The 57671-nt window shown below is 37.4% G+C and carries 60 protein-coding genes, 4 pseudogenes and 1 riboswitch (2 of these 65 cut by a window edge); of the genes and pseudogenes, 13 read left to right on the plus strand and 51 right to left on the minus strand.

Annotation, left to right across the window (positions count from 1 at the left end):
• From rsmD to ACFPQ3_RS10490, 21 genes are all read right to left on the minus strand, one after another.
• A protein-coding gene (rsmD, locus tag ACFPQ3_RS10390; protein ID WP_338014775.1) for a 16S rRNA (guanine(966)-N(2))-methyltransferase RsmD crosses the window boundary here: on the minus strand, positions 1-378 show its 5' portion. Its footprint begins 222 nt before the window's first position; the window shows 378 of its 600 coding nt (coding positions 1-378); it begins with the start codon at positions 376-378; its stop codon lies off the left edge, out of view.
• A gap of 1 nt (position 379) precedes the next feature.
• Positions 380-1147 (minus strand): DUF3169 family protein, encoded by a 768-nt coding sequence (locus ACFPQ3_RS10395; RefSeq protein ID WP_156805578.1) that lies wholly within the window; start codon positions 1145-1147, stop codon positions 380-382.
• Positions 1134-1481: a hypothetical protein gene (locus ACFPQ3_RS10400; RefSeq protein WP_156805579.1), complete on the minus strand. Its 348-nt coding sequence runs from the start codon at positions 1479-1481 to the stop codon at positions 1134-1136. The genes ACFPQ3_RS10395 and ACFPQ3_RS10400 overlap by 14 nt, the downstream gene beginning before the upstream one ends.
• A gap of 12 nt (positions 1482-1493) precedes the next feature.
• Positions 1494-1703, minus strand: coding sequence for a helix-turn-helix transcriptional regulator (locus ACFPQ3_RS10405; RefSeq protein WP_156805580.1), 210 nt, complete (start codon positions 1701-1703; stop codon positions 1494-1496).
• Between the two features lie 5 nt (positions 1704-1708).
• The gene (locus ACFPQ3_RS10410) at positions 1709-2020 is read right to left on the minus strand and encodes a hypothetical protein (protein ID WP_156805581.1); all 312 of its coding nucleotides are present in this window, start codon (positions 2018-2020) and stop codon (positions 1709-1711) included.
• Between the two features lie 2 nt (positions 2021-2022).
• Positions 2023-2262: a hypothetical protein gene (locus tag ACFPQ3_RS10415; RefSeq protein WP_156805582.1), complete on the minus strand. Its 240-nt coding sequence runs from the start codon at positions 2260-2262 to the stop codon at positions 2023-2025.
• Between the two features lie 21 nt (positions 2263-2283).
• Entirely contained in the window at positions 2284-2484 is a 201-nt protein-coding gene (locus tag ACFPQ3_RS10420) for a hypothetical protein (protein ID WP_156805583.1), read from the minus strand.
• A gap of 23 nt (positions 2485-2507) precedes the next feature.
• Complete coding sequence (locus tag ACFPQ3_RS10425) at positions 2508-2708, minus strand: hypothetical protein (RefSeq protein ID WP_156805584.1); 201 nt, start codon at positions 2706-2708, stop codon at positions 2508-2510.
• A gap of 1 nt (position 2709) precedes the next feature.
• Positions 2710-2970: a hypothetical protein gene (locus ACFPQ3_RS10430; RefSeq protein ID WP_156805585.1), complete on the minus strand. Its 261-nt coding sequence runs from the start codon at positions 2968-2970 to the stop codon at positions 2710-2712.
• A gap of 217 nt (positions 2971-3187) precedes the next feature.
• Positions 3188-4135: a homocysteine S-methyltransferase gene (gene mmuM / locus ACFPQ3_RS10435; protein ID WP_156805586.1), complete on the minus strand. Its 948-nt coding sequence runs from the start codon at positions 4133-4135 to the stop codon at positions 3188-3190.
• Between the two features lie 18 nt (positions 4136-4153).
• Entirely contained in the window at positions 4154-5530 is a 1377-nt protein-coding gene (locus ACFPQ3_RS10440; RefSeq protein WP_156805587.1) for an amino acid permease, read from the minus strand.
• 164 nt (positions 5531-5694) lie between these two features.
• A complete protein-coding gene (locus ACFPQ3_RS10445; protein ID WP_156805588.1) occupies positions 5695-6270 on the minus strand; it encodes a DUF6287 domain-containing protein in 576 nt (191 codons plus the stop codon).
• Positions 6271-6281: 11 nt separating this feature from the next.
• The gene (locus tag ACFPQ3_RS10450) at positions 6282-6935 is read right to left on the minus strand and encodes a DUF1803 domain-containing protein (RefSeq protein ID WP_156805589.1); all 654 of its coding nucleotides are present in this window, start codon (positions 6933-6935) and stop codon (positions 6282-6284) included.
• A 97-nt stretch (positions 6936-7032) separates the two neighbouring features.
• Positions 7033-7608 (minus strand): TlpA family protein disulfide reductase, encoded by a 576-nt coding sequence (locus tag ACFPQ3_RS10455; RefSeq protein ID WP_156805590.1) that lies wholly within the window; start codon positions 7606-7608, stop codon positions 7033-7035.
• Positions 7609-7618: 10 nt separating this feature from the next.
• Positions 7619-8296, minus strand: a complete 678-nt coding sequence (locus ACFPQ3_RS10460; protein ID WP_156805591.1) for a cytochrome c biogenesis CcdA family protein — start codon at positions 8294-8296, stop codon at positions 7619-7621.
• Between the two features lie 96 nt (positions 8297-8392).
• Complete coding sequence (asnS, locus tag ACFPQ3_RS10465; RefSeq protein WP_156805592.1) at positions 8393-9739, minus strand: asparagine--tRNA ligase; 1347 nt, start codon at positions 9737-9739, stop codon at positions 8393-8395.
• A gap of 52 nt (positions 9740-9791) precedes the next feature.
• The gene (locus tag ACFPQ3_RS10470) at positions 9792-10973 is read right to left on the minus strand and encodes a pyridoxal phosphate-dependent aminotransferase (RefSeq protein WP_156805593.1); all 1182 of its coding nucleotides are present in this window, start codon (positions 10971-10973) and stop codon (positions 9792-9794) included.
• Between the two features lie 108 nt (positions 10974-11081).
• Positions 11082-13550 (minus strand): bifunctional DnaQ family exonuclease/ATP-dependent helicase, encoded by a 2469-nt coding sequence (locus ACFPQ3_RS10475; RefSeq protein ID WP_156805594.1) that lies wholly within the window; start codon positions 13548-13550, stop codon positions 11082-11084.
• A 136-nt stretch (positions 13551-13686) separates the two neighbouring features.
• Positions 13687-14382, minus strand: a complete 696-nt coding sequence (locus ACFPQ3_RS10480; RefSeq protein WP_156805595.1) for a Bax inhibitor-1/YccA family protein — start codon at positions 14380-14382, stop codon at positions 13687-13689.
• Positions 14383-14483: 101 nt separating this feature from the next.
• Positions 14484-14987 carry an HD domain-containing protein gene (locus tag ACFPQ3_RS10485; RefSeq protein WP_156805596.1) on the minus strand — a complete coding sequence of 168 codons (504 nt, stop codon included), beginning with the start codon at positions 14985-14987 and terminating at the stop codon, positions 14484-14486.
• Positions 14988-15024: 37 nt separating this feature from the next.
• Entirely contained in the window at positions 15025-15765 is a 741-nt protein-coding gene (locus ACFPQ3_RS10490) for a TrmH family RNA methyltransferase (protein WP_156805597.1), read from the minus strand.
• A 77-nt stretch (positions 15766-15842) separates the two neighbouring features.
• Here ACFPQ3_RS10490 and ACFPQ3_RS10495 point away from each other — a divergent pair, with 77 nt between their 5' ends.
• The 6 genes and pseudogenes from ACFPQ3_RS10495 (at position 15843) to ACFPQ3_RS10520 (ending at position 20346) form a co-directional block, all read left to right on the plus strand.
• On the plus strand, positions 15843-16721 hold the full coding sequence (locus ACFPQ3_RS10495; protein WP_156805598.1) for a glycoside hydrolase family 25 protein: 879 nt from the start codon (positions 15843-15845) through the stop codon (positions 16719-16721).
• A 179-nt stretch (positions 16722-16900) separates the two neighbouring features.
• Positions 16901-16998: riboswitch (TPP riboswitch) on the plus strand.
• A 40-nt stretch (positions 16999-17038) separates the two neighbouring features.
• Positions 17039-17599: an energy-coupled thiamine transporter ThiT gene (gene thiT, locus ACFPQ3_RS10500; protein WP_156805599.1), complete on the plus strand. Its 561-nt coding sequence runs from the start codon at positions 17039-17041 to the stop codon at positions 17597-17599.
• A 74-nt stretch (positions 17600-17673) separates the two neighbouring features.
• Complete coding sequence (locus tag ACFPQ3_RS10505) at positions 17674-18153, plus strand: aminoacyl-tRNA deacylase (protein ID WP_156805600.1); 480 nt, start codon at positions 17674-17676, stop codon at positions 18151-18153.
• 327 nt (positions 18154-18480) lie between these two features.
• On the plus strand, positions 18481-19128 hold the full coding sequence (locus ACFPQ3_RS10510; protein WP_156805601.1) for a histidine phosphatase family protein: 648 nt from the start codon (positions 18481-18483) through the stop codon (positions 19126-19128).
• Positions 19129-19225: 97 nt separating this feature from the next.
• Positions 19226-19507, plus strand: a pseudogene (locus tag ACFPQ3_RS10515) (pneumococcal-type histidine triad protein); the annotation flags it as partial.
• Between the two features lie 467 nt (positions 19508-19974).
• Positions 19975-20346 (plus strand): pneumococcal-type histidine triad protein, encoded by a 372-nt coding sequence (locus ACFPQ3_RS10520; RefSeq protein ID WP_162012955.1) that lies wholly within the window; start codon positions 19975-19977, stop codon positions 20344-20346.
• A gap of 541 nt (positions 20347-20887) precedes the next feature.
• On the opposite strand, the gene ACFPQ3_RS10525 is transcribed toward ACFPQ3_RS10520, so the two are convergent.
• The 9 genes from ACFPQ3_RS10525 to ACFPQ3_RS10565 form a co-directional block, all read right to left on the minus strand.
• The gene (locus ACFPQ3_RS10525) at positions 20888-21736 is read right to left on the minus strand and encodes an amino acid ABC transporter substrate-binding protein (protein WP_156805604.1); all 849 of its coding nucleotides are present in this window, start codon (positions 21734-21736) and stop codon (positions 20888-20890) included.
• A 104-nt stretch (positions 21737-21840) separates the two neighbouring features.
• Positions 21841-22470, minus strand: coding sequence for an amino acid ABC transporter ATP-binding protein (locus ACFPQ3_RS10530; RefSeq protein ID WP_156805605.1), 630 nt, complete (start codon positions 22468-22470; stop codon positions 21841-21843).
• A 10-nt stretch (positions 22471-22480) separates the two neighbouring features.
• Entirely contained in the window at positions 22481-23122 is a 642-nt protein-coding gene (locus tag ACFPQ3_RS10535) for an amino acid ABC transporter permease (protein WP_156805606.1), read from the minus strand.
• A gap of 201 nt (positions 23123-23323) precedes the next feature.
• Positions 23324-24139 carry a hypothetical protein gene (locus tag ACFPQ3_RS10540; protein WP_156805607.1) on the minus strand — a complete coding sequence of 272 codons (816 nt, stop codon included), beginning with the start codon at positions 24137-24139 and terminating at the stop codon, positions 23324-23326.
• Between the two features lie 379 nt (positions 24140-24518).
• Positions 24519-24848, minus strand: coding sequence for a zinc ribbon domain-containing protein YjdM (locus ACFPQ3_RS10545; protein WP_156805608.1), 330 nt, complete (start codon positions 24846-24848; stop codon positions 24519-24521).
• 351 nt (positions 24849-25199) lie between these two features.
• Entirely contained in the window at positions 25200-25346 is a 147-nt protein-coding gene (locus ACFPQ3_RS10550) for a hypothetical protein (protein ID WP_156805609.1), read from the minus strand.
• A gap of 442 nt (positions 25347-25788) precedes the next feature.
• A complete protein-coding gene (gene tpiA / locus ACFPQ3_RS10555) occupies positions 25789-26547 on the minus strand; it encodes a triose-phosphate isomerase (protein ID WP_156805610.1) in 759 nt (252 codons plus the stop codon).
• Between the two features lie 70 nt (positions 26548-26617).
• Entirely contained in the window at positions 26618-27346 is a 729-nt protein-coding gene (locus tag ACFPQ3_RS10560; protein WP_156805611.1) for a 16S rRNA pseudouridine(516) synthase, read from the minus strand.
• Between the two features lie 75 nt (positions 27347-27421).
• On the minus strand, positions 27422-27928 hold the full coding sequence (locus ACFPQ3_RS10565) for a VanZ family protein (RefSeq protein WP_156805612.1): 507 nt from the start codon (positions 27926-27928) through the stop codon (positions 27422-27424).
• A 152-nt stretch (positions 27929-28080) separates the two neighbouring features.
• Between ACFPQ3_RS10565 and ACFPQ3_RS10570 the strand changes: the two are divergent.
• Positions 28081-29011 (plus strand): annotated as a pseudogene (locus ACFPQ3_RS10570) (glutathione S-transferase family protein).
• A gap of 93 nt (positions 29012-29104) precedes the next feature.
• Here the strand turns inward: ACFPQ3_RS10570 and ACFPQ3_RS10575 are convergent.
• On the minus strand, positions 29105-29833 hold the full coding sequence (locus ACFPQ3_RS10575) for a pseudouridine synthase (RefSeq protein ID WP_156805613.1): 729 nt from the start codon (positions 29831-29833) through the stop codon (positions 29105-29107).
• A gap of 93 nt (positions 29834-29926) precedes the next feature.
• Positions 29927-32734, minus strand: a complete 2808-nt coding sequence (locus ACFPQ3_RS10580; RefSeq protein WP_162012799.1) for a GBS Bsp-like repeat-containing protein — start codon at positions 32732-32734, stop codon at positions 29927-29929.
• A gap of 712 nt (positions 32735-33446) precedes the next feature.
• Between ACFPQ3_RS10580 and ACFPQ3_RS10585 the strand changes: the two genes are divergently transcribed.
• Positions 33447-33893, plus strand: a complete 447-nt coding sequence (locus ACFPQ3_RS10585; protein ID WP_156805615.1) for a DUF1694 domain-containing protein — start codon at positions 33447-33449, stop codon at positions 33891-33893.
• Between the two features lie 133 nt (positions 33894-34026).
• A pseudogene (locus tag ACFPQ3_RS10590) lies at positions 34027-34182 on the plus strand (transposase); the annotation flags it as partial.
• A 210-nt stretch (positions 34183-34392) separates the two neighbouring features.
• On the opposite strand, the gene ezrA reads toward ACFPQ3_RS10590, so the two are convergent.
• The 12 genes and pseudogenes from ezrA to ACFPQ3_RS10650 all read right to left on the minus strand — a co-directional run bounded on the left by ezrA (position 34393) and on the right by ACFPQ3_RS10650 (position 46527).
• Complete coding sequence (gene ezrA / locus ACFPQ3_RS10595; protein ID WP_156805617.1) at positions 34393-36117, minus strand: septation ring formation regulator EzrA; 1725 nt, start codon at positions 36115-36117, stop codon at positions 34393-34395.
• 86 nt (positions 36118-36203) lie between these two features.
• Positions 36204-38156, minus strand: a complete 1953-nt coding sequence (gyrB, locus tag ACFPQ3_RS10600) for a DNA topoisomerase (ATP-hydrolyzing) subunit B (RefSeq protein ID WP_156805618.1) — start codon at positions 38154-38156, stop codon at positions 36204-36206.
• Entirely contained in the window at positions 38157-38717 is a 561-nt protein-coding gene (locus ACFPQ3_RS10605; protein ID WP_156805619.1) for an HAD-IA family hydrolase, read from the minus strand.
• A 334-nt stretch (positions 38718-39051) separates the two neighbouring features.
• Complete coding sequence (locus ACFPQ3_RS10610; protein WP_156805620.1) at positions 39052-40221, minus strand: FtsW/RodA/SpoVE family cell cycle protein; 1170 nt, start codon at positions 40219-40221, stop codon at positions 39052-39054.
• A 144-nt stretch (positions 40222-40365) separates the two neighbouring features.
• Entirely contained in the window at positions 40366-41559 is a 1194-nt protein-coding gene (locus tag ACFPQ3_RS10615; protein WP_156805621.1) for a cation:proton antiporter, read from the minus strand.
• 160 nt (positions 41560-41719) lie between these two features.
• Positions 41720-41986 (minus strand): chorismate mutase, encoded by a 267-nt coding sequence (locus ACFPQ3_RS10620; RefSeq protein ID WP_156805622.1) that lies wholly within the window; start codon positions 41984-41986, stop codon positions 41720-41722.
• Between the two features lie 90 nt (positions 41987-42076).
• A complete protein-coding gene (locus tag ACFPQ3_RS10625) occupies positions 42077-43612 on the minus strand; it encodes a ClC family H(+)/Cl(-) exchange transporter (protein ID WP_156805623.1) in 1536 nt (511 codons plus the stop codon).
• A gap of 54 nt (positions 43613-43666) precedes the next feature.
• On the minus strand, positions 43667-44110 hold the full coding sequence (locus ACFPQ3_RS10630; protein ID WP_156805624.1) for a flavodoxin: 444 nt from the start codon (positions 44108-44110) through the stop codon (positions 43667-43669).
• A gap of 50 nt (positions 44111-44160) precedes the next feature.
• A pseudogene (gene add, locus ACFPQ3_RS10635) lies at positions 44161-45182 on the minus strand (adenosine deaminase).
• A 173-nt stretch (positions 45183-45355) separates the two neighbouring features.
• Positions 45356-45799 (minus strand): hypothetical protein, encoded by a 444-nt coding sequence (locus ACFPQ3_RS10640; RefSeq protein WP_156805625.1) that lies wholly within the window; start codon positions 45797-45799, stop codon positions 45356-45358.
• Positions 45800-46015 (minus strand): helix-turn-helix domain-containing protein, encoded by a 216-nt coding sequence (locus ACFPQ3_RS10645; protein ID WP_156805656.1) that lies wholly within the window; start codon positions 46013-46015, stop codon positions 45800-45802. It abuts the gene before it with no gap.
• Between the two features lie 2 nt (positions 46016-46017).
• Entirely contained in the window at positions 46018-46527 is a 510-nt protein-coding gene (locus ACFPQ3_RS10650) for a hypothetical protein (protein ID WP_156805626.1), read from the minus strand.
• Positions 46528-46687: 160 nt separating this feature from the next.
• Between ACFPQ3_RS10650 and yghU the strand changes: the two genes are divergently transcribed.
• The 4 genes from yghU (at position 46688) to ACFPQ3_RS10670 (ending at position 49233) form a co-directional block, all read left to right on the plus strand.
• Entirely contained in the window at positions 46688-47476 is a 789-nt protein-coding gene (gene yghU / locus ACFPQ3_RS10655) for a glutathione-dependent disulfide-bond oxidoreductase (protein ID WP_156805627.1), read from the plus strand.
• Positions 47476-47907 carry a GNAT family N-acetyltransferase gene (locus tag ACFPQ3_RS10660; protein WP_156805628.1) on the plus strand — a complete coding sequence of 144 codons (432 nt, stop codon included), beginning with the start codon at positions 47476-47478 and terminating at the stop codon, positions 47905-47907. Before yghU ends, ACFPQ3_RS10660 begins: the two co-directional genes overlap by 1 nt.
• 47 nt (positions 47908-47954) lie before the next feature.
• On the plus strand, positions 47955-48887 hold the full coding sequence (locus ACFPQ3_RS10665) for a DHH family phosphoesterase (protein WP_156805629.1): 933 nt from the start codon (positions 47955-47957) through the stop codon (positions 48885-48887).
• A gap of 85 nt (positions 48888-48972) precedes the next feature.
• Entirely contained in the window at positions 48973-49233 is a 261-nt protein-coding gene (locus tag ACFPQ3_RS10670) for a type B 50S ribosomal protein L31 (protein WP_156805630.1), read from the plus strand.
• 281 nt (positions 49234-49514) lie between these two features.
• On the opposite strand, the gene ulaG is transcribed toward ACFPQ3_RS10670, so the two are convergent.
• The 7 genes from ulaG to ACFPQ3_RS10705 all read right to left on the minus strand — a co-directional run.
• Positions 49515-50606 (minus strand): L-ascorbate 6-phosphate lactonase, encoded by a 1092-nt coding sequence (ulaG, locus tag ACFPQ3_RS10675; protein ID WP_156805631.1) that lies wholly within the window; start codon positions 50604-50606, stop codon positions 49515-49517.
• A gap of 218 nt (positions 50607-50824) precedes the next feature.
• Positions 50825-52732, minus strand: a complete 1908-nt coding sequence (locus tag ACFPQ3_RS10680) for a transglutaminase domain-containing protein (protein WP_232323186.1) — start codon at positions 52730-52732, stop codon at positions 50825-50827.
• Positions 52733-53176: 444 nt separating this feature from the next.
• Positions 53177-54850 carry a BglG family transcription antiterminator gene (locus ACFPQ3_RS10685; RefSeq protein ID WP_156805632.1) on the minus strand — a complete coding sequence of 558 codons (1674 nt, stop codon included), beginning with the start codon at positions 54848-54850 and terminating at the stop codon, positions 53177-53179.
• Between the two features lie 294 nt (positions 54851-55144).
• The gene (locus tag ACFPQ3_RS10690) at positions 55145-55861 is read right to left on the minus strand and encodes an L-ribulose-5-phosphate 4-epimerase (RefSeq protein WP_156805633.1); all 717 of its coding nucleotides are present in this window, start codon (positions 55859-55861) and stop codon (positions 55145-55147) included.
• Positions 55861-56724, minus strand: coding sequence for an L-ribulose-5-phosphate 3-epimerase (locus ACFPQ3_RS10695; RefSeq protein ID WP_156805634.1), 864 nt, complete (start codon positions 56722-56724; stop codon positions 55861-55863). The genes ACFPQ3_RS10690 and ACFPQ3_RS10695 overlap by 1 nt, the downstream gene beginning before the upstream one ends.
• A 3-nt stretch (positions 56725-56727) precedes the next feature.
• Positions 56728-57393: a 3-keto-L-gulonate-6-phosphate decarboxylase UlaD gene (locus tag ACFPQ3_RS10700; protein WP_156805635.1), complete on the minus strand. Its 666-nt coding sequence runs from the start codon at positions 57391-57393 to the stop codon at positions 56728-56730.
• Positions 57394-57423: 30 nt separating this feature from the next.
• Positions 57424-57671, minus strand: the 3' portion of a protein-coding gene (locus ACFPQ3_RS10705; protein WP_156805636.1) for a PTS sugar transporter subunit IIA. Its footprint extends 238 nt past the window's final position; only the last 248 of its 486 coding nucleotides appear in the window; its start codon lies off the right edge, out of view — the gene reads right to left on this strand; the stop codon is at positions 57424-57426.

Consider the following 57671-nt stretch of genomic DNA (forward strand, 5'->3'; position numbering starts at 1 on the left):
TTGGCTAAGCGCTCGCTCTGCTTCCATCTTCAAGAGGGTAAATTTCTCTGGTACCTTAGTCATCTTGATGTTTTCTTGGACAATAGCTTGCGCTCCGCTATGCTTTTCGACCAAAACAGCCGAATCCATCCCGCGCGAGACAGCCTCAATAGCCAACCCCCCCGACCCTGCAAATAAATCAAGGACACGACCGCCATCAAAGTAGGGGCCTATCATATTAAACATGGCGCCACGCACCTTATCAGAGGTCGGACGCGTATTTTTCCCATCCAGCGTCTTCAAAGGACGCCCACCAAATTCACCAGATACAATTCTCATGGTTTTTATTATACCATAAATGAAAACAATCCAACTTTTCAAGCCAGACTGTTTACTCATTTTATTTATAATGTTCCTTCGCCATTTTGAAATTCATGATCATAATGTAGATATGAATACTAACTGCAATAAAAATTCCTGTTAATTCTACTTTTTGGAAGATAACAGACATGAAAAATAGAAAGACGTAAATGGCTGGTAATATAAGGCCACTAAGGGTCATCACAATCTCAAAAGATATTTTGTAATTGGCTTGAAGCTCTGCTTCATCCAGTTGAAGGACGTTATTTTTCAATTCTTTCAAAGTTGGTGTCAAAGTGGTTCTGCGACCACGAACACGGTTAGAAAGGGAAAGCAAGTGCATCTGTAAACCAGCTGATACCATCAATGCAACAAAAGCATAGATTGGAAACTGAAGTTCAGCCGAATCATTTGAAAATAACAATTTGTACCCTAGCAACATATTGGCAAAGGATAAAATCAATGCAATACCTACAAATACTTGAGCGTAACTAGTCTGACGACCAAGTAAACTGTAAAGTTTCTCTTGTTCTTCATCATCCTCACTCATCTCGTAATTTACAATTCCTTTCCGAATACGGAAAATATAGATAATAGTCACTAAAAATAGTAATACAATAAGAGCATAAATCACGTACTGAATTATTTCCACAATCATTGCCACTGGAAATTTTACTCCACCTTCAAGACCAAAATATCCAATCGCAAAACCAAGTGGACCCCCAATTAGGGCACCTATCAACATCCCTTGAACAAGCTGCTTCAGTAGCCTTACACCGTTACTATCTTTTTCTTTAATCTTTAACATTTTTTCTCTCCTTTACTTTCTTCTCAATGTCGTCAAGGTCCGTTGTCAATAGAATAAATGGTATAAGAAATTCCATAACACTCAGATCACTTTTTGGCAATACAGACAGGTCACTCAAAATCACGAATCCAAATAGCAGGATAATAATGCCTAATACCATCAACTGCCATTTACGAGAACTCACTAAGCGATCTCTCACCAAAAGATACATTCCTGATAATACATAAACTATCCATGTCACAGGAAGGCTGCTAGAGCCATGAACTAAATCTAAACCAAATAGAAATACTCCCGCTACAATAAAGACAATTCCTACTCCTTTATAAAATTTCATAACTGCCTCTTCTTAGTCCTCTTCGACCAAACTAAACACATTTTCGACAGGTTCTTTAAAAACCTGAGCAATCTTCATGGCAATAACGACTGAGGGGGTGTATTCCCCTCGTTCAATCAGACTGATGGTTTGACGAGAAACATCTGCTAATTTTGCCATTTCAGTCTGATTAACACCGTCACGAGCTCTTAACTCCTTGAGACGATTTTTTAAGACTTGCATACTTCTTACTCCTCTACATCAATAGATTTGATATCATCTAGACGAACAATTTTGGTGAAGACTTTACCTTTTTTATCGGTCCGTTGCAATTTTACCCAATCCTCATCGACTTCAAGAATAGTCCAAGTATGAGTTGTTTCAAAACTAGAATCAAAAGTAATTTTTGCAACCTGATTCAGCATTTTTTGAATAATCTGTGACATCTGATTTTCTCCTTTGTTTCTTTTTTCTAATCTATTGAGTTTTCGTTGTAATTTTTTGTGTTTATCTGCATAAAATAGCCAGAAAATAAAAGCGACTACACCAAAATATTCCATACCTATCTCCTCGCTCTGAGCCATTTCACTAGGTTGTAGCCACCACTTACAATTGCTGGAACTAGACAAAGTAAAATTTCAAATGGAAGGTGTTTACCTGTCCGCCACCACTGTATCATCTCAACCCAAAGCATGATAACAGATAGAAAAGCAACCACATTGAACACATGTGTTCCAGTAATGACAATTTCTTTTCCTTTTTTAGTTTCAAACGTTCCTTTAACCAATGGTTCTTTAGTCATGATAGTTTCTCCTTACGTTCTCTATCTTTTCTCGATATATTTGTTTTCAAAATGTGTAGCAATCTTGTAGCTTATAATGCCTAGTAGCATAAGATAAATAGTCTTATCCAACGATAGCTCCCCAGATACTATCCACGACCATAAGTCTTTTAACAGCAATATCGTAACACCAACAACACAAAATCCGATAAACACAGCTTTAACAAATTCAACTAATTTCATTTCAATTCTCCCTTACCTTAATCTTATGACTGCCTTTTACTTTTCTTTAACTTTTTATCAACCATAACTAAGACAACTGTTGTCACTAATGGTGGGAAGAGATAGCTTATCGCTCCCAACTCTCCCGTAAATCCAAGACTGTTAAGCACTAGCATCACTAGCATGTTGATTAAAAATAGAGATAGGAATAGTGTTATGTATTTAAATAAAACCTGTTTTGTCATCCTAGTCCTCTTTCCTCGCTTGCTCAGTCATTTGCGTCTTCTTGTCCTTTTTATCTTCTTCAAGAAGGATAATCACCATCATCACGTTCATTAACCAAGTCATTTCAATATAATCCCAAATGATACCTAAATCCCATTTACCTAAAAGGAAGTAATGAGAAACAAAACTAAATAGAGCAAAAAATAATTGTGCACCTAAGCAAATATAAAGAATATGCCTAGCCGTTAGAGTGATTGCTTTAGTTTCTTGTTGCGTTTTCATAAGAACCTCCTTTTTGTATCCGTTTTCTTTATGAATTAAGTGTAACATATCATTTTAATTTTGACAAGTATCATAGTCAAAAAGATAAAGATTTTTGTCAAAAATATCATGAACATAGTCAAAACGAACAAAATCTTATCAAAATGATACCTAATTGGTAATTTACATCATCTGATTATTAAAAAAGAGACTGACATCGGTCAATCTCAATTCATTACTATTTTAAATGTTGGCTCAAATTTTCGATATCACGTGGACGTGTTCGGCAACAACCTCCCACAACCTTAGCTCCCAACTGATGCCAATTGATTGTATTTTCTAACAAGCTATGACTGTGGTCAGCATTTGAAGTCCAAGTTTGGCTTGCTCCGTCATAAACTTCTCCAGAATTCGGATAGGTCACAAATGGCTTGTCTGTCAAGGCTCTTAATTGGCTTAGAAAGTCTTGATAAACAGCTGGCGCAGTACAGTTAAGCCCTACTGCTAAGACTTGTTTGCTTGCATTAATCAGCTCTGCTATTTCTTTAATAGAAGTTCCATCAGAAATCGACTGACCATCTTGAGAGGTAAAACTCATGTAAGCTTCAACGTTTGGAAATTCTTCTGTCAATAGTTCAATCAAAGCCCTAGCCTCTAAAGCATTTGGAATGGTCTCTAGTGCCAGTAACTCACTGCCATGCTCCAGAAGAATTTCAATACGACGACGATGAAAAAACTTCAACTCATCCAGACTAATATCGCCATAAGCACCATTATATTCAGAACCAGCTGCGAGGTAAGCTGCATATGGTCCCACGTCTCCTGAAATGAGAGGATAAGCACGATTAGCTTTTTCTTCATCTGTTAATGTTCCCCAAACATTATCCCTAGCTTCTTTGGCTAAATCAACCGTCAAACCAATCAATTGTTCTGCTTCTTCTTGAGACAATCCAGCCTCAAACAAACCAGGGAAGGTCGCTTGATAGGTTGACGTCGTTACTAAATCAGCACCTGCTTTAAGGTAATCCTCGTGGATTTCCCTAATCAAATCTGGATTTTCCAAGAGGTACTTAGCAGACCAGAGTTTCCCAGAGACATCGTGACCTCGAAATTCTAACTCCGTTCCTAAAGCACCGTGTAAAATAATGTATTCTTGCGTCTCTAAAAGTTCTTTAAAACGTCCCATAACAATCCTTTCCAGCACTTACCATTTTTTAAAGCGAATGTAGTGGTAAATGTAGCAAACCACCATAAATGGTACACCAAAGTAAAGACCTGCTCGTTGTGATGGATCCCAGCCAATTCCAATAATGGAAATCACAAGCAAAATAACTGTCATCCAAGGAAGAACTGGAGAAAACGGCGTCTTATATTCCAATTCGTCTTCACTGTGTGTTTTTAAAAATTCCTTACGAAAACCAATTTGAGCCAACGGAATTGCCAACCAAGCAATGACAACCGCAAAACCAGCGATGGATACAAGGGCAAGGAAAATCGTATCTGCTGCATAGATGGAAGCAACAAGAGCAATAATCACACCCACCATTGACAACAGCATCCCACGCATCGGTACACCATGTTTGTTAATCTTAACCAAATTTTTGCTAATCATGCCTTCATTTGCTAAAGACCAGAGCATACGGCTTGAGGCATAAAGACCTGATGTTGAGGCTGACAAAATTGCCGTCAAAATAATGAAGTTCATAATATCAGCGGCATAAGGAATACCGATTTTATCAAGCACAAGAACAAATGGTGCTTCTGTCACTCCTGCTTCTGACATTGGTAAAAGCGCTGCTAGGACAAAAATAGTCAGTACGAAGAAAGCAACCAATAAACCAATCGTAGATTTGATAGCCTCTGGCACAGCCTTTTTAGGATTATCCGTCTCACCAGCTGCTATACCAATCATCTCAACACCAGAAAAAGCATAGTTAACAGAGAGCATTACTGAAATAACACCGATAGCCCCACTAGGAAGAAGCCCATTGGCTGTAATGTTGTTAAATAGCGGAGCACCGCTTGTTCCCTCAAAAGGCAAAATGCCAAAAATAGCGAGAGTCCCGAGGACGATAAAGGCCATAATGGCATAAACCTTGATAGAAGAGAGGTAATCTTCCGCAGTAGCAAACCAGCCAACCGACAACATGTTTAACCCAAATACTATAGCAGCAAAAATCGTGGCAAAAATCCAAATAGGAACATCTGGAAACCAGCGCTGCATGAGCTGAGCTGCACCGACAAATTGAGAAGCTAGAGCAACCACCCAGCACAACCAATACATCCAAGCCACCATAAAGCCAGTTCCAGGACTGATAAACTTGGTCGCATAAGTATGAAATGAACCTGTAACTGGCATAGCGACCGACAACTCTCCTAAGGAAAACATCACCAAGTAAACCATGACAGCCCCAAAAAGATAGGCAGCAATCGCTCCAAAAGGCCCAGCTTGAGCAATCGTGTAACCCGAACTCAAGAATAATCCAGTTCCAATAACACCACCAATTGATAACATCCGAAGATGACGGCTAGTCATCTGTCGATTAAATTGTCCTTCATTTTCAAAATTATGATTTTCCATAACCCCTCCTAAAATAGATATTAGAGCTATACTAACATAATTTCAAGCAAAAATACATGTGTCTTTTTCCATAGATGGTTATAATTTGAAACTATACCTGAAACTTTCAGAAAACACCGTCTCACTCCATAGCTTGGCAAAAAAAGACTGACATAGGTCAATCTTTAGTCAATTTTATAAAAGAATAAATCAGGATCTGAAATTTGATAAGCTTGTCCAGTTAAAATACGGTCTCGTGTACTATCCGAAGCATCAGGATATACATCTGGAGGCATCACTTTTCCTGCTGGAATGAAAACCATAGCAAATCCTGTTCCCTGAGAATGTCGGACACTCCCAGTAACGATACCTTCTGTTATCCCACCCCAATAAGTACTTTCAATTATCAAGTCATCTGCAACCAAACCATCTTTATCTAAAATATAGGTTTGTCCTTTAGCGTTTTGCCAAGTACCCACAACACTCGAAAAATCACCTGCTAGGATTTGTTCTAAATTCATTGCATTTTGAATTGGTTCTACGGTTATTATATTTTGAGAAGCTTCTAGAGTTGTTTCAGTAGTTACCGTGGTTTCAGTTTGACTAGTCATAGTTGTTGTCGTAGAGCTGGTTTGGCTTGTCGTTGTACGTGTTACCTTTGTTTCAGTCTGTTTCTTAGTTTCTGACTCTTTTTTACCAGCACATGCGACAAGTAACACTGGTAGACTACACAAGACGATTCCTTTATAAAACTTGTTCATATCAAACACCTCTATTTTTTAATAAATGTCAGGGTTTCACTATCAACCTCCATGCCCAATTGATAGGTTTGCTCTGCTATTTTTTCCACGTAACCCAAAAGCTCCAAAGCCTCCACAAAAATGTCCCTACGCTTCTGCTTTACCTCATTTTTTCGGCCAAACTTAAGCAAAAAAGTCGTTAGATACTTAAGGGCATACTCGGGATTAACATCACCTAAAATCTCATATAGTTCCTTTTGTTTTTCTGAAAAAGACTGCGCAGTTCTCAGTTTATGAAAGTAATTGGCAAGTGTCAGCTCCTCACGCGTGAGGCTGGATGACTCGACAAGCAGAACATCGTTGGTGTGATTTACAAGAACTGTCTCAAATGACAATGCCAATAGCTCCCCGTAAACGGGTGACTCTGTATCAACCATGATATGACTGTCTAAAGTCACTTCCTCAACCGTCTCAAGGAAGGGCAAATTCAGCCTGTAATGCTTATTTTCACGCAAAATATAACCCGCTTGAATATAATCCTCAAGTTGCTTATCTAAGTTTTTAACCTCAGGAAAATCTCGTTTGATGTGACGTAAAATGACCTCATCATGACTATTAAGATAATTGATCAAGTCTTTAAAAAAAGGCTGTCCCGTGAGTTTTGTTGGATTAAAAATGATTATCATAAAATCATTATAACAAAATAGGCCAAGACAAAAAAGTCTTAGCCTAATGACTCTATTGAGATTTCATGTTCCAGTCATTGTCATGATGACATCAAAATTATTTTACTTGTTCCATTGTATTGGAGACAACTGTTTTATTGAGAGCTCCAATACCATAATTAGCGATGGTACCATCGGAATTAATGAAGATATGCGTCGGGAATGACCTAACTTGGTAGCTTGTTAAAAAGCTATGATTCTCTTCAAAGTAAACTGGGTAAGTCACACCCAAATTAGTTGCTTCTTCTAAAATTTCTTTTTTACTAACATCACGTGTCCTATTATTTCCCATTCCTTCATCATTCGGTGAAGCTACTGATAAAAATACCCAATCTTCTTTTTCTTTAACCTCTTGATAGACTTCTTCCAACTCAGGCATTTCCATACGGCAAGGTGGACACCAAGTTCCCCAAACATTGATATAAACTTTTTTACCTTTAAGATCCGCCAAGGTCAACTTAATTCCATCATCAGCAACTAACTCAAAATCAGGCGCCTGACTACCTTTTGTCAAAATGACAGTGTCTGTTGATTGTTGCGTTTTTTTCTCTTCTTTTCTTAAACCATCACAGCCTACTAAAACCAAGGCAAAAAGCATTACAAAAACAACTGATAATAATGTTCTATTTTTCATGAGAAATCTCCTAAAATAAATTCCAAATAAGTGAGCAGGCAATCCCGATTAACAGAATACCTGAGAGAAGCTTAGTATAATGCATCCATTTCTGACCTGACTTAAAGAGCGCCAGCATTTTTTGCGAAAAGAAAGCCAATAAAACAAAGGGAAAAATAAAGCCTAAACAATAAACAGCCACTAAAACTGAGCTTAACCAACCTGTTTGACTAGAAGCGTAAAGGAAGACACTAGCAAGAATCGGACCAATACAAGGAGTCCAAGAAAAACTAAAGGCAAATCCCATAACCAAAGCAAGCAATGGTGTCATCTTTTGACCGCTTCTATAAACCTTATGCTTGGCTGAAATCTCTTTGAAAAAAGCTGGAATTTTCAGAAACCCTAACTGAAAGAGGCCAAACATTAAAATCATAACCGCACTCAATCCTTGGAGGAAAAAACTGTGCTGAAGAAAATAGCGGCTAAGATAACTTGAAGCAAACGTTAATAAAAAGAAGGTCAGTGATATTCCAGCAACAAAAAACAAGGTATTAACCACAACCTTATACTGTGTCTTTTGAGAGTTTCCGTCACCATTTCCAGCTAAAATACCTACATAGACAGGTAAAATTGGCAAAACACAGGGAGAAAAAAATGACAACACCCCTTCTAGAAATAAGGTTACTATTTGAACAATATTCATAATCATTTCCTAACTTTAACTTGTATGATTTAATGATAACAACACTATTGCGTCTTGTCAAATTTAAAAACTCTCAACTGTATGAGAGTTTTAATTTTAAGATTAAGGTTTAATACGGTGCAACATACGTGGGAATGGAATAGCTTCACGAATATGTTTTGTACCTGCTACGAATGTTACCATACGTTCGATACCGATACCAAAACCACCGTGGGGTACAGAACCATATTTACGGAGGTCAAGATAGAATTCATACTCAGTCTTATCCATACCAAGTTCGTCCATTTTCGCAACAAGGGCATCGTAATCATCTTCACGCATTGAACCACCGATAATTTCGCCGTATCCTTCTGGAGCAAGCAAGTCTGCACAGAGCACACGCTCTGGGTTGCTAGGTACTGGTTTCATGTAGAAAGCTTTAAAGCTTGCTGGGTAGTTCACAACAAAGGTTGGAACACCAAAGTAGTTTGAAATCCATGTTTCATGTGGTGAACCAAAGTCATCACCATGCTCAAGGTGTTCGTAATCTGTATCGTCATCATTTTCGTGTGCTTGAAGAAGGTCAATCGCTTCATCATAAGATACACGTTTGAATGGATGGTCAATGTAGCTCTTAAGGAGTTCTACGTCACGCTCAAGCGTTTCAAGTGCTTGTGGCGCACGGTCAATAACCCCTTGGATAAGGGCTTTAACATAAGCCTCTTGAAGATCAAGCGACTCCTCATGAGTTAGGAATGAATACTCAGCATCCATCATCCAAAATTCTGTCAAGTGACGACGTGTTTTTGATTTTTCAGCACGGAAAACTGGTCCAAAGTCAAAGACACGTCCAAGTGCCATAGCCCCTGCTTCAAGATACAATTGACCTGATTGGCTCAAGAAAGCTGGTTGACCGAAGTAATCTGTTTCAAATAATTCTGTTGAGTCTTCGGCTGCATTTCCTGAAAGAATTGGGCTATCAAATTTGATGAAGCCATTTTTCTCAAAGAACTCATAAGTGGCATAGATGATAGCATTACGAACTTGTTGGATAGCCATTTGTCTACGTGAACGCAACCATAAATGACGGTTGTCCATCAAGAAATCTGTTCCATGCTCTTTTGGTGTAATTGGGTAGTCAGCTGATTCACCAATCACTTCAAGATCTATCACATCCAACTCGTAGCCAAATTTTGAACGCTCATCTTCTTTAACAATTCCTGTGACATATACAGATGTTTCTTGGCTAAGGCGTTTGATAGCATCAAACTTAACTGTTCCTTCTTCTTCACCAAATGTTTCAATAAAGTTAGGCTTAAAAGCAACCGCTTGGAAGAAGGCTGTTCCATCACGTAACTGTAGGAACGCAATTTTTCCTTTACCTGACTTGTTGGCAACCCAAGCACCAATCGTTACTTCTTCGCCAACATACTGGCTCACTTGATTTATTGTAACTAATTTTCTAGACATGTTCTCTCTTTTCTTATTAAAATTTTATTCTAATACTAAATTCTCAAATGATTTAAGCTTCCATAAACGCTCTGATACGTCTGACAGCTTCTCTTAAGGTATCCAAATCGGTCGCATAGCTCATTCGAATATTTTCTGGAGCTCCAAATCCTTCACCAGTCACCAAAGCGACTCCTGCTTCTTCCAAAATAGCATTGGTAAAGTCTGTGACATTATCATAGCCTTTCATTGCCATAGCTTTTTTGACATTCGGGAAAAGATAAAAGGCACCTTGTGGCTTGTTAACCTCAAAACCTGGTACTTCGCACAGTAAAGGATAAATGGCATTCAGACGTTCTTCAAAAGCCTGACGCATTTCCTCTGTAGAAGTTTGGTTACCTGTTAAAGCTTCAATGGCAGCATATTGAGCAGCTGTGGTCAAATTTGACGTTGTCTGGCTAATGATTTTCCCCATAGCAGAGATAATTTCAGCATTCCCTACCGCAAACCCAACGCGCCAACCTGTCATCGAATAGGCTTTAGCAACACCATTGACAACAATTGTTTGCTCACGAATGACCTCAGAAATACTAGAAATTGGTGTAAATTCTGCTCCATTATAAACCAAGCGTCCATAGATATCATCAGCCAAAATTAAAATACTATTGACAACAGCCCAATTACCAATCGCTTCAAGCTCCTCACGACTATAAACAGAACCTGTTGGATTTGATGGAGAGTTAAGCAACAATACTTTTGTCTTATCTGTGCGAACTGCTTCTAGCTGCTCGACCGTTACCTTAAAATCTGTCGCTTCTGTCGTTTGAACAAAGACTGGCTTACCCTCAGCAATGATAACCTGCTCCGAATAAGAAACCCAATAAGGCGTTGGAATAATGACCTCATCGCCTGCATTTAACACCGCCATGAAAAAAGTATAAAGGATAAACTTAGCTCCCGTTCCAGCAACAACTTGATTGGGAGAAACCTTATAGCCATAATAATTTTCCATATAAGTAGTGATGGCCGTTTTTAAATTCGGAAGACCACTAGCCACCGTATAAAATGAGGCTGAGCCATTCTCGATAGAAACAATACCTGCATCACAAATGTGCTTAGGCGTTACAAAATCAGGCTCACCAACCGTCAGACTAATAACATCTCGTCCTTCTGCTTTCAAGGCCTTAGCTCTAGCTGCTGCCGCCAAAGTAACGCTTTCTTCCATTGCTAACACACGATTTGATAAAACTGTCATAGTCCCTCCTTGGTTCCTCTGTAGGAAACTTGGGGAAATAGCTAAGCAGACACTTTGAACTGACTTCCATCACTATTTCCGATAAATGATATTTATCTTCTCATTATATCAGACTTTATCAAAAAAATAACCTATTTCTGTAAGAATTTTTGGAAAGCTTTGAATTTGTAGCTCAGTTTGTTCAGAAAGTGACTCTTGAATCTCTTGACCATACGATTTTGTCACAAGTCTCTTATCTAAAATAATAACAGCAGAGGTCTGATTCTTTCGTCTGATACTCCTCCCTAAAGCCTGCTTTAAACGTAAAATAGTTAAGGGTAAGTGATAGTCATAAAAAGGCTCTTTCCCGCTTTCTCTTAGGTAATTATCCATTTTCTGACTAATTGCTGTCTGAGGATTATCAAAAGGTAGGCGGCTTATCACCGTAATTAACTGATTCTGGTTGGCAAAATCCATTCCCTCCCAAAAAGCACCTGCTCCCAATAACAGTTGACTTTCCCCTCTATCAAACCTTTTTTTGAGACTAGTTGCCTCTCCATTTCGGTGCTGACAAAGGTGAGCAATTCCCCATTCTTCTAAAATTTGAGAAAACGCCAGCATCATTTTATTAGAGATAAAAAGTACCAATACTGGCTTATCTAACAGCAGTAAATCCTTAATCCGCTCTGCTATTTCATAAAGGTAGCGTCTTGTAGAAACTTCCATAATATCTGGCATGCTACTATCCACAAAAAGCTTCTGGCTTACCTCATAAGGTTTTGAAAAACTATCTAAACTATAGTCCTCGTAACCAAGTAAATCTGCCACGGTAACATGATGCCCTATTTGTAAAGTCGCTGAAGTAAAGTAGGTTTTTTGAGTTTCTGGAAGAAACTTTGGGAGAGACATAAAATCTAGGCTCGCACTTTTCAACACTAAACGTCGATAATCAGAAAACACCTCTTCCTCAATCCATATCTGATTGAATGGTTTATCCAAAAGTTTCTTCAATTCTACAAGAATAGGTAACTCCAACTCCTTCAGATATAGTCTCAACTGTGCTAAGGTATCTTCATCTGGTTGCTTCCCGCTATCAGAAAACTGTTGCGACAGATGATTTAATTCAAATTGAATCCCTTCTAAGAGACGCCTATGTAGGGTATTTTGCACATCATTGAAGCTCTGCTCGATTTCTTCTAAGAATGTTTTAATATTACCGCTTCTATGTGAAAAAGCTTCTAAGTTAAGAAAAAATCTCTGAGCTTCATCAACAACCAATGTTTTGCCTGCTACAAAGTTCTTATCAGCCTCTACTCTAGTTAAAAAATAAGCATGATTTGTCACGATAATCTTGCTCATTTTCGCCAACTGATAATGTCGTTCCCAAAAATCATAATCTGCAAAGAAACTTCTCCGACTTAAATCACCATCATGTTGAATTCGAGAAAAATACGCTCCAAAACGCTGCTTTTGACCAATTTCATCCATATCTCCGGTTTCAGTCTCACAAAGCCAGACCAAGATCTGCATTTTGTAGCGGTTAACCACTGGATTTTGATCAACTGTCATTAAACTCTCCAAAAATTTATCTAAACTGATATAGTTTTTAGGACTCTTCAAACTCTGAGCAGAAACATTAAAAACCTCCTCTAAACGCTTGATTTCCCCTAACATCATCTGATCTTGGAGCACCTTAGTTGGTACTGTAACGATAATTTGCCCAACATCTGGATTGGCCAAAAGTGGCAACAAATAGCCATAGGTTTTTCCAATGCCAGTTCCTGCTTCAATAAAGGCAGGGTTTCTGTCGCTAAACCGCTCTGCTATTTTTTCTGAAAAAAGCTGTTGCTGAGGACGCTTATCAAGATCTAAAAGCGCTAAATTCATTTCAAAATCTTGAGATAGTTGCCGCTGAGCTCCAAAACTATGAGGTCTTTTCAAAACCAATCCGCCTATTTCAATCAACTCAGGGCTAAGCGGCTCTGCCTTTTTACCTCGATAAATATCATCAATAATAAGCCTTGTCTCAAAAAGCAAATAGTCGCTAAAATCAAGAATCCTCTCTAAGGTGATGAGTGGTAAGCTTCTGATTTTTGCCTGCAAATGTAACAGTAACTCTGCTGTCGCCCGCGCATCAGCAATCGCGGTGTGGGCATCTAGTAATTCAATTCCCAAGAACCGAGCGAGATTTTCGAGAGTATAGCGTTCCAAATTTGGAAAGAAAATTTGAGATAACTCCACTGTATCAACCAAAGGAGAACGTAACTCAAATCCCTCCATAAAAAGTTCCTCCGCCAAGAGATTGGCATCAAACTTAACATTGTGGGCAACAAAAATAGCACCATCAATCAAGTCAAAAATGGCTTTAGCAACTTGAGAAAAATCAGGTGCTTTTGCCAATCGTTCATCTGTTAAACCTGTTAAGGAAATAATATGATCACTCAAGGCCTCATGGGGATTAACGTCACTTTCAAACGTCTCTACAACCTTACCATTTTCCAGAATAACAATTCCAACTTGAATAATTTTAGCAAGACTAGAAGCCGAGGTCGCTTCTAAATCCACGATAGCATACCGTGTTCTATCCATTTGTTTCATAAAACCTATTATAGCGCTTTAAAGCAAAAATTTCTAATACTTTTAAGCCCTCAATAACATAAAAGAACCAACTTTTTACAGAAGGTTCTTTAGAATCAACTATTAATCTACTAACATTGCTTAATACTTTTACATTTTAATCGTTTCGTCCTAAAATGCGGAGCAAGCTAAGGAAGAGATTGATAAAGTCAAGATAGAGACTAAGCGCCATCGAAATTGCCCAGCCATCTCCCACACGACCACCAGTTTGTTGATAAACCTGTTTAATCATCTGGTTATCATAAGCAATCAAACCTGAGAAAATCAAAACAGATAATATACTAATAATATAACTCATGGTCCCAGAACCAATAATCATATTTACTAAACTAGCAATCAATATACCAATCAAAGCAGCAATGAGAGCCTTTCCCATGCTAGACAAATCTTTTTTTACGGTCACACCTACAATTGCCATCGCTCCAAAGACCAAGGAAGATGATACAAAAGCTTGAAAAACAGTCGTTTGGGCATACATCAGTAGGATAAAGCTAAGGGTAAAACCATTAAGAGCAGAATAAGTTAAAAAGAGTGGTAAAGCCATGGGACTATTCTTGCGTGCCGCACCAGAAGCAAAAAAGACAAGTCCTAATTCCGCAAAAATTGCCAAATAATAAATCATAGGAGCATTAGCTAAAATACCGATTAAATTGTGTGGGAATAAATACAACATAACATAAGAGACAAGAGCTGACAGACCTATCCCAATACCAACCAAACCATAAATCTTAGCAAAAAAGCGACTCAAACCTGCATCGGTTTGTGTGTAAATAACATTATTATCAAATTCCATTATATAACCTCTTCATTTTATTATTGAGTACACCCAGATATGCAATACGACTCCCTAGTCAATTTTCCAACTGAGCAAACTTCTATTACTAAATCAACTTTCTAACGATTGTGACTGCCAAGTTCTTTCCGCCTGAAAAATGACCGTCTTTGCCAAACATGTCTCAGAGGAGTTGCTGCCTCCTTGATAGCCCAGTATTTATCAACCATTGTTACAATATAACCTTCTTTATAGCGAGGCGGAGCAATCGTTGCTCCCCACATATGCTTAAGAATAATGTCCTCTTCCTTACGATTCAAATCAATTAATTTTCTGGCATTACGCACGGCAATACGAGGATGCGTCCAAGCATGACCTTTTTTAAATTTGGTATCGCGCCAATCATAATAAAACATATCATGTAATAGCCCTCCACGTGCCGTAGATTTTGCATCCCACCCTAATTTCTTTGCAATTTTAAAACTGGTGTAAGCGACATTTATCGAATGCTCATAACGTGTCGAATGCTGATGTTGCACAATAGTATCTAACTTTTTAAATCGTGGATGATCAATTAAGTCCCTCACATGCGCCATAAACTCAGGGTCTTTTATGTAGTGCTCCATAACGAATCACCTCCTAAAGCCATTATACCATCTTTGCTTAAATCAAGCTGAAAATAAGTATACCAGCTGCCACTGCAACATTCAAACTTTCCGCTTGGCCAGGCATGGTTATATGAACCAGCTGATCAGCCTCTTTAGTCATCATTTCTGAAATCCCATTGCCCTCATTTCCCATAACTAAAGCAAAGCTATCAAGTTGATTGAGTTGGCGATAATCAACGGATTCCTTAGATAAAGTTGTCGCTAAAATAGGCACAGCCGACGCTTTTAACAAAGCAATCGTATCACTTGTACAATGACGCCAAATTGGCAGGTGAAAATGTGAGCCCTGCATCGAACGCAAGGTTTTTTGATTATAAATATCAGCTGTCTTATCAGACAAAAATACCCCATCAAAACCAGCCGCATCCGCTGTCCTAATCATCGTGCCTACATTGCCAGGATCTTGAACATCTTCTAAAAAGAGGTAGCGTCCCAATAGGGCATCCGGTAAACTTTTTTCACTAAAAGCCACTTCTGCGACAATTCCTTGGGGACTAGGGGAGTCAGACAGGTCTTTCAAAATTTCTGGCGTGACCACAAGAACATTCGAAAAATCATCTAGTCGTTCGACCATATCCTCTAACACAAAAATCTGTAAGATTTCTGCACCTGACTGAAGTGCTTCATCGACCAAATGCCATCCCTCAATCAGGTAAGAAAATTGACGATATTTTTTTTGAAGTAATTTTTTTGCCGCCTTAATGGTTGGATTCATTCGTGATGTTATTTTTTGCATAAAACTATTATATCAAATTTTAAAAAAACAGTTAAGAAACTTTGATTTTTATAAGAAATTCAAGTATAATGCAAGTAATGAGAAAACGAATTAAACCCATACTGATTTTGTTATTTATTAGTATCTTTCTGTTTACCTTAGTCTCTACTAAAGCACAGCACGATTATACACAAAAGCAGATTACAATAGCTAATAAAAAAATGTTAGCCGAATCAAAAGCAGCTCAAACAGCTGCCAAAAAAGCTGAAAAAGAGAAGAAAAAACAACAGGACGATGAACCACTTATTCTTAATCCTATTATTGATGTCTCCGGCTGGCAGCTACCGAGCGATATTGATTACGATACTTTATCCGCTAATATTTCTGGTGCTATTATCCGTGTCTTTGGAGGCTCACAAATTACCGCTGACAATAATGCCGCCCATACCACAGGAATTGACAAATCTTTTAAAACCCATATTACTGAATTTCAAAAACGCAGTGTCCCTGTTGCAGTCTATAGCTACGCCCTTGGTCGCAGTGTTGCTGAAATGAAAGAAGAGGCTAGGATTTTTTATGAAAATGCTTCCCCTTATGACCCTACATTTTATTGGATTGATGTCGAAGAAGTGACCATGAAAAATATGGATGCTGGTGTCGAAGCATTTCGTAAAGAACTCAAAAAACTAGGTGCTGAAAATGTCGGCATTTACATTGGAACATTCTTCATGGCGGAACAAAGTATTTCAGTTGATAAATTTGATGCTGTCTGGATTCCTACCTATGGAGATAATTCTGGTTACTACAATGCTGCGCCACAGACAGATTTATCCTATGACCTTCATCAATATACTTCAAACGGTTGGGTTAGCGGTTCATCAGGTCTACTTGATCTTAACCAAATTTCACCCGTATCTGATAATCCCAAAGCAATCTACGAAAAACTTTTTGGACCAATCAAAGAAAAAACAGAATAATCAGGTCCGATAAAACTAAGATGAAACACGTTTGTTTCGTCTTTTTGTTTGATAAACATATTGTTAGTCTCTACATTAGTTTATTCTTAATCTCTGTGCTTTGGCAATCCTCAATATTCGAAATAACTCTCTTGCTTTTACTAACATTTTAAGTTAAAATACAGTTATTAAAATTATTTTTATACACAAGGGAGTGCCTTTGGCTGAGATCGCATCTGCGAAATCCTCATTACCTGATCTCGTTAGGACGAGCGTAGGGATTGTGACAAACTGACATCTAAAAAGATGCTCCTTTGTGTATAGACAAAGGAGTTTTTATGTCTCAAAAAATTACCCCACTCGTTGAAGCAGCTATTTTTGCTGCTCTTGCTATGGTTCTATCCCTTATTCCAGATTTTGCAGAATGGTTTACCCCCTCATTTGGTGCTATTCCACTAGTTCTTTTCTCTCTACGTAGAGGAGCAAAATATGGTGTCCTGGCTGGATTGATTTGGGGATTATTGCATTTTCCTTTAGGTAAAGTATATTACCTTAGTCTTTCTCAAGTGGGTATTGAATACATTCTTGCCTTTTCTTGCATGGGATTGGCTGGTGTCATGACAGGATCTTTGCAAAAGTCACTTAAAGCCTCTAAAAAGGCTGTTGCTCTCACTTTTGCCTTATTAGGTGCCACTTTAGCAACTCTTGCACGCTATATCTGGCATTACATTGCTGGTGTTATTTTTTGGGGTTCCTATGCCCCTAAGGGTGTATCTGCCGAGTGGTATTCTTTTACGGTAAATGGCACAGCTGGCATTTTAACACTTGGTTTTGTCATCATTGTCATTACAATTTTGCTAAATACCCAACCCAAATTTTTCCAACCGCACACCAAATAAGTTTCTGACAAATAATAGACAAAATGGTATAATAGTTTTATTATACTGTTTTTATATACAAGGAGATGGTAGAAATGGCTAAAAAAGCCAAACTCAAAAAGACGCTAGTTGATCAGATTTTGGACAAAGCAAAGATAGCACATGACAGCTTCGATTTCAATGGGTTAGATGGGGACTTGCCAGACGGAATTAATCGCTCTGCTATTTTCAAAACACTAGCCCTAATCGGAGATAAGACTGGTCCTCTTATTGGAATTCTTCCTATTACCGAGCACCTATCCGAAAAAAAATTGGCTAAAATCTCTGGTAATAAGAAAGTATCTATGATTCCTCAAAAAGACTTGCAGAAAACGACGGGATACGTCCACGGAGCAAATAATCCTGTGGGTATTCGTCAAAAACACCACTTCCCAATTTATATTGACCAAGTAGCTCTAGAAATGGGGAAAATGATTGTGTCTGCTGGTGAAATCGGACGATCCATTCAGATTGAGAGTCAAGTACTTGCTGATTTTGTAGGTGCTAGTTTTGGGGATATTAAAGAGGAGTTATGAAATTCATTGGTACTAGTTGGTCTTTGTGATTATCATAATCCTTTGCACCACATTCATCAATATCTCCGTTACGTGGTAATGCCTCACAATTATACAATGTAGTCTCTCTTCACTCAGCAATTAATAGCGATACGCTTGAATCTAAACTAAGTTTAGATTCAAGCTTTTAGACTAGATGTTTCCGATCTTCATAATAGTCCAACACTGTTTCTTTGTGTAACTATTATTGATATCCCACTAGCAATACAATCATTCAAATCCGCTATGCTCTGCCATCTCTCTTAATATTGACATAGAAAAACATTAGATTTGGAGTAAAATACGAAAATGAAACTTTATTTTGTCCGTCACGGAAAAACAGAATGGAATTTAGAAGGTCGTTTCCAAGGTGCAAATGCCGACTCACCTCTTTTACCCGAAGCATTAGAAGACATTGCGGAACTAGGAGAGTATCTGTCTGATATCAATTTTGATAAAGTCTATTCAAGTGACCAGAAGCGTGCTATTGATACTGCTCAGCTTCTAATTGATAAACACAACAATGATTTAACACTTGAAACTACCGAAAGCCTTCGTGAATGGAACTTAGGTATCTTGGAAAACAAAAAAATCAGTAATATGGAAGCTATCTATCCAAAGCAGATGTATGCTTTCCGTCATAATTTAGCACAATTCAACGCAACACAGTTCAAAGCCGAATCTGTTTTTCAAGTCACTCACCGCATCTCTGATTTTGTCAAAAGTTTAAAAGATAATGATATTGAGAATGTTCTGATTATCGGACACGGCGCTAGTCTAACCGCTGCTGTACGCCATTTACTGGGCTTCTCATCTGCTCAACTCCGTCGTGCAGGTGGTCTTGAAAACGCTAGTGTGACTATTTTAGAAACAGAAGATTTTAACCATTTTGATCTTGTAACTTGGAACGATAAAGAATACCTAAATCGAAAAAAGCAATTTAAAGTCGTCTCATAATAAATGGAAAATCAAAGCAAGCAAAGAAAGCTATTAGCTCAAAGCGAGTGGCTTTCTTTGTTTTTCTACTATTTAAAACCTAATAGCAAAAGAAAAAAAACGAAAAAACATCTACAACAAAGAAGAGATTGCTAGACAAGTTGCTCTGGGCACAAAAGAGTCCAAAGAAAAATCTCGTCATCTCACACAACAAGAAAAAATGTCCATTATCAAAGCTAAACAAGAAAGATATTATACGACTGATGATGGTTATTTTTTTGCCCCAACAGATATCATTGGAGATTTTACTGAAGCATATTTAGTACCTCATGGTAATCATTTCCACTATATACCTAAAAAAGATCTATCTCCTCGTGAACTAGCAAAAGTACAGCAATATTGAAATTAAAAGAATGGAAAAATAATGTTTCAGAAAATACTTCTGTACTGGGCACCTAACTGCTATACACTATCAGTTATAGGAAAAACAGGCCATACCACCATCTTCAATAACCAAACCTTTATTCAATCCAAATAATGACTTTGACAATAAATCATTTGATGAACTTTTATCTCAATGACATCATTTAGATAAAAAGTATCGCCATGTAGAGGAAGATGACGTGATTTTTGAACCAAATCAAGTGACATGAGTCAATTCATTCGGGCATATTATCCCCCCTGGCGACCATTTGCACATTATCCCACAAAACCCATTATCTGAACAAGTTACCCTAGCAAATAGATTCTTAACAGATCAGCGTCAGGCTACAGCCTTATTTCTGAAAAATTATTCTTAATAAATCACCCTCAACTGATAAGAGTCATCATTTTCTCGGTCATACTACTGCTGCTTGTGGAAAAGGCTTGGGTGGCAAAGCTTATGATACTAGCGATCATTATATATTCAGTAAAGATTCCATTATATCTGTTAATAAATTTGGTCTCACAACAAAACACAAAGACCACTATCACTATATTGCCTTTAGAGAATTAGAGCAATCAGAACCAAATCAAGCGGTCGATTCGCTTACTACTCATCATCAACTTAACAGTCTAAAAGCTGTCTTTGACAAAAATCCAACTGGTAAAGCTCCGCTATTTGATGCCAAAAAAATCACTAAAAATATACTAATAACGATAAAATCGGTCATATCATCACTCATGACACTAAATATTACTTCTACAGTCACAACGAACTTGAGCTTACACAAATTGCCTTTGCTGAACAAGAGTTGATGTTGCAAGATAGCGGTCATTATCAATATGACATTTCACCATCCTAGGACAAACACATGAAACAGATATTTCCTAATTATAGTACAGTTTAGAGTAGGTACTCTCAATGTTTTTCCTATAGCAAAACAGCTAAATAATAAAGCATCCGAAGATTGTAATACAAAAAGCTTTGTTTTCTTGCTAACAATCTTTCATGCGATTGTCCTGTCACCATCCGATATTGAACCAAAACTTGCATTAGCTGTCTCTAGTTTGCTAGGAGTACTACTTATAATACTAGCAGTTCTTTTGTCAGTCCTCATATCGACCATATCCACGTTGTACCACACTCTTGATTAACTTCTGAACAAATTGTTATAATCAAATATGTTATGTTTAAATTGATACTTATATCTATTTTTATAACGAACGATCTCAAGAGAAGCACAACAGCCTTGCCCTCTTTAAATGAGGAACAAGGCTGTTGTTAAACTGTTATTTTTCATTTTCTGCTTGACAAAGAGCAATTCAGTATGTTTAATTTTCGGAGTTTTTTTTACTACTATCTGCCTTTAACAGATTCCGTAGCAGTGTCCTCACCAAACCATTTTTCTGAAATGTCTTGATATTTACCTTCTTTATAAAGCTCTGTAAAGCCTGCATTGATTTTTTCAACCAATGTTTTATCTTTCTTACGAGCACCTACACCAAAATCACCAACTTTTAATCCCGATGAGAAGACTTTATAGTTTTCTAATTGATTAGCTTGCTTTAAATAATAATTAGCATAAACGTTATCAACTAACAAAGCATCAATACGACCATTCTCTAAATCCAAAAAAGCTTGAGTAAAGGTGTCATAAAGCACTGCATCATTATCTTTAACGATATCTTGGAGAACCTCTGGCTTATTGACAAATTCATCATAGCCAGATGAACCAGCTTGAACACCTAAAACCTTTCCTTCCATATCAGGCGTTTTTGTAATTCCAGAATCTTTTTTGGTTACTAATACCTGCTCGCTAAGCATGTAAGGATTGGTAAAGAGAACTTTCTTTGCGCGTTCTTCAGACATCGTATACCCATTCCAGATAAGGTCGATATTGCCACTATTAAGCTCATTTTCTTTCATTTCCCAACTAATTGGTTGCCACTTAACTTCAATATCGTATTTTTCAAAAACAGCATTGGCAAGATCAATGTCAAAACCAGTATTTTCACCTTTATCGTCTTCAAATCCCATCGGTACAAATGTATTATCAAAACCAATGGTAATAAACTTATCAGCAACATACTGCTCCCACTTGTCTCCGTCCGTTGCTGATTTAATATCCTTTGTTCCAGTACATGCAACCATTACTAAAGCTGTTGAGACTGCTACAAAACTTGTGATAACTTTATTCAATTTCATAATATGATACCCAAAATCTAAGTTTCTATACACAGAAGTCTTAAATGTTGTCCTTTCTAACTCTAATATCCTCTAACATTCCCCGTAAAGCGACTGTTATCGCACTACTTAGGATTAACTCTTAACATATAATCCGAAATCGTTTCTGCAAAAGCTAAATCATGGGTCACAACAATTTGTGTCATTCCTGCTTCACGATTCTGTAAAATTAATTTTTCGACTTCTTCACGAAGTTCTGGATCAAGAGCTGATGTCGGCTCATCATACCCTATAATTTCTGGATCAATCATCATAGCCCTAGCTAAGGCTACGCGCTGTTTCTGACCTCCAGATAAGGAATGTGGATAAGCTTTTGCATGCTCCTGTAATCCTAAACGTTCCAATAGTTGATGAGCTTTTTGCTCTGCTTTTTCCCGAGAAACTCCCATTGTTTTAACTGGAGATAGTGTCATATTTTCTAGGACACTAAGATGTGGAAAGAGTTGAAAATCTTGGAACACAAAACCTAGTAAATTTAAAGTTTCAAGATGATCAATAGCGACGGACTTACCATTATAAATAATCTCTCCCGAATCTATACTTTCAAGCCCTGCTAACATGCGAAGAAGTGTTGTTTTCCCACCGCCAGACGGTCCAACAAGTGAAAGAACCTTACCATCCTCTATCGTAAGATTAAAACGATCAAATATTTTTTTTGTCCCAAAACTTTTTGAAATATTTTTTAATTCAAGCATCTTTCACCTCCTATTTGTAATAGCCAAAATATTTTTCAGCCTGTTTAGACAAGAGGGTCGCAAATCCAACCATAATGAGGTAAATAGCTCCTGCATAAAACATAGGCATGAGACTTGCTTCACGGTTAGTCGCTGTCTGACTGACGCGAAAAAGCTCCGTAATTCCGACAACATGAACCAAAGAAGTATCTTTTACCAGGGTAATCACTTCATTAAAAACACTTGGCAATACAACCTTAGTTACTTGAGGTAAAATGATATAACGAACTGTCTGGAAAGAATTTAATTTTAAAACCTTAGCTGCCTCATACTGACCTTTTGGAATAGAAGCAATTCCTCCTCGGAAAATTTCAGCAAAATAAGCTGCATAATTAACTATAAATGCCACAATCGCAGAAGGTACCCTATCTAATTTGATTCCAATATTTGGTAGAACAAAAAAGAAAAAAATTAGCTGTAAAAGTAGTGGTGTTCCACGTATAATCCAAATGTATAGATGGAGGAACCACTCCAAAGGTTTAAACTTAATTTGCATTAAAAATGCGACAATGATTCCCAAAGGAATCGACAACACTAAGACGATAACAAAGATTTGTAAGGTAACCTGAGCACCTTCCCAAAGTCTTGGTAAGAGCGTCAAAAAATCGGACATGGTTTCCTCCTTCATTTAAAATAATCTATACAATTTTTCTCATCGTGGGATTTATTTTTATACCAACAACAAGAAAATTATATAGAGTCTATTATAGACTTTTTTACCAATTTTGAGAAGTATTTTTCGGTAAAATATGAAAAAACTTGGCGAACTAAGGATATGTTTTTACAATTTATTAACAAACTTCGAATCTTTTCTTTAATTATCTCCTCGATACTCATGAACGTAGTCAAGGAAAAACTGATTGACACTTGGATTATATACAAATACAAAGTATTTTCCTTCACTAGCTGAACTTTTATAGGTTACCGAAGCAGACGAAAGGTTATTATGATTTGAGAACTTATAGTAAGTCGGCGGGCCAAATAAATCAACAACTTCTTGCAGAGTTGATAAATCAGCAATACTTGCTATACTCTCCTTATCACGTTTATAGATTTTAAGCTTACTCACTTGCTCGTCAGAAATTAGTCGGTAATCATTCTCTTCTCTTGTGGAAAATTCATCACTGGAAGCATTATCATAATAATAATCAATACCAGATAAATCATAGTCTTCCTTACCATATGATATCCTAAATATCACTTTATAAACGGACTCCCCTTTAAAATCCTTAGCCTTATATTTTAACACGACTGAATTGTCATTTGGAACCGAGACTTCATCTGCCTTACCATAAGTTTTTAAAAAATCATATAAGCTAACCTCTTCATTATTCAGACCCGTTTCCATATTTAAAAATTCTTTAAAAGTAAAGGCTTGATGTTTTCCTTCTAAATCAATGAGATCCTCTGCCATATATTTTCTACTAAAGGTTTGTAATATTGGTTCCTCAGCTATCCCCTTACCACTACCATACCAATAACCTCCACATAAGCAGATTAAACACAGAAGAAAGAATACTCCTTTCTTCATCCAGAAATGTTTACGTAATACCTGAACTTCTGTAAGATAAGCATCTAAATCAGGAATTAATTCTTGAAAACCAGAAGATAACTTATTGTTATTTTTCAAATTCCTACTCCTTTTATAGGCGCTACGACTATACTAATGATTTTTAACATAACTTAATTAAATCAAGATTAAACCATCATTAATGCTCCTTAAACATCGAAAAAACCAAGAAAGATGATAATCATAGTCTGCTGAGAGGTCTTATAACCTCTCACTCCGATATGAAAGCGAGAGTGGAAGCAAACCTTAGGACATCCTCAACTTCTTGCTTAACACGTTCACTCCGAGTATAATAATATAAGCAAAAACTCTCTATTATAAATTATCTTAACATACTTAGAGCTAGATTAGCTACACCATTTTTTCAATTTCTCCTGTAGCCCAAATGAGATAATCGGAAAAAATAGAAAGCTAGGAAATTATCCCCAGCCTCTTTAAATTATAGCTTTTTAACAAACTCTGATTTTAGTTTCATAGCCCCAAAACCATCGACCTTGCAATCAATGTTATGGTCACCTTCTACCAAGCGAATATTTTTAACGCGTGTTCCTTGCTTGATATCTTTAGGGGCGCCTTTAACTTTAAGGTCTTTAATAACCGTCACAGTGTCTCCATCTGACAAACGTGTCCCGTTACTATCTAAAACAACAAGGCCATCTTCTTCAAGCTCGTTTGGATCCCACTCATACGCACATTCTGGACATACTAAAAGTACGCCATCTTCATAAACATATTCAGAGTTACATTTTGGGCAATTTGGTAAATTCATTGCTACCTCCTTCATCCTTACTGGATTTATTTTACCTTAAATTAATAAAACTGACAAGTCTCGCAAGAGAGTACCACACCGTATACGCATGAAAAAGCATGTAACTATTTTCTTCTGGCTACATGCTTTTTTAAATATTTTTGCATATTTACGCACATCCATTGGTCCCCCACTCATTTTCGCTCATATTATAGCCAAATTTTACAATAAAAAATATCATTTTTCATGAAAAATCGTCATTTGAACATAACATTTTCTTTATGTTTTTATCCTGAGACGGTGCTCGTATCAAATCCTTGTAGCAAGTTTGCTTGTGGTCTGTTAAATCTATCTATTGGACAAATTTCCTTTTTACATTCTGTCTTTAGCGACTACGTCAACCATAGCTACCTTAACACCTAAGTGGGAAAGAATTACAACTGATGCTAATACAAATTCAAAAATTATTTTTATTTCTTTTTTAGAAAGTGCGGATTCTCCAGAGGTACGGGAGAGCATCAAAGCATCCTTCAGGATGCTATTTCTAGATTTGAACCTAACTATCGCAGAGAATGATTGGCTACACATGTTGATTACGTGACAGCGTCCGACCTAATCATCCTTATAGGAGGAACTACTACAACATGGATTCTCAATTTCCGTAGCTCTTCCAAAAGTCCGTTCTTATACTGAGCTCTCTCATTTCTAAGCGCAGACTGCTGTCACTCTCCTACTTCTCAGTAACAGGCTTTGTTAGTCACTTTCCAGACTATCAAACTCCACAAGACAGTTTTACCATCATGGCAAAAGAAACGATTTAACCTCACTACATTCGTTGGTTCATCACTGATATTAGAGGAGTTAAAATTCTCATTTTGATTTTGAATAAGTATAAGTCACTTTATTTTGCAAATTAATAACCAAATAACTAAAAAAGAGCCCTAAGGCTCTCTTTCAATGATTATTTAACAAAGTCCAAAAGTGCAAGGAAGCTTTCTGGTTGAAGTGAAGCACCACCAACAAGAGCGCCATCAACGTCTGGGCAAGCCATGTACTCAGCAACGTTTGCTGGGTTTACAGAACCTCCGTATTGAACGCGAACTTTGTTGGCAACTTCTTGACCAAAGTCAGCTGCAATCACATCACGAACAGCTTTACACATGTTTTGTGCATCAGCTGAAGTAGCTGATTTACCAGTACCGATAGCCCAGATTGGTTCGTAAGCGATAACTGATGATGCTACTTGTTCTGCAGTCAACCCTTTAAGAGCTGCAGATACTTGCGCACCTACAAACTCAACAGCTTTACCTGCTTCGTAAGTTTCAAGAGACTCACCACAACAAATGATTGGAGTCATACCGTTAGCAAAGATAGCGTGTGCTTTTTTGTTGATGTCTTCATCAGTTTCATGGAAGTAGTCACGACGCTCTGAGTGACCGATGATAACATATTCTACCCCAAGATCAGCAATTGTAGCTGGGCTGTTTTCACCTGTAAAAGCACCTGCATTTTCAAAGTAGCAGTTTTGTGCTGCAACTTGTAATTCAGTCCCTTTAACACCTTTTTTCATTCCTTCAAGGAAGATAGCTGGTGAACCAATAACAGTATCAACAAGCTCGTTTGATGGGATAGCATCTTTGACAACGGCAACGAATTCGCGTGCTTCAGACGCTGTTTTGTTCATTTTCCAGTTACCAGCAATAATTGGTTTACGTGACATTTCACATACCTCTTCTATTTTTTATTTACATTGTCTATTTTATCACATTTTAGACATGAATTAAAGGATTTTACAACTTCTCTATAAAATAGCTTTTTAACAGTTGTTTTTCTTTTGGGGTCAATGTGCGGTAGCTACCAGCAGGTAAGTCTTCTTCCAGACGAAAGCCACCAAAAGAAATTCGTTTGAGGTAAATCACTTTAACCCCATAGGCTAAAAACATTTTTTTGACCTGATGAAATTTCCCTTCTGAAATAGTCACAGTAGCGCAGCTCTTTTCTGAACTAGAGCTAATAATCTCAAGTCTAGCTGGTTTACAGGTCGTTCCATCTAAAAATACTATGCCTTTTTCAAAAAAAACTGGCGCATCAGCACGAAGTTTATCATTCACTTCCACATAGTAAGTTTTGTCAACGTGGTGTTTGGGATGAAGCATCCTAAAACCTAGTGGACCGTTATTGGTGATAATGACTAAACCTTCGGTGTCACGATCCAAACGTCCAAGAGGATAAAGCCCTTCGCGATAATCATCCTCAGAGATTAAATCAATGACTGTCTGATGTTCTTTGTCTGTTCGAGCTGATACCACACCAGCTGGTTTATTCATCACATAATACACTTCTGATGTATGGTTAATCTCCTTACCAGAAACTGTAATATTTTGGAGATTAGTATCAACATTGAGGTTAGCAGTTGTAATCACTACTCCATCAACTTTTACCTGATGAGATTTAAGCAGTTTTTTTATATCATTTCTAGAACCAATACCTGCTGTGGTCAATAATTTATCTAAACGCATAAACTTATTATAGCAAAAATCATGTATAAGGCGAGTTGATACCGATTCTTGCATCACGAAAATCCAATTACTTTTCTACGAAGTTAAGAAAAATAACATAATGAACAAAAAAAGTACTAAACAATCAAATAAGAGGCCTGTACAATTAACGACTAGTTGCACATGATTTGGAAAACATTTACGCATGAGAATTAATATACCTATACCAACAACAACTCCTAAGGTATTCATGAGTAAATCTGTCACATCAGCCATTCCGATTGTCAAAATATACTGTAACATTTCATAAGACAAGCTCATCATGAAACCAAGTCCAATAACTTTCCAAATTCCAAACTCTTTCCAAATTAGAGGAAAACAACTGCCAAAAGGAGTAAATGCAATTACGTTAAATAGCAATTCAGTAAATACAATTTCTCCATTAACAACTAAGAGTTGAGCAAATGGAATACAATTAACGATTCGAGGTCCGTAGAAAAATGAAACATAGCTTAAATCCGTTTCAAACTTTAATAAAATCTCCCAAGTCAATAATATTAGGTATAGGATGAAAATAGATTTTGTAAATTTCCTATTAGTCATTCTTTTTCTCCTAACCGTTAAAAATATTTTTACCTTTTCATTCTATACCTAACCACTCTCCAAATCAAATTTAAGAGGAATCGTTCTCGTATAGAGCAGATGTCTTGCATTTCCTTATAATATCACTATATAATAATAAAAGAAGTGAAAACATGGGACTTTTACAAGATGGCCAATGGGTTGACCAATGGTACGATACAAAATCTACCGGTGGTAACTTTGTTCGCACAACAACACAATTTCGCAATTGGATTACAAATGATGGTTCTCCTGGGCCAACCGGTACGGGTGGTTTTAAGGCTGAATCTGGTCGCTACCACCTTTACATTTCTTTAGCATGTCCTTGGGCACATCACACTCTCATCATGCGTTCGCTCAAAAATCTCAAAGAGCATATTTCAATCTCAATCGTTAATCCATTGATGTTGGAAAATGGTTGGACTTTTGAAAAAGCTGACGCTGTTATTGAAGATACTGAGTTAAACAGCGACTATCTCTATCAGGTCTATCTAGCAGTAAAAGCTGATTACACAGGACGTGTGACCTTACCAGTCCTTTGGGATAAGAAAACAAAAACCATCGTCAACAATGAATCTGCAAAAATCATCCATATGTTAAATACCGCTTTTGACGATATCACAGGCAATATCGACGATTATGCACCAGAAGAACTTTTAACTGAAATTGATGACATAAATTCCGTTGTTTATTCCAACATTAACAACGGTGTTTATAAGGCTAGTTTTGCTACAACTCAAGAGGTTAATGCAAAGGAAGTCAAAAATCTCTTTGCTGCACTAGACCAATTAGAATAACGACTCTCAACCCAAGATTTCTTAGTTGGTAATCGTTTTACAGAAGCAGATACCCGTCTCTTTACCACACTTGCACGTTTTGACGCCGTTTATTATGGACATTTCAAAACAAATATTCGTCGATTGATTCTTTGGAACTACACTAAACGTATCTACAATATGCCAAGAATTGCTGAAACAGTCAATTTTGACCACATAAAAAAACACGTATTATGGTAGCCATAAAACCATTAACCCAACTGGTATCGTGCCAGTAGGCCAGAATTAGATTGGAATTGATAACATAAAAGTAGGACAAAAATCAGAGCCAAAAACTCTGCTTCTGTCCTACTTTTTCTTCTAACTTATCACAGTTTTAAATCTACAAAGAAACACCAAATTCTTTTAAACTATCTAATTCTTCTTCTGTCAGACGACGATAATCACCTCTGGCTAAATCTGTTGGTAAGGATAAGGGGCCCATGGACAGGCGTTCCAAAGATAATACTTCTTTACCACGACTAGCTACCATGCGTTTTACTTGATGGAATTTCCCTTCACGGATAGTAATATTAACGCGACAACAATTTGCAGTCTCATCTACTGATAAAATCTCAAGACGTGCTGGCTGACAGGTGTAATCTTTTAGGGTTATGCCCTTTTCAAAAGCTAATACGTCAGCGTAGTCCATAATCCCCAAAACGTCTGCAAGGTAATTTTTATCCACATGTTTTTTTGGTGATAACATGGCATGAGCAAGCTGACCATTATTAGTTAATAAAAGGAGCCCTGTCGTATCAATATCTAATCGCCCAACTGGAAAGACCTCCTTATGACGAGCATCATCATCTAAAAGATCTAAAACGGTTCGGTGATGGTTGTCTTCAGTTGCAGAAATGACACCACTAGGTTTATTGAGTAAATAGTAAACAAATTTTTCATAGCTTAGTTGACGATTGAGATAGATGATTTGATCTATCGTTTCATTAATCTGTAGTTTCGATGAAGTTTCAACTTTTCCATTAACAGTTACTTGCTTTTTCTTCAGAATGGTTTTAACTTCTGTCCTAGAGCCTACACCACAATCTACCAAAAATTTATCCAGACGCATGATATTTCCTTTCTTTTCAACTATTATAGCACAAAAAGAGAAGATCATTTGAGATCCTCTCCAAAACTTAGCTTTCTAAAGTTGTTTCATACCTTAAAAATTCATTTTATAATAGTCAGTGATACCTTTAACAATACCATTAGCTAACTTCTCACGATAGTCCACCGTTGCGATTTTTCGATTTTCTTCTACATTTGATAAATAACCAAGTTCTAATAACACCGCTGGCGCTGTTGTCTCACGAAGAACTGCAAAGGTATTGCGTTTAACACCATTATTTTTAGCACCACTTGTTCCAACTACTGAACTTTGGATATTAGAAGCAAGACTCGCACTTAGGCGTAACCGCTCTGCATTATTATGATATGCCTTGTTGATTTTTGCTGGGTATTCTGCATAATATTGATAATAGTAAGTTTCAACACCAGACACTGTTGGTGCAGTTGCAGCATTGTAATGGATACTGATAAACAAGTCTGCATTAGATTGATTTGCCTTTTCAGAGCGAGGTAACAAATCAACAAATTGGTCATCCGAACGTGTTAAAACAACAGAATATCCAAGTGCTTCTAATTTACTCTTCAAACGATTTTGCATATCTAAGTTCAAAACTTTTTCTTGTTGACCATAATAGGTAGCACCAGGATCCGTTCCGCCGTGACCAGCATCTAGATAAATAACCTTATTGACAATTTGATAATTCCCTTGTGACGCTGATCCAACCTGAAGATTTGACATTGTAACATTTAAGTCACTCTCTTGAGCCCCTACAAACTCCCGCCTACCATTGTTTTCAACCATATACAAGTGAACATGATACTTCCCACTACTATATTTATGGTTACTTGCATTCACGGTGATTTTATAGGTTCCATTTTCTTGCTTGTTTGCTATATACCATTGGATATCGTCTTGACCGCGAGTCTCTGACCAAGTTGGTAATTGAACTTCCTTCACACCTATTTTCGATTGAATATCGGAAACAATGACATCAAAAGTTCCTTTTTGATGATTCACATTTTGAATACTTAATATTGCCATCGGTTTAGATATTTCTTTGACTTCAATCTTAGTGTCATCTAAGAAAAGTAATCTCCCCTCAACCGTACGGCCGTAAATGTGAACATGATAAGTACCTGAATCAAAGTTATGGTCTTTACTATTAACAGTTAGACTGTAGCTACCATCTTTTTGTTTTTGACCAGTATACCATTTAATATCGTCTTGACCACCTTTAGAAGACCAGGTTGGAAGAAGAATTGTATTGATATAGCTTGGAATATTCTTCACTGTAACTTCAAAACTTGTATCCGTCAAGGCTTGAATCTGCGTTTCTGCTTTAGGAGTTACAACACGATAGGTGGTATTCGCATTTAAGAAAATATTTTCTACTCGACCAGCATTCCCATAAACATGGATATGATAGAGACCGCTCTCATACTGATGATCCCTGATATTGACTGTCAAGCTATGAGTACCATTCCCTTGATTCTTAGCAATATACCATCTGATATCATCTTGACCATTTTTATCATTCCAAGTCGGAATACGAACCTGATCAATATAACTTGGAACATTGGTTACCGTAACTGTAAATTGATCGTCCGAAACTTTAGTGACTTGAGTCTGTGTTTCTAACTTAGGCTGATTATGACTAACTCCTCCTAAAAAGGTTTTCTTATCACCACTCTCTCCATATAAATGAAGCTGGTAACCTTCTGTTTCAAATTGGTGATGTTCGAGATCAATAGTCACTCTATACGCCCCATCCTCTTGCTTGGAGGGTTGATACCATTTTATATCATCTTGACCATTTTTTGAAGTCCAAGTCGGTAAAAACACCTTATGGTATTTTTGCGGAATATCACGGATTGTCACTTCAAATGTACGATCATTATTAGACTTTATTGTTATGGATGGGGCTTTAGGAACAGGTTGATTATAAATAGCTTGACCGACGAAAACTTTCTTACCATTTGGTTTTCCTTCATAATAGTGAATATGGTAAAGTCCTGTTGAAGATTTATGATTATCCATATCCACAGAAACTTTATAAGTCCCATTGCTTTGCTTTTGTCCTTCGTACCATATCAAATCGTCTTGGCCATTAACCTCAGACCATATCGGTACATAGAGAGCATGAAAATAGCCTGGAACATTTGAAATAGTGATATCAAAGCTTCTCTGACTCGTCGTCGTTATTTTCGTCTCAAGCTGAGGCTGATCTAACATAACTTCTTCTGATCTGATAAAAGTCATTTTACCAGTAACCTTTTGACGAAAATAAGCATGAAAATGGTATAGTCCATACTCCCAATGATTTGTATAGGGAATATTAGCTTGACCATTTTGAAGGTTATACCATTGAATATCATCTTGATTATCTTTATTTGACCAAACAGCCACTAAAAGTTCACTGTCCTTTGGTATATTATCTTGGTAGCTAACGGTCATCATCTCAGTCTTTTGGGTCACTGTTAAGGGATTTGCGACAACAGAAGCAGCTAGAGGCTCTTCCTCCCTTTCAGTTGTAGTTTCGACAGATTTATCTTGAGAGGCTACTTGAGTATTTATAGACAAGTCATAGGTACGTTCTAGGTTAGTAGTTACACTTGAACCGATTTCTTGAGAAGTTAACTCTTCATTGGATAAGCTCACCATATTACTATTAATCAGTTCATTGACTTCTATTTCCTCAACGTCTAAATTCGATTCAAATGAAGTAGAAACAGAGGCTAAATTTCGATTACTTACTGAAGCAGGCGTTGCTAAAGACGTATCTGAGGAAGTAGGATTTTCTTGAGGGACTGATAAACTTTCATCTGCTTGAACTTCAGTATTTGCAAGAAAGAGCGTAAGTAGCAAAGGAATCATTAGATAAGTTTTTAAAGATTTTTCCATCATATCTCCAATATTTTCCGAATATTTTATCATTATAGCATAATTTTATGCGATAATAAAACACTTTTAAAAGAATAAAACAAAGTCAAGCTTTAGAGCTCGTCATTTTTCTTCAATACTACATTTCTAAAATTAGACCAATTACATGTCCATTGGACAATTTAAAATGGATGCTTAAAATTTGCAGAATGTCTAGTTATAGATTTATAATCAACTACTGTGTCAAATTGTCACCACTATAACGTTAAGGAGGTTGATACAAATATCTCAACCTTATCTTTTTGATAGTAATAACAGATTGATGAAATGGTTGATTGGAAGTCTGCAACTGGACACCTCTTTATTTTAGTACCACGCAATCATTAACGGTATCCTGTACGACCGTGAGGACCTTCGTTCATCTTATTTCCAACCTCAAAAGGCTCCCCAAGACTTTTGAGCTATGCGGATGTGGGAGTAAAAACTGTTCATTGGACAGTTTCAGCCCGAGCTTATAAACCAGAGAGCGAGGAAAATCGAAATCATCATTTTTTTGTCGATTTAACGATTTTTTGTCCACTCTCTTTCCTTTATTTTTCGGTTTTAAATGTATATCAATCATTTTATAAGATTTATTTGATACTATCTAATATAACAGTATTAACTAATTAAAATAGCATTCTTTTACTTATTTTGATAAAATGACACAAATAAGAAAAAGCAAGGAATAACTATGGATAGCTTGGAAAATCGAATTTTATCTCACTCTTCTAATGAGCACCGCTTTGACCCAAATCAGCAAAAAGAGTTTTTAGGAACCTTTAGAGAAAGAGTTGTTTTAGCTATTAAAACAACCGATTTAAGTCCTGAATTGTTCAAAAACCTCCCAGATTTTCTAGTCGATTTCAATCAGAATTGGCAGCCTTTAGTAGCTAAAATTTCCTCAGAAATCAACATTTCATCGCAAATGTCCTTGATGAAATTGGCGAAACAGCATAACCTCCCTAGCACGATTGTCCAGGAAAAAGAGGCGACATCTCCTTACGCCTTTATCGTACATTCCGACCATGCCATAAACTTAGAACAAATTGAACCAGTGTTGGCTACCTCCTCCTCAGACAATGCAAGTCCTAAACATAAAAAATTATCCTTTTTTGGAAAATTATGGAAAAAGCGATAATCACAAAATCAAAGCTACAGTGCTAATCCCCCAAAATCGAAGATACAAAAAGAGGTAGGAATTTGATATACTCCCCTTATAGTGGACAGTGAAAAAACAAAAATTCACTAGAAACTAAAAGGGGAGTTCTCGTATGTCAAAAAGAATTCCAAAATCAGTAGAAGAAAAACTAGAGATTGCTAACTTATATTTAGAAAAAGGGAAATCCATTTCAAGCTTAATAAGGGAATATGGCGTCAGTGATACTGCCATTAGAACTTGGGGTCGTAAATACCAACAGCTAGATGTAGCAGGACTAAGAGAAAGTAGAAATTGGATAAGATACTCAAAAGAAGTCAAAGCAACTAGTGAAGGAATCTATTTTTACAATAACGAACGATTTCAAGAGAAGCACAACGGCCTTGCCCCTCTTGAATTGAGGAACAAGGCCGTTGCTTAATCTTTTATTATTTCATTGTCCACTTGACAGGGAGCAGTTTAATTTTCCTAACATCTCTTTTTAAAATCGGATAATCTCACGGCTTTTTTCATAAGAACTCACAAAACGTTTTGTTACTCCCGGCTCAACAATTTCAAGAGCATATGAGATTTCATTGAATGCTGCTTGATAACTAAAATGCATTTGGAAGAGTTCCATTGTACGGTCATAACTTTCTTGAATATTTTGATCAAAGCTACGATAACGATTTGAATACTGAAGTAGTTGCTCTGTTAGGACAGCATCTTGAACAACTTTGTAAGTCACTTCTTCCAAGCTAGACATCGCCTTGGTAGAAACTTCTTTCATTTTATCAACAGTTACCATATCCACACGTCCTCGGCTCAATTCATCACGAAGTGCTTCTAATTGTGAACTTGTAGTAAAAAATTGACTCATAAAATCTTGTGGAATCCCTGGAAGATTACGCTTTTCTATAAAACGCTTAATCGTATGAAGACGATTAATATAAGCTTCTAGCTTATGACGAGCATCAGCTTCACCCTTTTCGGTTCCTTTCAAGCTATCATAAATCGCTAATTGTCCTTCTTCAACATCAGCAATCTTAGATTCTAATTTTTCCAAAACTTTTCGCCATTCAGTGAATGTTTTTTCTTCTTCTGACATATTTTCAAGTGCTGACTGCAATTCATCTACCATATCAGACAAATTCGAGTGATATATTCCCAATTTATTACTAATGCTGTCGCTAAAAATATAGCGTTGTGATAAGCGATTTAACTCATTAATTAGACTAGCATTATTTTCTTTAACATGTGCTAAATATTTTGGCAAACGATTAGTTGCTTTTACAACTTCTTTATGAGCTGCAATTTCACGCTCAAACAAATCATAGAAACCACTTAATCGTTCTTGGATATCTTGACAGCTTGTTTCGGCTTTGACCAATTCGAGTTCTGCCAAATCATCAGAAGTATCACTAATGGCCTCACGAATAGCTTGGAAACCAGATTCAATATTCTCATCAGAAAAATAATAATTTTCTTCTAGTAAACGGCTATAACCTGATTCGAGGTCATCCAACTGATCTGGGAATTCTTCGTCTAATTTAGTTACAATCGGTGGAATTTTCTCAGAAATTTGTCCTAAAGCAATCGTATGTTCTTCGGCTTTTTCTAAAATTTCTGCTGCTTCAATCGGATCTCCTGATGAATTAAGAGTAACAAATTGCGAAAACTCAGACTGAATATGAGATAATTGCTTACTAATCTCTGGCATAGCCTTACCATAATAGTCGGCTTGATTTGCAATTTCCGTTTGTAAGTTTTCATACATATCCAAAGCATAAGTGACGCGTGAACTATTTTTTTCCTCTTGCTCAGCAAGTACTGATAAGGCTTCACGAATAGCTTTAATATCCTCTTCAACAACAGTCAACTGACTTTGAATTCCCTTAATTTCATGTTTTGCCTTTATAAAATTAAAGGTATCATTCAAACTCTCCGCTTCAAAAATATGATTTTCAATATCTGAAAAAGAGTTAAGGGTTAAATCAACCCACTTTTGATTCCACTCTCGGAAAGAAGTTTGACTTTGTCCGATTAAGTGCAAACTTTTGACGTGTTCGATTTCGTCATTGACCGGTAAGTCAAAAAGTTCTTGTTTTTTCTCTTCTAAACTTGCAATCAAGGCATCATTTTTTTTTCTCACAATGACACCAACTAGGTAGGCAATAATAACTAAAATAATTATTGCTACTACGAGTAGAACGATTCCGTTCGACATGGGGCTCTCCTTACATATTTTCTAAAAGGTCTATAACATTACAATTATAGCATAGCTATAACCTCTTTTCAATTAGATGACCAATTTTAAATGTCCAAAGTTGAATAAACTGCGTTTTCTTCAATAAATTCACGACGCGGTTCAACCTTATCCCCCATCAACATATCAAAGATTTTATCTGCCTCAGCAGCATCATCAACTGATACACGCGCCATGAGACGACGTTCTGGATCCATTGTTGTTTCCCAAAGTTGATGATCATCCATTTCACCAAGCCCCTTATAGCGCTGAACTGTTGGTTTTGAACGCCCTACAGTATAACGCGCCAAAGCTTCTTGAAGCTGAGTTTCTTGATCTGCACCTGGTTGAATGTATTCTTTAATTTCAGACCCAACTTTAACCCCATAAATTGGTGGTTGAGCAATGTAGACATATCCTGCTTCTAAGACTGGACGCATAAAGCGGTAAATTAATGTCAATAAAAGGGTGCGAATATGGGCACCATCAACATCAGCATCTGTCATGATAACCAATTTTTGATAGCGAGCTTTTGAAACATCAAAATCAGCACCAAATCCTGTTCCCATAGCGGTAAATAGACTACGAATTTCTTCGTTTGCAAGAATTTTGTCCATCGTAGCTTTCTCAACATTCAAGATTTTACCTCGAATTGGTAAAATAGCTTGATATTCACGGTTACGACCTGATTTTGCCGAACCACCCGCTGAGTCTCCCTCAACAATGAAGAGTTCGTTCATTTCTGCGTTATTTGATGAGCAATCCGCTAATTTTCCTGGAAGGTTGGAAATTTCAAGACCTGATTTTTTACGGGTTACTTCACGCGCACGCTTGGCTGCAATTCTAGCCTTAGAAGCCAAAATTCCTTTCTCAACAATTTTACGAGCCGTTTGAGGGTTTTCAAGTAGAAAACGTTGAAAGGCATCGGAAAAGAGACGGTTAGTGATTTTTACTACTTCAGAATTTCCAAGTTTCGTTTTCGTTTGACCTTCAAATTGAGGATTAGGGTGTTTAACAGAGATTACTGCCGTTAATCCCTCACGTACATCTTCACCAGTCAAATTATCATCTTTTTCTTTAAGAATATTGTTGCTACGCGCATAATCATTGACAACACGGGTCAAAGCAGTGCGGAATCCTTGTTCATGGGTACCGCCTTCATGAGTGTGAATATTATTGGCAAAAGACATGACCGTTTCATGATAGCCTGTTGTGTACTGCATTGCAACTTCAACAGAAATCCCATCCATTTCACCATCAGTATAAATAGGATATTCAAAAATAACATCTTTATTCTCATTGATGTATTCAACGTAAGATGTGATTCCACCCTCATAGTGGAAATCTTTTCTTTGTTCATGACCTTCACGTTTATCAGAAATTGAAATCTTCAAGCCCTTATTCAAAAAAGCTAACTCTTGAATACGTTTGGCTAGTTTAGAGAAATCATATTCTGTGGTCTCTGTAAAAATTTCTGGATCCGGTGTAAAGTGGACGGTCGTCCCAGTGCGATCTGTTTTACCAATGACTTCAAGGTCATCCACAACCACCCCGCGACGATACTCCTGATAATGAATTTGACCATTTTTATGGACACGTACATCTAGTTGGGTAGATAAAGCATTTACTACAGATGAACCAACCCCATGTAAACCGCCTGATACTTTATACCCACCACCGCCAAATTTTCCTCCAGCGTGAAGCACTGTAAAAACTGTTTCAACAGCGGGACGTCCTGTTTTTTCTTGGATATCAACTGGGATACCACGACCATCATCCACAACAGTAATTGAATTATCTGGTTCGATGAAAACATCAATTTGGCTAGCAAAACCTGCCAGAGCCTCATCAATAGAGTTATCAACAATTTCCCAAACTAAGTGGTGGAGGCCTTCTTTCGAAGTTGATCCAATATACATCCCAGGACGCATGCGGACAGCTTCAAGCCCTTCCAGAACTTGAATTTGGCTGGCATCATATTCTTGCGCTAATGCTTCTAAATTTTTATTTTCTTCAGTCATTTAATTCACTAACTCCATCAAGGATTTTTTATTGTCTACTAGCAAGGCAGCGAAGCCCACTGCTTCTCCTGCTTGCCTATCTATATCACGATCACCAATTACTAAGGCGCTTGACATTTGGTATTTTTCTTTTAAGTAAAGCAAGCTCTCCGGATCAGGTTTTCTAGCGAAACCATTTTCTGATGTCACCACTTCGGTAAAATAAGAATTTAGATTCGTGGTTTCCAAAATTGTTAAAACCAATTTATTACGGTGAGAAATTAAAAAATTCCGTCCCCCATCAGCCACTATTTTTGCCAATACATCACGAGCTCCTTTACATAATACTGGTTGTTTCAGATACTCTGCCTCAAGCATTTTGTACTGGTGTAAAAAAGTCTCTTCATTCGGAATAAAGAAGTCCACCGCTTCACGAGTCGATTCTTTTAACTTAACATAAACTTCATCATGCGAAGCCTCTATCCCGTATTTTTTTAAACTAGCAATAAAAGCCTGAGTGGAAACTTCATAGTTATCTAACAAGGTTCCACCTAAATCCCAAATATAATCGTGATAATCCATACCCTTCATTATAACATATTTCTTAGGATTTTCACAGAAAAAAGCAGAGCTAGACACAACCTACGAACGAAGAAAATGCATGTAACTATTTTCTAGCTACATGCATTTTCTTCAAAATATCTTCATACCAATCACATATGCGCATCGGGTTCATACTCTATTTCGCTTATATTATAACAAAATTTCATGATAAAAATATAACTTTTATGAAAAATTGTTATCAGAAAGCGATATTTTCTTCATGCATTTGTCGTGGCAAAAGGAGAAGCTCTACTAGTTTTTTTTAGAAATCTAATGGACAGTATAATTTAAGTCACATTTACACTAATAACAATCATTTGCCAAGTTTATTATGATAAGCCATTGATAAAATCAATCCTACTCCAATTAGATTAGAAATCAACGACGATCCCCCTTGTGAAATAAAAGGAAGAGGAATCCCTGTTAATGGCAAAATTCCTAAAGCTGCACCAATATTTTCAAAAACATGAAAAAGAATCATCATAATAAAACCGACAGCAATAACCGTGTAAAAGCGATTATTAGACTCTAATGTGATACGTAGCATACGATAAAAGAGCCACAAATAACAGACTAAAACAAAGGCAGATCCCACAAAACCAAAATTTTCACCAATAACTGTGAAAATCATATCACTCTCTCGAACAGGAACAGATAATTCTACAATTTTAAACCCTTTACCTAATAGACCACCACTTCCAATAGAAACCAAGCTTTGAGTTTGTTGATAAGCGATTCCTGTCGCATAAGCAAACGGATCTAACCAAGCAGAAATTCGATTGATTTGATAAGTATCCATCCCTAAATTGAAAAGCCACTCACGACCTTGTTCGAAAGAAAAAAGAACAAGAAAACCTACAATTGATAATGCTATGGCAAAGATAATAGGTAGTAAAATCTTCCATGAAATACCAGATAACACAACAACACCAGATAAAATGGCTATAAAAACCAAAGCTGTTCCCAAATCTTTTTGTGCAGCTAATAGGACAAGAACTGGAAATGTTAGCAAAGCATATATCCCCAGCAACTTCCAATCCTCAACAAGTTCTTTCGACTTTCTCTTTTTTTGGAAGACCACTGTCGCTCTTGCCAAAACTAAAATATAGGCAATTTTCATGAATTCGGATGGCTGATAAATGGTTATATTGTTTATTGTTACCCAGTTTTTAGAGCCCGTAGCGGTATATAAACTCGGACTATAAAAAAACAAAGGAAGAAACATAGCTGCAAGTCCCAATATATAAAACCAAGGTGTCGCTTTCCACAAAAATTTTGTATTAAAAAACATCACTACAAAAGCCCCAAACACCCCAAGTGATAGCCAAAGCCCTTGTAACAAAAGAACATTTCCTAAGCGATCAGGATAGTCAACCGCCGTCGCTACATAGACTGACAAAAAGCCTATGACAATCAGAAAAAAAACAGGTAGCAAGAGCGAATAATCAACCCGTTGCTCCCAAGTTTTAAAATGCTTTACCATAACAACCTCTACCTACCCAATTTATAAAACTAAATGCTTATTTATTATAGCACGATTTTTTTATTTTTTCGTTCCACAAATAGATTTTATTCTTTTACTTTAATTAAGCTACATTTTATGAACAAACTTTTCGCCTTAATAAAACTATTTTCCCGTCAATAACGTTCTCCCAAACCTATCTAGTAAAATAGCTCCTAATGGTGCTGTTATTAAAATCCCTAAAACCGCAATAGAGAGAATCAATTTGCCACTACTTAATCCTACTGCCAAAGGAATTCCCCCTATCGCTGCTTGAACAGTTGCTTTGGGAAGATATGCAATCACACAAAAAACTTTTTCGCGAAAGGTAAAGCCTGTTCCAGAAACACAGATAAATACTGCAAAAGCTCTAATAATCAATGTCAGAAAAATCAAAATTACTGCTGCTAAACCTGCTTCACCCACATATCGAACATCGACAATGGCCCCCACACAGATAAAAAGCAGGATCTCACCAATAATCCAAGTATTGCTAAAGAATCTTGAAAAATGGTTAACAACATTTTCACTCATCCCACGGCTCATCTGTATCACCATAACCAAAACAGACAATAATCCAGAAAAAGGTAAAACATGTGAAAATTTAGCTTCAATAGCCATAGGTATAAAGGCAAAGCTCAATAATAACAAACAACGATAAGCAGCCGGCAAGGAACCAAATCTATGAATATCTTTCAGCATATTAACAAAGACAATTCCAAGCATCAAACCAATAATAACGCTGGAAATAATAGATATCGGTATATCCAAGAGGGTAAGTATTCTAAAGTTTCCACTCTGTACCACGCCTAAAAAACTAGTAAAAAGCACAATAACTACTATATCATCTAAGGAAGCTCCGGCTAAAATTAACTGGGGTATTCTCTTTTCCGTGCCGATGTTTTGCTCAATTAAGGCCACCATTCGAGGAACAACAACAGCTGGAGATACGGCAGCCATGACACTTCCCATTAAGGCAGCCTCACTGTAAGAGATATCAAACATTATCGGAGCTAGTAAGATATAAGCCAATAATTCAATACAAGCTGGAACAAAAGCCATCAATACTGCCACCCACCCAATCGTTTTAAAATCTGAAATTTTGATTGTCAGCCCTGCCTTTATCAAAATAATAACCAGAGCTATCTTCCTGATATCGACTGAGTTTTCTAAAATTGAATCGTCTATTACGTTAAAAAAATAAGGACCAATAAGAATACCAGCCAAGAGTAGGCCAATAATCTTCGGTAACTTTACCTTCTCAAATAATAAGCTACTACTGATAGCAGCAAAAAAGATAAAAGCTAAGGATAGTAACATTACATTCCTCCATAAAAATCAAAATCCAAAAGACGCCTACCAATTAATAATTAAAGGCCAAATATAGACATCTCAATTATTAACTGGTAGACGCCATCAGCTTTTCAGCGATGAGAGGATTCTCCTCTTGCGATAGCTAAAATTTTACTTGTAAAGGCCATTAAGCTAGCTTAGACGACTGATAAGCCCGTGATGATTTCATAATATCAGAAAAAGTAGCAACAATAGTTTCTTCAAATTCTTTATTAACCACACGACTAGCAACTTTTTCTAAGACTATTTGTTCACGTGAAGTATCCAAAACAGCTTTACCTGTTGCTTTCTTATAAGCTACCACTTGACTAACTAACGCCATACGTTTTTCTAATAAAGCAACGAGTTGCGCATCAATCATATCAATCTCTTGACGAATTAACTCTAAATCCATAATCATACCCAATCTGTTCCATCCAATAAACGAATTTCGTTTAATGATTCCAACAGCTAAATTTAAATTCCTTTCTATTTGTGATAAAACTTAATGAAATAAAACTTGATTGACCAAATGAATATCACTTTCATTAACAACTAAATAGATAGTAGCGCCAGCTTGCAAGATTGTTCTTCCAGTCACTACCTCACTATTCCCGTGAGAGACTTGAGTTGTAATCAAAACGTCATTAGGAAGTTTCAAATCTGAAACTCGTCGTCCAACTAATTTTTCAGTAACAGGTAGTTCAATCATCGTTGGCTCGCTATTTTCTAAATGACTGACCGGTACCATCTTAGCTAGCATGGCTTCATAAACAGGTTCTCCACCTAGTAAATCCATAGTCAGATAGGCCACTAAAACAACCAAGCCAATAGTCATCAATTGAGACAAATCTCCAACCATCTCCGTCACCAAGATCATAGCTGTCAGAGGCGCTTTAGATACGGCACCAAAATAACCTGCCATACCTAAGATTATAAAAATCGTCAACTGGCTTGTCTGCGCTAGCCCCATTGCTTCCGCTAAAAGGCCAAAAATAAACCCAGACAAGGACCCCAAAGCCAACAACGGGAGAAAAATCCCTCCGGGAAGTCCACTACCGTATGCAATCATGCTCCACACAAAACGAATCACAAGAAATAACAGGGCAATTCCAAGCGTGAACCCACTGTCTGGGAGGTGTAAAATCAAATGATGACCTCCGCCCAATAACTCTGGGAAAAAATAACCAATAGGAACTGTTAAAAGAACTGCTAGAATACCGTAAAACGGAACAGGAAGCTTTAATAAGTTTCCTAAAAATCCATAAACCTTTCCTACTCGCAAAACAGTCCATTCATAGCCATACCCTAAAAATCCTAAGAAAATCCCCATTGGGAGTAAAAGAAGATATTGGCTAAGACGCAACGCTTCAAACCCCTCTGGCATATGAAGAACAGGTGTTAAACCAAAGATATTCAAAGAGATAATATTAGCAACCAAACTAGCCACTAGAGCTGTAATCCAAACCATGCGTGAAAAATGGTGATAAACTTCTTCAATAATAAAAAGAAGTCCTGCTATTGGCGCATTAAAAGCAGCTGAAAGACCTGCCGCGGCCCCGCTAGCAATGAGAACGCGTTTCTCCTTAGGTGTCAACCCTAGATACTCAGATAATCCTTTAGCGGTTACTGCTCCCAACTGAATACTTGGTCCCTCACGTCCTAGCATCAACCCCATAGAAATAGCAAAGCTTCCACCTATAAATTTTTTCCAAAGGACAGACCACCAAGAAACCTGTAAACGCCCCATCAACTCTCCCTCAACATGAGGAATCCCTGACCCTTTAATGTCTGAATCAGACTTAACCAACAATCCAACTAACGAAATCAATACTAAACTAACAATCAAAATCCCCAATAGATAAATAGGTTGACTGGTTACCCTAGTATAAGCATTTAATGTCCATTCTGTAAAAATACCAATTAAGAGACGGAAGAGACTAACTACTATTCCAGCTGAAATGCCAACTAAAATTCCGCGCCAGACAGGCACGAAAAGGTGTTGCGTTGATAATCGAAATTCTTTTTGATGTGTTTTCATAACCCTTCTCAATAATACATAAAGAAGGTCAGAGAAATCCCTAACCTTAATCTTTTATCCTAATTTTGCAGACATTTCTTCAGCAAAAGCCTCAAGATTTTCAATGTCTTCATCCTCTGCTGCCAAATCTACTTTAACAGAGCTTGCACCTTTAGTAGCTCCAGTTAAAGCAAATTGCTCTTCAAATTCGTCCACAGATTTACAGAAGTAATCATAGAAAGTATCTCCTGAGCCAACAACACCAAAAATCTTACCTGACAAATCAACATCTGCCAAATCTTCATAGAAGTCTACAATCTCATCAGGTAAGTCACCATCACCATAAGTGTAAGTTGCCACAATGGCCATATCCGCATCTTCAAAATCTGTTGCATCTACAGTTGTGCACTCATCCACATCAACAGTGTGTCCTAACTCTTCTAGCTTTTTAGCGACGATATCTGCAATTTCCTCTGTATTACCGGTCATACTGGCGTAAACAATTTTTGCTAAAGCCATATCTTTCTATATTTCCTCCAAAGTCAAATTAGTAGTATTATACCATATTTTTAAAGAAATGGGGCGTAAGCTTTGGCAAGTTTTTGTAAAAGTTCTCTTTTTTCAGCATCACTAGCAAAGGAACCTCTAATAGCATCCTGATTATGCTGATAAAAATCGCTAACCGTTGCACTAAAATGGGTTGCATAAAGGGAGTATTCCTTTGCTAAATCGGTATCAGATACTGTACAATTATCTGTGTTAATCGAGATATTAGCCCCCGCTGCTTTTAACTCAAGATAAGGATGATCTGCAATTGTCTCAATTGCCTTCGTTTGTAAATTACTTGTAAGAGCTAGTTCTGCTGTCAAATCTGCAGCAACAAACGACTCAAGCAAGCCTGAAATTTCCATAATAGTTGTTGTATACCCTGTTCGCTTAACACCTACTTGAATAGCATAGGCAATATTCGTCGCACAACCACATTGTTCACCAGCATGCAAGGTCCTATTAATGCCCAAGTTGTGTGCATGCTGAATACCTTTTTCCAAAACCTTTGCTGGGAAATCAACTTCATTTCCTGCAAAATTTGCCCCTACAACGTCGACCTCACCACTTGCTTTAGCTTCTGAAAACATAGACATGGTTGCTTCTAAATCATTTTGTCTCAACCCACATACTATAGCTTTGGCAATAATATCAAATTCTTTTTCGACTCTTTTCAGACCGCAACAGACAGCCTTGATTACTTCTGCAATGGATAATTCCTTATCTGTTGATAATTCTGGTGCAAATCGAATTTCCGTATAAATAACATTTTCTTGTGCAGATTGTCTGACAACATCATAGGCCACTAACTCCAGCGCCTCTTTAGTTTGCAACATTGGGCGAATGAAATCAAAGGTTTTAAGGCAGTCATTTAAACTTGTAATGTCGGCTGGCACTGTGACTAATGTTTTTAACTCATTATCATCCATTGGAATAGAAATAGCTGCCTCTCAGCTAATTGACGAATAGTTGGTAATGATAGCAATCCATCTAAATGACAGTGTAATTCAGTTTTTGCAAGTTGATGTAGGTCTGTGTGTACCATGAGAAAACTCCTTGTCTAAAACGTTTTCACCATCGTAACATACTTTTTTTAAAATCAATAGAGAAACTAAAGATTTAGGTAGTCTTTAGTTTTTATGAATTTTCTAAAGATTATCTTTAAACTATCCAAAGCTTCTAAATCTATACTTGGTTTTGGAATCCAAATTCAAAAAACTAATTTCTCAAAACCACTAAAATTGTTTTTTCCCAACTCGTATCAATAGAAATTTCTTTCATCTCTGAGACTTCTATTTTCTTAACACTGAAATAGGTTTTACCACCATACCTGATATTAAAATCATCATCACTTTCTTCAACAATTTCTTGAAAAGACATGTTATCCCCCAAGGTAAAATTATACCGTTCCATCTCAGAAAGTTGTTCTCTAGCAGCTAAAAGATAAACTTCCCCTGTAAAAGGCTTCTCTAAGTTAAAAGCCTTTCTTTCATCAGTCAACGCAAACAACTCAACAATGTTTAATTCTTCTATTACTTCCGAACTAACCTCGATAATCGTTTGATTCACATCTTTTATGGTATCATTGACTATCTCACTTGTGCTACAAGCTGTTAAACTTATTGCAAACAATAGTAAAGCTATCACTTTTACAGTTTTCATCTACTCTTCTCCTCTCTGATATTCCAAAATATCACCTGGCTGACAATCTAATTCCCGACAGATACTAATCAGCGTATTAAACCTCACACCTTTGGCTTTTCCTGTTTTTAAAATAGATAAATTAGCTTCTGTAATACCAATTTTTTCAGCTAATTCTTTGGAAGTGACACCTCTTTTTTTCAAAACACTATCTAAATTGACTTTAATAATATCCATCATCAAATAATACTTTCTGAATCTTCTTGTGCCGCTCTGCCATTTTTTAAAATAAGGTGCCCTGTAAAAGCAATCAGTAAAAAGACAAGATTAAGCCTATAATCTCCAAAAGAAGATTGACTAAAGAGATCACTGACATTACGAATAGCAAAATAATAAAGCGTCACATTACTAATAAATTGTATCGTTAAAATCAAAGCAAAAATCCAAACCAAACGTAAGCTAGACACAATGCTGGTTTTCGCAAAATAAGTTTCTTGTGAGAGATTTTTGAAAATTGGCTGACAATATCTGGCAATCAATCCGTAGAGAATCAGTATCAAGATAGCCATCACGGTAAGCCATATAAGCAACCAGTAAGGTAATTTAAACTCTATCAAAACATCTGTAACCATTGGTTTAAACACCAGGAAACACATTCCTCCAAATGCAACAATTCCAGCCAATACATAAAAGAAGTATTGAGCGATATAAGCTATTATTGACAAGCCTTTAAATACAACCGATGCCACAATCAATTCCTCCTTGAGATTATTATAAAACGATAATTATTTTTCCAGAATTATCATAAAACAATAATCCTATCTTGTCAACTATTTATATGCTAAATTTTTGAAAAAAGCGTCTCTTTTTGATAGGCTAAGGTCAAGAAAAATAAAAGGAGCTATTCTTATGAGCAATTACATTTTACCTGAAGTTTGGGAAACCCCTCAACAAATGGGTGGAGCTTGGGGTGGTCTCAATCAACCAACGACCGGAGCCCGTTTTGAACAAACCCTGCCCAAAGGAGACAAGCCTTTTCAAGTTTATTCACTTGGAACGCCAAACGGCATCAAAGTGACGATTATGTTAGAAGAACTCAAAGAACTGGGTCTTAATGCAGATTATGACCTGTTCAAAATCAAGATTAGCGAGGGAGACCAATTTGGTTCAGATTTTGTAGCAATCAATCCCAATTCTAAAATCCCTGCTATGTTAGATTTATCAGGGGAAGAGCCAATTCGCGTCTTTGAATCGCCATCTATCTTGCTCTACCTCGCAGATAAATTTAAGGCTTTTATTCCAGAAGATTTTGCCAAACGAACAGAAGTGATGAATTGGTTATTCTGGCAGACTGGAGCCGCACCTTTCTTAGGAGGGGGCTTTGGCCACTTCTTCCACTACGCACCTGAAAAAATCGAATACGCCATCAACCGCTTCGCTATGGAAGCCAAACGCCAGCTAGATCTTCTTGACAAAGAATTAGCAACTAAACATTTTATCACAGGTGATGATTATACCATCGCCGATATCGCCATCTGGTCTTGGTACGGTCGTCTCGCACAAGATAATATTTGGGACCGTGCGGGCATCTTCTTAAATGTAAAAGAATACAAAAATCTCCAACGTTGGACAGCAGAAATCGCTAAACGCCCTGCCGTTGTCCGTGGACTTGCTGCAGAACATAAGGAAATTAACTGATGAACTGGCAACTCAAAACATTTAACGAGCTCACTCCACAGCAAATCCATGCCATTTATAAGGCTCGTACAAATGTATTTGTCGTTGAGCAACATTGCCCCTATCCAGAGGTTGACGATTGGGACTTAACTGCCTTTCATCTGTTTCTGGAAAATAGCGGAGCTGTTATTGCTTATTGCCGATTGATAGAGACAGCTGACGAGGTCAAACTAGGGCGAGTTTTGGTTGTACAAAGCTACCGACAAAATGGACTTGGACGTGATTTGATCACCAAAGCACTTGAGGTTTCAGCCCAGCTTTTCCCTCAAAAAAACATCTATGCCCAGGTCCAAGCCTATCTCAAAAACTTTTATGCTTCATTTGGTTTTGAAGCAACTTCTGCAGAATATACAGAAGATGGCATCCCACATTTGGACATGATACAAGGATAAACTGACAGGCTTATGCTATAATGAAGAAAATGATGTGAGAGGTAGTTATGACATTTAATAGTATTCTTGAAAAAATTAAAACTTACGACACGATTATTATTCACCGCCACCAGCGACCTGATCCTGATGCCATCGGTTCTCAAATTGGACTGCGTGAGATTATCCGCACTAATTTTCCTGAAAAAAACGTTTTAGCTACTGGCATTAACGAACCAACCCTATCTTGGATTGCGGAGATGGATCAAGTGGCTGATAGCGACTATGAAAATGCCTTGGTTATCGTTACAGATACGGCTAACACACCCCGCATCGATGATGAGCGTTATACAAAAGGCAACTTCCTCATTAAAATCGACCACCATCCTAACGAAGATGCTTACGGTGATATTGTCCATGTCGATACAACAGCCTCATCTGCTAGCGAGATTATTACAGATTTTGCCCTAACCGTTGGATTGCAACTGTCTGATTTTGCGGCTTCGGTACTCTACAATGGTATTGTAGGTGATACTGGGCGATTTTTATACCCTGCTACAACAAGCAAAACCATGCAAATTGCTGCTAAGTTGCGCGAATATGACTTTGATTTTTCAGCCATGGCTCGTCGCATGGACTCCTTCCCTATGAAAATTGCTAAGCTTCAAGGTTATGTCTTTGATCATCTTGTTGTTGATGAAAATGGGGCTGCGCGTGTTGTCTTAACTCAGAAAGTTATGTCAGACTTTGAGGTTACTGAAGCTGAAACCTCTGCCATTGTTGGCACACCTGGCAAAATTGATAGCGTTGAAAGTTGGGCAATCTTTGTCGAACAATCAGACGGTACTTATCGTGTTCGTCTCCGCAGTAAGACAGCCATCATCAATGGCATCGCCAAACGCCATGATGGTGGTGGACATCCCCTTGCCAGCGGAGCCAATTCTTATAGTTTAGAAGAAAACGAGCAAATTTATCAAGAAATCAAAGAATTATTAGCTAAATAACTTGTCAAGCTCTGCCATTTTTGATAAAATTAAAAAGTTAATAACTATGGTACGCAAAGTACTATGGCAGAAAGGAACCATTAACATGAAAAAAGATATCCATCCAGAATACCGTCCAGTTGTCTTTCTTGACACTACTACTGGTTACCAATTCCTTAGTGGCTCAACAAAAGCCTCTAAAGAAACTGTAGAGTTTGAAGGTGAAACTTACCCACTTATCCGTGTGGAAATTTCATCAGATTCACACCCATTCTACACAGGCCGTCAAAAATTCACTCAAGCAGATGGACGCGTGGACAAATTCAACAAAAAATACGGTCTCAAAGACGCAAACGCTGCGAACTAAGACTAGTAGCCTTTCCAAATTGGAAAGGTTTTTTTCTTGGCTTTTAAACATAAAAAATGGGCATTTCCGCAGTTGGAGATGCCCATTTATTTTTATGGTTGAAAGCTAGCTTTTGCTAGCCTCTTTTATCTGCAATTGTCTTCGTTCTTGCTTTAATGGATTTGCTGTTATCAGCTAACTTATTAGATGTGTTTCGTAACGGTGTAAGGGATTTAAGATGATACAACACACATTGTTTTCTCTGTGACTTTTCTAGCTGTTCTATATCCACGTAGCTCTTTTTAAAGAAGTGCTTTGAACTGGATATCTGAATCTTCTAAGAAGTAATCATCAAATCCACGTGGGTGATGGTACTCAATACGATCCTTATCAAGTGGGTAAGTGTATTTTCCACCAACTTCCCAAATGAATGGATGGAACTGATATTGTAAACGTTCTTTACGCATCTTCCAAAGTTGAAGGATTTCATCTGTTGATGCCATAAAGTTTGACCAGATATCATAGTGAACTGGGATAATAACTTTGGCTCCAAGATTTTCAGCCATGCGCAATAGATCAATTGAGGTCATCTTATCTTGGATACCGATTGGATTGTCACCATAGTTATTAATAGCAACGTCAATCTTGAAATCACGTCCGTGTTTCGCAAAATAATTTGAGAAGTGAGAATCAGCACCATGATAGATGGTTCCACCAGGCGTTTCAAAGATATAGTTGACCGCTTTTGATGCCATCAAATCGTCCGTCACTGGTAAACCGCGCAAGCTATTGCCATTTTCTTCATAACCTTCTATTGGAAGCGTCACAAGGCAGGTACGATCAAATGACTCTACCGCTGTCACTTTGATGTCTTTAAAAGCAAAGCTGTCACCTGGTTTGACCACTTGGATACGTTCTTCTGGGACACCCCATTTTTTCCAAATATCCGCACAACCACTTGGTCCAACAAATTTAACATGGGACAATTTAGGGTTGTTAAGAATAGCAGCTGAGGTTGAGATATCCATGTGGTCAGAGTGAACATGTGATACTAAGTAATAATCTAATTCATTGATGGCAAATGGGTCAATGACCATTGGTTGGACACGGAGGTTCGGCTGTAATTTGCGTACCCCTGACATGTTTGCCATTTGGTGTCCCCAAATCATGTCTTTTACTTTTTTCGTTGATTTTCCACGATTTGCCCAAAGATCCATGACAACGTTAGCACCACCTGGTGTTTTAATCCATACGCCACAGTTACCTAGCCACCACATGGCAAAGTTACCTTCCGGTACCACTTCTTCTTCAATTTCTTCGTTGAGCCAAGTTCCCCACTCAGGGAAAGTTGATAAAATCCACGATTCGCGTGTGATATCTTGTACTTTAACCATAATTTAGAACGCCTCCTAATTCATTTTAGTATTTTCTTATATTCTTAGTATAACTCTGTAAACGTTATCAACAAAGACCAAGAAACACACAGTTATGTGTTCAGAGTTGGACTGATTGTTCATCTTCATTCCTCTTATAAAACGCTAAAATCCCCATTTCCTCCGATACCAAATTTCTGGTAACATCAGAGAAAAACGAGATTTTCTTTTTAAGAGTACTAGAATTGGTAATAAGTACGTGGTCCGTAACTATAATCTTGACTACGGTAATGTTCAAGGATACGGTCGTTATCATGGCGAAGTGATGCTTCTGGCATTTTTAAGCTACGATCATACCCATGGTAGTCTTCATTTGAAATATTGTAAACAGCATTCCAACGATGCGTACGCTTCATAAAGTCATTTCCGCGGAGCGTATACGTGTGATTTTTATTAGTTCCATCAATGGTGTCATTCCATGTAAGGTCTACATGATAGAAAGCACCATCTACTTTGACAATATTCCAAGCATGCAGACTATTCATTCCCATGCGAGGATCTCCAAATCCCTGAATATAATAAACATCTAAACCAGCTAACTGTCCCATATCCTTAAAAAGTTGCGCATATGCTTGACATACCGCTTCATTATCCTTCAAAAATGCATAAGGTGTCTGCACTGAGATACCTGTTGGCGTTAGACTACCCACGCCACTATTGGCATAACGATAATTTGTCATGATATAATCTTGAATTTTATCAATTTTGGTAACGTCGGTATCTGTCTCGTTAATATTTTGTCGTGTCCATTGACGAATATGATCCATGTATTCCTGATGTTGAACATCTGTCATGTAATATTCAGGTTTCAAGGTTACGGTGATTTCATCGACACCTTGAAATCCATCAGCCCACCAGCTGAAACTTTTTGAAATACCTCGTGCATTTGGTGTATTTGAAAGGTTCTCCTTGATAAAACGACTAATCCTTTGTGAAAGATCTTCGCCCATTTCCGATTGCTTCAAGGTAAACTTAATCGTTTTAGTACGCAGACGATGCGCTTCATCCGTACGCTCTTTTAAAGTATCTAAATCACTGATTCCACGGAGATCTGCTAAATCTTGATTATAGGCTATCAAATCAGTATTTCGATAATCTTTGAGGTTATACCCTTCATTCTTGAAGTTTTCCAATGTTGTTAGCATCTTAGGATCAGTATTCGGACGAGTAGATCTCGTTTGGCGATGGCGATAATCGACGCTATTAGTATAACGCCGTGTCGCAGCACGATTCATCTCTTCAATAACATTAATATTATGTTTAATCTGCTCTGCCGATTGGGCAAGAATAGCAACATTCTCATTGGAGGTATATGACCGCTGATTGATAAACGTAATCAAATCTTCTGTTAATACACGGATTTTTGCATTTGTAGTGTGTAAATTATTATTAATCAATCGGTAAGTCTCATCACTAGGATACCAATGCTGAATCATCTTATGTCGTGAATCGTCTAACTGGTCCAATTCGCGTAACTGAACATAATGTTGCTCGACGAAATTTCCCCTATCATCTATTTTATTTAGTGAGTCATGATACTGTTGTACCTGCACTTCAAAATGTTCGATATGGGGATTGTTTTCAACATGTTCAGTACGATACTGCTGAATAGCTGATGAGGCACGTTTCTGCAAACTATCAACTTCTGCTTTTAATTCGGTTAAAGTCTGTTGCGATTCTTGTGACAACTCTCTATCGCTACTAATGGCTTTCCACTGAGAATAGTTATATACTAATTGTTTCCGCTCAGCCTCTAGCTGATTATAATCATTACGATAGTCACTATACGGATCTTCCCATTCTGATGACATTAGTTCTGAACTGCTATCATATACCGTGCTCACATCGTAAAACGGATAATCCTCTGCTAGGTTTTCTACCGTTCGGTGTCTTACTGGTTCTGTGTGTGTCTCTCCTAAGCCATCCGTTTCTTCAGCAGGATAACCATCTTCAACAATGGTTGTTAAAAGATTTGCTGCATAACTGCCTGTATAGCTACTGTCAGCTTTTACATCTACTGTACTTACAGTTGTTAGTCCAGCTGTTGTCAGAATAACACTTGCCAGTGTACGAAATTTTTTGGCCATAGATACTCCCTTCTTAATGCCATAAGAAAATTAAATTTCTCTTATAAATTAAATTGAACATTTTTTGCGATAGTGTCTAAAAATTATATCATTTATTACAACTCAAGTAAATGATAAAATGGAAAATACAGAAATAAAATTAATTATTGATAAAATTATGAAAATAGTAAATTATCTATTTTATATTATATTTATACATATCCTACGGAAGATTACCTCAAAATATTCAATTTTAACTTTATAATTACTGGTTTCAATTTTTCAGAATAAATCAGTGACCTTCTGAAATGTTTTGGAATTATCTTATTCATGTAATTGTCGTGTGATAAAGGAGAATTAGTATGAACACATATATGCTATCCCTCCCTCTCCCAAAAAGCTATGCATCGACAAATAGCCCTGTAAACCGAAAACAGGTTGGATTTCTCCCAACCTTAATTGTTATTATGATATTTGTATTTCCTTTAATTCTTCAAGGACTTCTTGATAAACTAATTTTTCAATCTGTAAAGTGATGCGTTGCACATCTTGTCTCTCAGTTAATTGCTGACTAATCAGTCGGACAAGTTCTTCGTGAAATTTATGATCATCATAGGAATTAACCTTTTTGCCAAAGCGTATAAGACGAATGATATCACTATCTGACAATACTGCTTGGACTGTCAAAACCGGCAATTGGGTATCTACTTGGTCTAGGGTTGAAACGATGAAATCTACCATAACCAAATCTTTAACACTTTGAAATTGTTCATTTGTAAAAATGGCTTCAATCGTTACACGAGGCAAGTATTCCCGACATTGACTCAGTAAAAATTTTTGAACAGCGACACCTTCATCACAAATAATCAAGGCAGTTCTTTTGTGACACGATTTTTCTGGTACTTGAAGTTCTCCTCCCAGATGGATGGCTAAAAATCCAATATCATCTTCAGTAAGGTGAATATTCCACGCTTTTTCTAAAATTGGAACAGTTGCCCGTGTCGCTTCAAACAACATTGCATATCTATCTTTTAATTGTGGCAACAATATATTTTTAGTTGTAATACCATATGTTTTACGATAAATGAGTGCTTTGCTATGGGTCAAAAGCTGACGCAGTAACTCTTGGCGCCGATTGAAACATAACCCTTTTTCCTCACTTAAAGTGTCTAAAAAGATATTCAAAGTGCGCCGCATTCCGTCATAATCTTGACTTTCCAGATGGGCATCTTTATCCTTACGAAAAGACAATAATAGCAGAGCAATAATACCAACTTCAATCTCATCCAGAGTAAACTCAAATGTTGATGTCAACTGATTGGCAAGTTTTTTCGCTACACGATATTCTATCCTCTGACGAATAAGGCTAAAGTCATCAAAAACCCTATCTTTCTCCACTGCCGTAAGTTCCATATTGCGATAATTTAAGAGAAAATAGGGTAGGGTTTTTATGATGAATTGCCTGTCTTGCTGGCTAATTTTTTTACCAATATTAGTCTGAAGATTGATAAAAAATAGGTTAAAATAATCTAATATTTCTGTTGAAAAATAGCGCTCTAAGACAATAAATCTATCTTTTTTTAAATTTAAAATCCCCCATAGTTGCTGATTATTGATATCTAAAAATTGCTGGGCTAGACCATAAAAAAATCGAAATTTATCCAAAGGATGTCCAGAAAAATAATAGCCTTTATTTCTCATGACCTTTAACACAATTTGGACGGGTTCATGCTCCAAATACTGGCGAATATCATTCAAATCATTTAAAACCGTATTACGTGAGACATCTGTCAGATGCATCATTTTTTCAATGGTCACCCGTTCTTGAGAAAGCGCAATATAGGCCATGATAAGCCTCATGCGTTCTTTTCGACTCATGACATAAGAATAATCATCTAATTCTGACAATAATTCTCGACAAGCTGTTTTTTGAGCTTCATTTAAAACGACTCCAATACGCGGATAGGAGATTATAGGCGGAATATCTGCTGGTAAAGCCTCATTTACCTTTTCAAGGTGATAATAAATTTTACGTCGCGACTGTCCTAACGTTCTTGAAATAGACATGACAGTCTCAGGTTCTTCAAGTTTCAATAAGTATCGGACTAATTCATAACTTCTCTTATCTAGTAAAAGCATAGATCTCCTTCCTAAACATTGCCAGTTAGCAGCAAGAGTCATTGACTGATTCCCTATCGCCAGAGTCTATTATAACACTTTTTGAAAACGTATGCAAAATCTATTGGAAATATTCAAACTATTTTTACATTACCGCAACAGAGTGAAAAGAAGTAGAACAATTCTCTAAAAAATACACAAAAACTCAATTTTCAAAAAGATTAACTCCTTTTGGTACACAGTTGAAGGCATAGAAATGCGTTATTAAAACGCTGTTTCTATGCCTTTTAAGTGCTTATTTTTCAAAAAATGTTATCAGTGCGGCACTCCTTTTTGTCCATAATAGGCATTCGGACCATGCTTACGTAGGTAATGTTTGTCTAAAATATACTGCGGTGCTGGTTCGACACGAGGATTGATTTGCTCTGTAAAGCGATTCATCTTCGCGACTTCTTCCAAAACAACAGAATGATAAACTGCCTGATTAGGTGTTTTTCCCCAGGTAAACGGCCCGTGATTGCGTACCACAATTCCTGGCACTGCAACTGGCTCTAGATTGCGACGGGTAAATTCTTCAATAATCACAGCACCTGTTTCCTTTTCATAGGCCATATTTACCTCTTCTTCGGTCAATGAGCGTGCGCAAGGAATAGGACCATAGAAATAATCTGCATGGGTGGTACCATAAAAAGGGATGTCACGACCAGCTTGCGCCCAGCCAACCGCTTCAGTTGAGTGAGTGTGCACTACTGCTTGAATATCTGGCCAAGCCTTGTAGAGAGCAACGTGTGTCGCTAAATCTGATGATGGGTTGAGCTCTCCCTCAACAACATTCCCATCAAGGTCTGTCACGACCATATTATTAGGGGTTAATTTGTCATAATCAACACCTGACGGTTTGATGACGATGCGTCCCAATTCACGACACACTTCTGACACGTTGCCCCAAGTGAATTTAACCAAACCATGGGCTGGAAGGGCAATGTTTGCCTCATAGACCCGTTGGCGCATTTCTTGTAGGTTTTTTGCCATTAAATTACCTCAGCTTTCTTCATCAGCGGATAAAGGAAATCTTGTGCTTCTCGGATTGCTTCACGCGTTTCTTCAACCGTATCACAATTTTCTGACCACATTTCAATTAAGAAGGGACCGTTGTAATTGGTCTTTTTAATAACTGAAAACATATTTTCCCAGTCGACACAGCCCTTGCCAAATGGGACATCACGGAATTGCCCCTGAGAAGTGTCCGTAACAGGGTGAGTATCTTTAAGGTGAATAGCTGCAATAGAACGGTGACCTAAGTAAAACTCACTCCAAATGTCATTGTGCCAGGCAGATACATTTCCCGTATCTGGGTAAACAAAGAGATAAGGGGAGTCTATCTCCTTTTCCACAGCCTTGTATTTTTCAATAGAGGACATGAAAGGGTCGTCCATAATCTCAATGGCTAACATAACCTGAGCTTGTTCTGCCCAGTCGCATGATTTACGGAGGTTTCTAATAAAACGTTCCCGTGTTTCGGGAGATTTTTTCTCATAATAGACATCATATCCCGCTAATTGAATGGTTCTGACACCTAAATCTTGAGCCAATTCGATACATTTTTTCATGAGTTCCAGTGACTTAGCTTCAATTTCAGAATCGTTAGACCCTAACGGATAGCGACGGTGACCTGAGAAGCAAATGGTTGGAATTCGCACCCCTGTCTCATAAATAGCCTTAACCACATCTAAACGCTCTGCCTTGGTCCAGTCTAATCGTGCCAAACGGTCATCAGATTCATCCACAGACATTTCCACAAAATCAAATCCCAATTCTTTAGCAAATTCAAGACGCTCTAGCCAACTAAAATGTTTTGGTGTCGCTTTTTCATAAATACCAATCGGACGTGCCATAATCTACCCCCAGATACGACGAATTTCATCTTTGAAAGCACGTGCAGCCCCGGCAGGATCCTCTGCTTCAGTGATGCCTCGCCCTGCAATAAAGGTAAAAACATCTACTCCTTCAAAGAGTTTCAAGGTATCCACATCAAGACCACCTGTTACTGAGACACGGAAGCCCATGTCAATTAATTTTTTTACCTTATCAAGGTCTTTGTCACCCCAAGTTTCACCAGCAAGGAGGGCATCACGAGATTGGTGATAGATTGCTTGTGAAATCCCAGCATCTAGCCATTGTTGTGCCTGCTCATAAGTCCAATCACCATAGAGTTCAATCTGGATTTCCCCACGGTCTCCACGGATTTCTTCAATAGCCTTACGCGCCGCTTCCATAGTAGGAATGGTTGCACAACAAATACAAGTCATCCAGTCCGCACCACGCACTGCGTTATTTTTAGCGACAGTCCCCCCTGCGTCCGCACATTTGGTATCAGCGACAATGAGTTTATCTGGGAAGAGATTACGCAAAACCTCTACCAATTCTGAGCCCACTTGAAGAAGACAAACGGTCCCTGCTTCAATGATATCAACTTCATGACCAACTGATACAGCTGCTTTGATAGCCCCTTTCCAATCAGAGTGGTCAAGTGCTACTTGTAAATTTGGAATATGTGTTGTCATAATGGTTACCTCTTCTAAATGTTATACGTCTTAACTCTCTAAATCTAGCCCCTCAAGATAAGGACTATTTTTGGATTCTTCTACCATTGCTAGCACTTCTTCTGGTGTCTTACAAGCAACCAGGCGCTGAATAGAATCTTCCAACTCAAAGAGAGCAACAATCTGCGGAATCGCAACAGTAGTATGAATAGCTGCTGATTGTGCTGCTAAAGTCAATAACACCGATACTTCTTTACCATCTGAAAACGTCACTGGCTTCGTCAAAGTAATCAGTGAGA

This window comes from Streptococcus caledonicus (genome assembly GCF_042656225.1).
Classification (GTDB): Bacteria; Bacillota; Bacilli; order Lactobacillales; family Streptococcaceae; genus Streptococcus; species Streptococcus caledonicus.

Coding starts and splice junctions, on each gene's coding strand:
- ACFPQ3_RS10395 (WP_156805578.1), bottom strand. CDS start 1,147: ATGTTAAAGATTAAAGAAAAAGATAGTAACGGTGTAAGGCTACTGAAG.
- ACFPQ3_RS10400 (WP_156805579.1), bottom strand. CDS start 1,481: ATGAAATTTTATAAAGGAGTAGGAATTGTCTTTATTGTAGCGGGAGTA.
- ACFPQ3_RS10405 (WP_156805580.1), bottom strand. CDS start 1,703: ATGCAAGTCTTAAAAAATCGTCTCAAGGAGTTAAGAGCTCGTGACGGT.
- ACFPQ3_RS10410 (WP_156805581.1), bottom strand. CDS start 2,020: ATGGAATATTTTGGTGTAGTCGCTTTTATTTTCTGGCTATTTTATGCA.
- ACFPQ3_RS10415 (WP_156805582.1), bottom strand. CDS start 2,262: ATGACTAAAGAACCATTGGTTAAAGGAACGTTTGAAACTAAAAAAGGA.
- ACFPQ3_RS10420 (WP_156805583.1), bottom strand. CDS start 2,484: ATGAAATTAGTTGAATTTGTTAAAGCTGTGTTTATCGGATTTTGTGTT.
- ACFPQ3_RS10425 (WP_156805584.1), bottom strand. CDS start 2,708: ATGACAAAACAGGTTTTATTTAAATACATAACACTATTCCTATCTCTA.
- ACFPQ3_RS10430 (WP_156805585.1), bottom strand. CDS start 2,970: ATGAAAACGCAACAAGAAACTAAAGCAATCACTCTAACGGCTAGGCAT.
- mmuM (WP_156805586.1), bottom strand. CDS start 4,135: ATGGGACGTTTTAAAGAACTTTTAGAGACGCAAGAATACATTATTTTA.
- ACFPQ3_RS10440 (WP_156805587.1), bottom strand. CDS start 5,530: ATGGAAAATCATAATTTTGAAAATGAAGGACAATTTAATCGACAGATG.
- ACFPQ3_RS10445 (WP_156805588.1), bottom strand. CDS start 6,270: ATGAACAAGTTTTATAAAGGAATCGTCTTGTGTAGTCTACCAGTGTTA.
- ACFPQ3_RS10450 (WP_156805589.1), bottom strand. CDS start 6,935: ATGATAATCATTTTTAATCCAACAAAACTCACGGGACAGCCTTTTTTT.
- ACFPQ3_RS10455 (WP_156805590.1), bottom strand. CDS start 7,608: ATGAAAAATAGAACATTATTATCAGTTGTTTTTGTAATGCTTTTTGCC.
- ACFPQ3_RS10460 (WP_156805591.1), bottom strand. CDS start 8,296: ATGATTATGAATATTGTTCAAATAGTAACCTTATTTCTAGAAGGGGTG.
- asnS (WP_156805592.1), bottom strand. CDS start 9,739: ATGTCTAGAAAATTAGTTACAATAAATCAAGTGAGCCAGTATGTTGGC.
- ACFPQ3_RS10470 (WP_156805593.1), bottom strand. CDS start 10,973: ATGACAGTTTTATCAAATCGTGTGTTAGCAATGGAAGAAAGCGTTACT.
- ACFPQ3_RS10475 (WP_156805594.1), bottom strand. CDS start 13,550: ATGAAACAAATGGATAGAACACGGTATGCTATCGTGGATTTAGAAGCG.
- ACFPQ3_RS10480 (WP_156805595.1), bottom strand. CDS start 14,382: ATGGAATTTGATAATAATGTTATTTACACACAAACCGATGCAGGTTTG.
- ACFPQ3_RS10485 (WP_156805596.1), bottom strand. CDS start 14,987: ATGGAGCACTACATAAAAGACCCTGAGTTTATGGCGCATGTGAGGGAC.
- ACFPQ3_RS10490 (WP_156805597.1), bottom strand. CDS start 15,765: ATGCAAAAAATAACATCACGAATGAATCCAACCATTAAGGCGGCAAAA.
- ACFPQ3_RS10495 (WP_156805598.1), top strand. CDS start 15,843: ATGAGAAAACGAATTAAACCCATACTGATTTTGTTATTTATTAGTATC.
- thiT (WP_156805599.1), top strand. CDS start 17,039: ATGTCTCAAAAAATTACCCCACTCGTTGAAGCAGCTATTTTTGCTGCT.
- ACFPQ3_RS10505 (WP_156805600.1), top strand. CDS start 17,674: ATGGCTAAAAAAGCCAAACTCAAAAAGACGCTAGTTGATCAGATTTTG.
- ACFPQ3_RS10510 (WP_156805601.1), top strand. CDS start 18,481: ATGAAACTTTATTTTGTCCGTCACGGAAAAACAGAATGGAATTTAGAA.
- ACFPQ3_RS10525 (WP_156805604.1), bottom strand. CDS start 21,736: ATGAAATTGAATAAAGTTATCACAAGTTTTGTAGCAGTCTCAACAGCT.
- ACFPQ3_RS10530 (WP_156805605.1), bottom strand. CDS start 22,470: ATGCTTGAATTAAAAAATATTTCAAAAAGTTTTGGGACAAAAAAAATA.
- ACFPQ3_RS10535 (WP_156805606.1), bottom strand. CDS start 23,122: ATGTCCGATTTTTTGACGCTCTTACCAAGACTTTGGGAAGGTGCTCAG.
- ACFPQ3_RS10545 (WP_156805608.1), bottom strand. CDS start 24,848: ATGAATTTACCAAATTGCCCAAAATGTAACTCTGAATATGTTTATGAA.
- ACFPQ3_RS10550 (WP_156805609.1), bottom strand. CDS start 25,346: ATGCTCTCCCGTACCTCTGGAGAATCCGCACTTTCTAAAAAAGAAATA.
- tpiA (WP_156805610.1), bottom strand. CDS start 26,547: ATGTCACGTAAACCAATTATTGCTGGTAACTGGAAAATGAACAAAACA.
- ACFPQ3_RS10560 (WP_156805611.1), bottom strand. CDS start 27,346: ATGCGTTTAGATAAATTATTGACCACAGCAGGTATTGGTTCTAGAAAT.
- ACFPQ3_RS10565 (WP_156805612.1), bottom strand. CDS start 27,928: ATGACTAATAGGAAATTTACAAAATCTATTTTCATCCTATACCTAATA.
- ACFPQ3_RS10575 (WP_156805613.1), bottom strand. CDS start 29,833: ATGCGTCTGGATAAATTTTTGGTAGATTGTGGTGTAGGCTCTAGGACA.
- ACFPQ3_RS10580 (WP_162012799.1), bottom strand. CDS start 32,734: ATGGAAAAATCTTTAAAAACTTATCTAATGATTCCTTTGCTACTTACG.
- ACFPQ3_RS10585 (WP_156805615.1), top strand. CDS start 33,447: ATGGATAGCTTGGAAAATCGAATTTTATCTCACTCTTCTAATGAGCAC.
- ezrA (WP_156805617.1), bottom strand. CDS start 36,117: ATGTCGAACGGAATCGTTCTACTCGTAGTAGCAATAATTATTTTAGTT.
- gyrB (WP_156805618.1), bottom strand. CDS start 38,156: ATGACTGAAGAAAATAAAAATTTAGAAGCATTAGCGCAAGAATATGAT.
- ACFPQ3_RS10605 (WP_156805619.1), bottom strand. CDS start 38,717: ATGGATTATCACGATTATATTTGGGATTTAGGTGGAACCTTGTTAGAT.
- ACFPQ3_RS10610 (WP_156805620.1), bottom strand. CDS start 40,221: ATGGTAAAGCATTTTAAAACTTGGGAGCAACGGGTTGATTATTCGCTC.
- ACFPQ3_RS10615 (WP_156805621.1), bottom strand. CDS start 41,559: ATGTTACTATCCTTAGCTTTTATCTTTTTTGCTGCTATCAGTAGTAGC.
- ACFPQ3_RS10620 (WP_156805622.1), bottom strand. CDS start 41,986: ATGGATTTAGAGTTAATTCGTCAAGAGATTGATATGATTGATGCGCAA.
- ACFPQ3_RS10625 (WP_156805623.1), bottom strand. CDS start 43,612: ATGAAAACACATCAAAAAGAATTTCGATTATCAACGCAACACCTTTTC.
- ACFPQ3_RS10630 (WP_156805624.1), bottom strand. CDS start 44,110: ATGGCTTTAGCAAAAATTGTTTACGCCAGTATGACCGGTAATACAGAG.
- ACFPQ3_RS10640 (WP_156805625.1), bottom strand. CDS start 45,799: ATGAAAACTGTAAAAGTGATAGCTTTACTATTGTTTGCAATAAGTTTA.
- ACFPQ3_RS10645 (WP_156805656.1), bottom strand. CDS start 46,015: ATGGATATTATTAAAGTCAATTTAGATAGTGTTTTGAAAAAAAGAGGT.
- yghU (WP_156805627.1), top strand. CDS start 46,688: ATGAGCAATTACATTTTACCTGAAGTTTGGGAAACCCCTCAACAAATG.
- ACFPQ3_RS10660 (WP_156805628.1), top strand. CDS start 47,476: ATGAACTGGCAACTCAAAACATTTAACGAGCTCACTCCACAGCAAATC.
- ACFPQ3_RS10665 (WP_156805629.1), top strand. CDS start 47,955: ATGACATTTAATAGTATTCTTGAAAAAATTAAAACTTACGACACGATT.
- ACFPQ3_RS10670 (WP_156805630.1), top strand. CDS start 48,973: ATGAAAAAAGATATCCATCCAGAATACCGTCCAGTTGTCTTTCTTGAC.
- ulaG (WP_156805631.1), bottom strand. CDS start 50,606: ATGGTTAAAGTACAAGATATCACACGCGAATCGTGGATTTTATCAACT.
- ACFPQ3_RS10680 (WP_232323186.1), bottom strand. CDS start 52,732: ATGGCCAAAAAATTTCGTACACTGGCAAGTGTTATTCTGACAACAGCT.
- ACFPQ3_RS10685 (WP_156805632.1), bottom strand. CDS start 54,850: ATGCTTTTACTAGATAAGAGAAGTTATGAATTAGTCCGATACTTATTG.
- ACFPQ3_RS10690 (WP_156805633.1), bottom strand. CDS start 55,861: ATGGCAAAAAACCTACAAGAAATGCGCCAACGGGTCTATGAGGCAAAC.
- ACFPQ3_RS10695 (WP_156805634.1), bottom strand. CDS start 56,724: ATGGCACGTCCGATTGGTATTTATGAAAAAGCGACACCAAAACATTTT.
- ACFPQ3_RS10700 (WP_156805635.1), bottom strand. CDS start 57,393: ATGACAACACATATTCCAAATTTACAAGTAGCACTTGACCACTCTGAT.